Here is a 57,671-nt window from a genome sequence, read left to right as displayed (position 1 = left end):
AAGGTTTCGTGATGGTCAGCTGGCTGGGCAATCGCTTCCGGAGGGGGACAGGGCAGCTGTTCATAGGGTTCGGCGAAGCGTCAATCGTTGTCAAAAGAGAAAACTCTTCCCTAGCTGATGGCGATGGAATCGCTGCTCATCCATTGGACCCTGCTTGCATTCCGCTCCTTGAGCAATTGGAAGATGATGCTATTGCCGTTAGCGAGACAGATTGTTGGACGATTCCCTGGCCATGCCTGTATTCAGCCCTGAGCCGCCCAGAATACAGCGACGTCACTAACATTCTAGGAATCCCGCGGCGAGACGAGATCGCCCCGATTCTTGAAAGCTCTCAATCGCTTGCGGACGCGGACTTCACTATCAGGATTACGGGCTGGCGCGACAAAGAAGGTCGCAGGCTAACCGATCTAAAACGGCAGGGTGGCTTGGTTACGTATCAGGGACAGACAGCCCTCCTGTCGTACGAAAGTTGGGATCTTACACGTAGGGTCGTGGAGTTTGCCAAGCGTTCAGCCCAAGATCGCAATCCTGACTTTCACCGACAGGCTTGGGGTGAAATACGCAAGCGCGCGATGGACGCAAAGGCAGGGTTGGATGCATTTCTATTTGGGACGGTTGTCCTAACTCCTGAGAAACTCGACTTGAAGCTCAGAAGAAGTGACATCGGAGGAGCAAAACTAGTAGAAGTCGAACCGCAATTCCAAGAAGCGCCGAAGGGATGGATTGATCAATTTGATCGGCTTTCAAGCGTTCCAAAGCGATACGACATCCCCACGGACAGCGGCATTGTTCAAGTCGTCATAACGCCGGCCGTTCGCACAGTCTTGCAGGAGATCAAGCAGTTTCCAGGTCGAAGAGTAGTAGGTGCGCGGGCTGAAGCATTCTTGTCGAATCCGTTTAGCGCTCTCGGTGATGATGCCGTTAAAGTGCTCGATCCCGACCAGATCGAGGAGGCCAAAGCAGCCGCAGGAATTGCGTTCGACCATTTCATTGCGAAGATCGAACGCGATCCGACCGGCGCGCCAACGTGCGTGAGTTTAGTCATTGAAAGCCTGATAGCGGGCAATCCCCGTAGCGAAATTCGAGATTTCGCGAGCGCCGAGGAGCTGTCTTCCTTCATTGGGCAGGCGCGATCTCGGATTGCTGGCGGAATGCAGGTGTTCGCGTGGAAGGGATATGAGTTTGAATTGCTGGGCGATACGGCCCTGCAGCTCGATAATCTTCAGCAGGCCTTGGATGAGCTCCAAAAGCCGAGATGGCTGGTCGATCATTCGAGCGTTTATGATTTGTCGAACTACTATCGGCGGATCGAGGGCATCGGGGTCGACAAGCCGTATCATTCGCCTTTCATTGCCAAGAAGGTCGAGGGCGAGGGGTGGATACCAGATAATGTCGTGCCGTTAATTGCCTGGACTCCGGACGGAGCAAACGAACCGATCGCCGTACCATTTACGAAGGAGCTTGCAGAGCGGATAGGAAATCAGATTGAGAAGGCGCGGCACGACGAAAATGCGGAGATCGAGCTTAAGGAACTGGGCGGGTCGATCAAAATAGCCGACGCCGAAGCGCTGTTAGCCACATTTGCCAACGTCTCCTCCGAGATCGCCGCGAAATCGTTCGATCCTGATAAAGCAGCCAAGCGGGACGAGAAGTCGGGGCCTAAAAAGGTACTTCTACTTCGGTCGAACATACTTACGATCGACTACGAGGAGGTTCGGCGCGATCTGATGCAGGATGCGATTGTTGAACCTCGACTCCCCAGAGCGTTGAAGGGCTCGATTGAGCTGAAGCAGCATCAGATGGACGGGCTCGCTTGGCTTCAGTATCGCTTAAGCAAAGCTCCTGATCTTTGCCGCGGAGTGATTCTAGCAGATGACATGGGGCTAGGGAAAACGCTCCAACTACTTGCTCTTGCTCTCGATGCCCTCGATCGAGACTCCTTCCTTGACCCCGTTCTTATTGTTGCGCCTGTCGCCCTCCTCGAGAACTGGAAGGATGAACTAGTCAAATTCTTTGACGTCGAGCCGTCAATCCTGCTGATGGCCTACGGATCCGAGCTTGCAAGAATACGAGTACCTCGAGAGCGAGTCGACCTAAAGCTTCAGGAAGAAGGGCTGGTTAAGTTTCTGAAGCCAGGCTGGGTTGGAAGGTCGCGGATTGTGCTGACCACGTATGAGACGTTGCGAGATCTGGAGTTCTCTTTTGCCACCCAGCAGTGGTCCATTATGGTCTGCGACGAAGCGCAGAAGATCAAGAACCCTAATGCTTTGGTGACGCGAGCTGCCAAAAAACAGTCAGCTAAGTTCAGGATCGCTTGCACCGGTACCCCGGTTGAAAATTCGCTTGCCGACCTTTGGTGCTTGTTCGATTTCGTGCAGCCTGGCCTGTTGGGCGCTCTGAATGACTTTGGGCAGACATATCGACGTCCTATAGAGGCCCAAACGGGCGAGGAGCGGCAGAGGATCGAAGAGCTTCGAGCGAAGGTCGAACCACAGATTCTGCGCAGATTGAAGAGGGACGTAGCGAGGGATCTCAAGCTCAAGGTCGTCGACGAGGGATGCAGACGGCTCCCGATCTCAGTTCACCAGAGGACCCTCTATTCTCAGGCAATTGATCGCTTTCAGAATCGTTCGATCGACGCGGACGGAAATCCCTTCAGAAATCACCTCACTCTTCTTCAGTATTTACGCTTGGTATGCACTGACCCCAGAAAGTATGGGTTAAATGAATTCCAGGCAGAGCCGATCAAGCACTATCGGGCCAAATCGCCAAAGCTGGATTGGCTCCTTAGATCGTTGGCCTCAATTCAGAAAAGGAAGGAAAAGGCCATTATCTTTTGTGAATTCAGAGTGATTCAGAGACTTTTGCGACACTATATCGAGGAGGAGTTCGGGCTCACGGCAGATATCATTAACGGCGATACGACTGCTGCCGCCTCTCATATCGCCAGTCGACAGAAGCGGATTAAGTTTTTCCAGGAAAAGACTGGGTTCGGCGTTATCATCCTTTCGCCTGTTGCGGTGGGGTTTGGACTCAATATCCAGGCAGCGAACCATGTGATTCATTTCACGCGGACCTGGAATCCGGCGAAAGAGGATCAAGCGACGGACCGCGCGTATCGGATTGGACAGGAGAAGGACGTGTATGTCTACTATCCCACCATCCACGCCGATGATTTTACCACTTTCGAAGTCCAGCTTGATCGTTTGCTGACTGCAAAGAGGTCTCTCGCGGACGACATGCTAAATGGGGCAGGAGATATAAACCCACACGACTTCGATCTGAATAACTTGTCGCCCGGCGACACGCGACTACACTCGGATACATCCCTTACGATCGATGATGTTGCCAGTATGCGGCCAGACTATTTTGAGTGTCTGATTGCGTCACTCTGGCAACGGAGGGGATTTGGATACGTGTATAGAACGCCAGCAAGCTTTGACGATGGTGTTGACGTAGTTGCCATCGGCTCCGCTGGCGAGCTCGTTCAGTGCAAGAGCTCAACTGTTCCAGAATCGCGATTGGGCTGGGATGCGATCAAGGATGTCGTAGCCGGGGAAGCTTCCTACAGGTGCAGGCACCCGGGCGTCAATTTTATAAGAGTCTGCGTGACGAACTCCTACTTCAATGATAACGCGAAGCGACATGCCGAGCTGAATAAGGTCCAGTTAATCGATCGAGACGGACTCCGCACCCTACTCAAAGAACACCCGACTTCGCTGTTAGACGTAGAACGTCTTCTGTTTCCGACTTGGCAATAGTTCGAAGAGCACTTGCCGAACGACGGCGGCAGTCAATGCAGGAAGCGGCGATAGTTGCGCAGCTGCGAAACGTTCGTCATCTCGGAAATAGTCGCTGCAGAAGCGAGTTTGACGGAGAGGGGGAGGGAGAGGGAGAGGGCGTCGCTTGGCGACTAGGGGTCGTGGCCAGCGGTGGCGGCATCGTCGGACGTAGAGGCTGGGCTTGCAGCCGCGGAACGGCCGGGTCGAGTGGACACGTAGCTTCGGGATCGGCTGTACTAGGGTCGCTTGTGAGAGGCGACTGGGACTTCTCATTCAATCCCAGGAACTCTAATCGTAGCTCAACGCGTCGGCTCTCATCGGCATTCTGCTTGGCAGAGTTGAATGAGTAACCGCCAACCAAGAAGAGTTGTTGAATCCGTTTGCGATTCTCCGCGCTGAACTCTGGTTCGTCGGGGTAGGTTTTTCCTAGTAACGTGCATAGTACTCGTTGGCTCCTCTGAAGACTCAAATTTAGGTTGATGAGATATCCGCCAACTTGGTCAGTATATCCTTCAACGACGATGCGCTTGATCCACTTTCGTCCAAGTTCGCTATCAGCAGCCGAGAGTATGTGTGGGACGCACGCACGAAGATATTTTTCCTGCGTAGCCGATAGTCGATGACTCTTGAATTCGAAAGAAGCTTGCGTTCCAAAATCAATTATTCGCCGCTCTTTATCCAAGCGCGCGTCGCCGCAGGCGGTTATGTTGGTTTCGAGCAGATCGAGCAGTCGGCCGATCTCGGCGTCCCTGTCCAAACCTCTTCTCTCGTTGTCGCTTACCTTGCGTGTAATGGAAAGCATTGCAACGCACATGACGACAAGGAAGAGGATCATCAAGGCTGTCATCAGATCCGAGAAGGATATCCAAAATGGGCGCTCGGCGTCATCTTGGCTCGCTCTTCGACGCGGTGATGTGCTTTCAAACATGAGAAATATTCGGCTATTAAGCGCTCTGTCTGATATCAAGCGCTGTCAGCGTGGTCTCCAGCTCCATAATGCCGGTACGAAGCAGCCCAGTCGCTTGCGAAAGCTGGTCGAAGAATTGTCGGTTGGCTTCACCGAGTGTCTTCCTCATATTCTCTGCAAATTCTCGATGAGTTGATTCCAGCACATCGGAAACCCGGTCCAGAAACTCCTGCGCATGTAGTTGAGCTTCATTCAATTTGTTGGCGGAGGCTTCAATCCTGGCAACGATTTCGCTCGTGACTGTAGCGTCCCGTCTAGCCACCTCGGTAATTGCTCCCAGTTCACCGATCATGGCAGCGATCGAGGCTCGGGTCGTGTTATAATCTGCGGAAACTTCCGAAAGGCGGGACGAGGCGGTCGCGATCTGATCTGCAGATCGCATCAGGTTGTCACTCGTCTGACCAATCGCAGAGACCGCGTTTATCAGGCCTCCAACAGCAGCGAGGAAATTATCAATTGAGGAGCTAAGTCGGTCGGCACTGTTAGACAGAGTATTGGTCGAGGTGCCAGTTGAGGTCTCAAATTGTGCCAATTGCTTTTGGATATTGGTGATAGCGTCTGCGACGCTGGATGTAAGCTGGGTCGTCGATTTGCTGCTGGTCTCGTCAAGTTTGACTACCATGGCGTCGATCTTGTCGACAGCGGCTCGGAGTCCTTGTGCGGCTTCCTGCTGGAGTCTGGTGATGTCGGTAGCTTGGCTTTGCAGCAGGCCTTTCAGTTGTTCGCTAAAGCTCGCGAGAACGTCTGTAAGCAGCTTGGTCACAGCGCCACTTTGGTCGTTGCTAACCTGGGCGACGGCAGCCGAAATTTTCGCAAGTGGATCAGCAAGCTCCTGCTTTAAACTGGAGGCAATTTGAGGTCCAATGGTAGATGCGTGGGCGTTCGCCGCCTCTATCTGCTTGCGGGTCAGCTCAGAAAGGACTTCCTTGAGGTCTGCGACCAGCGAATCTTTGAGTATACGAGACTGCTTAGCCGTCTCCTCGGATGAGCGAACAAGTCGTTCAAGGTACTCCGTGTTTGCACCACTCTCGAAGATGGCGTCCAAACGTTGGACAATGAGCTCAGTCGCATGACTAAGACTGGAAACAATCCACTTCTCGACGAAAGTGATGGCTATCGCGAGAATGATTGCAGTAACAGAGACCTCGAATGCTTCATAAACACCATGCAGAAGCGCATCTATGCTGCTGCGGACCTCTTGGATGTTTTCGGATACATTGAAAGCAGAAAGTCCTTGTATGAGGCCAAGGAAAGTGCCGATGATTCCAAGGCCCGTGCAGATGCCCGGGAGATGCTTGAAGAATTCAGTCCGTAACCGTGTCTCATAGACGGTCTGGCTATTGAAGAAATGCTCAGCGGAAGACGTTGCGCGTAGCGCTACGACTTTGTCTGTGGCCGTTTCTGCATCAAATTCCTTCTGAGGATGGAGCGTATGGCGATACTCGTTCCAGAGGTGCAGAAGCTTGCGGTCGGCCGCGAATATCTTTTTGAAGTCGGACGTCAAAGGGTCTGCATTGCGAAGCCGGTATGCTACGCGCCAGAGCCGAATACGAAGAGGAATAGACCTCAAAAGGAAGAAGACGACGAAGAACAGTGTGAAAACAAAGAGAGCGAAGCCAATCGCCATAACAGAGGTGCGCGGCTGGCCGGCGTAGGTGGACCAGAGAACGCTCAGTTGGGCCAGCTTGGCTTCCAACCCTAGTTCGCGCAGGAGCTGATTCAAAAGTTCCACGATTCACCAATTGGATCTTGATCTGCAAAAGATACTAGGAACGCCAATAAGTTAGCAACAACGGCCGTGCAATCAATGGTTTATACCGGGAGAGGACCAGTTATCCCGTACTCCAAAATCGGATCTGCGATTGTTTCCATGTGCCCGCAGATGCGACAGGACCGCGTCGCCCTGACCCGGTCGAGCAACACCTCGGCGGGCTGGTCGTTAGTCTAGAGTCGAGCCGCACCAGTTCGCCACGAAACGCTCTAGCTAGGATCACCCGACCGAGCTTGTCGAGCAACGCGCAGGCGGAGCGACGAGCTGATCGCATTCGCGACAATATATCTAACCGCCACGATTGGAGTAGCGAATCTTCTGCTCATCCGCGCGCCCGTCAGGATGAAGCCAAAGGCAGGCTCATTGTCAGCATTGACCCCAAACAGCCTACGCTCAATCAGTTAGCTCCTATCACCTTTAAAGCCGCTGTTTTCGGATCTCCGTAGAAGATCGGATCGACGTGCTCCATGATATCCGCACTCACATCGAGGAAGTTCCGCTTGTTCTCGATCGGAATGAGGGACCGCTTCGCGCCATTGTCTTTCGCGACTTGAAGCGGTTCAGTCAGAGATCGCAGAGGCTTTATATTGCCCTGCACGCTCATATCGCCAAGTACTAGCAGTGCAGGACTGACAGGGGCCTTTCGAAAGGCCGAATAGGCGGCGACAAAAAACGCGACTCCAACCTCAGCCTCCAAGCGATTACCCAGGAGATCAATGACCTCAACATGCATGTCCGAACTATCAAGGTCTCGCGCGATGCCGAGCTCGACCTTCTTCGCCTGAATATAGCTGAAAGCGCGCTGCACGGATTCCTTCATGGCCCCAGAAATGCCGCCCGCCATCTTGAGCTTTCCGTTCCCGCTCGAAACTGAAACTTCCAAGCGATATAGACCAACCGTTCCTTCGGACGTCACACCGGCAGTGTAGACTGTTCCCGGAGATAGGGGATCCGCAGAAATCAAATCTCGTCCACCTTGCTCGGGGACCCCAACAAAGCGCTCTTCGCCCGTATCTTGAAGCGTATAGCTGAACGATGTTTGATGGTACTCAAAGGAGCCCATCTTCTTGAGCTGCTCCTTCACGCGCCGCCGACCCTCAAGAGCCAGCTCGAGAGTCTCGGCAAGCTCTTCCTGAGTCACCTCACCGTGCGGAAATAAGATCTTCACCAAGCCGGATACGGTTTTCCTGACCGCTTTACGATCTCGCGCATTGAGGTGTGCCCCCATCGAAAAAAAAACGGTCAATAATCTCCGTGAAATTGTGCTTGCGCATATCGCGCAAGGCCTCAGCGAGATAATCGACGACGAATCCATAGTGGTCGGTGAAGAGTTGGTTCCGCATCTGCGGAATCTCCCAGCCTGGGAGATAAAAGTGCAGACGATCGATGAAAGCCATATCGTCGCGAATGGTGTCAGGCATCGGGGCAAAGAGGTGACCTGTCTGGACCATGACATCGATCGGCTGATTGGTGTTGCCGAACATCGCTATGCTCGCGTCTCCCGCAACGGCCTCCTGTCCGCGTTGGAACGTGCCGGACTCGCAGTAGGTCTTCATCGTCGTGATGACTTCCTTCGGCATCTTCTGCAGGTCTGCGACCTCATCGAAACCGACGACATCCCAGATCTGCACCATGCCCTTTTGACGTCCCGACATGTGGCCAAATAGATTAGCGACCGTCGTCCCTCCCGTCAGAAGCGCCGTGTAAGGCGAAACCTCCTGGACCACATAACTCTTGCCGGTCCCTCGGGGGCCAAGCTCAACCAGGTTGTAGTTCCGCTCCGCCAAGGGGATGAGCCGAACCAGGAAGAGCAGCTTGAGCCGTCGGGACATCTCGCCGGGCTCATACCCCATGCTCCGAACGATAAGATCCAACCACTCGTCGGTCGTGAACTGCTTCCTGACATTGCGGTATTCGTCGAGGTCAAAGGTCGCAATTTGAATTGGGACGAGCTTGTCGATCCAAAACGGATTCTTGCCCTTTGACTCCTCGTCGGTTTCGAACCGCATGTCGACTTGTGCCCATACGCCACCCATAAGCAGGCGCTCATAGTCACGCACGTATTGGCTGGGTATATGGAGGAACTTGTTATTAAAATTCACACCCTCTGCCCAGTAGTCCGAATCGACCAGCCGCACTTTCACCTTGTCGATGAAGGAGTATCTTCCACTCTCTTTGACCTTGCTCTGCGCCTTTGCAGACTCGTCTGGCCGGATATAGTTGTTTGCGAGCGTGTCGTTGACGACCTGCAGCCCCATCTGAATCGCGATTTCGTCGGACGAGGCGCAGTATTTTCCGAGCAGGAACTCCAGCACGAAGACGGGCACATTGGCCCCAACCTTGACCTTCCGAACGAGATCCTTCCGGACGACCTTTCCGGCGAACAGCTGGTTCGCCTTATTGTCGAGTAAATCGCGGGCCGACGGTATACCGTTGCTCATCTTAAACTCCGAGACGAACCGGGATGTCGATGGGTGAGCGATACAGCTCCGCGTCAGTAGTCGGGTCTTGGATAACGATGCGGAGCGACGGCACGCTCTCGTCGCTCAACAAGAACGCGACCGTGACCTGCTTCCCGGCCTGCAATTTCACGCAGCCTGTCGTGCGATCGAAATCGCCGTCAATGGCCATTCCGACTCCACCCACCTGCTTTCCGGCCGAGATGAGCATCGGTCGGACCAACAGTTCGGTGGAAAACAGCGAGAGGTTCTTGCCGTCGAGCTGGATCACGACGCTGAAGATACGGTTGGTGACAGCGTCAGGCAGGCCCGTGGCCGTGACCGGTTCTGAAGTCGAACGCTTCGGCGCGCTCGTCTTCATGCGGACCGTGACCACAGGGATAACCATTTCCTGCAATGAGGGACCACCGTGGTGGAATGCCAGGTCGCCCCCCGCTTTGAAGACCGCATTGCTTGCGGGAAATACAAAATCGAGATCGGAGTCGTATCCGAGTGCCGAGGCGGTCACGCGCACGCAACCGGTCGGCGTTGCTCCGCCGCGCCCAATCCAACAGCGGCGATGTAGGTCGACTTCATCCCCTCCCGGCGGGTCCAGCCGCATCGACTCGTCGCGATCTGATGGAAAAAAGAGGTGCCCGTGGTCTGCCGTCAGCACACAGTTCTCGATACCCGCCGTAGCAAGCTTTCTGACAGCTCGGGCGAGATTATCGATAACGGTGTCCATCACCTGCCGAGCCTGAAACGTGAACCCGCGCTCACCTGCGTGGTCAATTTCCTGCGACCGTACGATGACGACCTGAGCACCGTCGATCCTCTTTACAAGTCTTGACGGTTGAAGGCTCAGCAGTTCGTCCAGCGCCACATCCGCCAATTTGGGAATGCGCGAGCTGGCGAACTTTTTTCGCGCGGCTAGGTCAGGAAGGAACGCGTCATCGATGCGAACACCCAACGCCCCCGCCTGCTCCACCACACTAAAGCTCGAAGATGCTCCTGGCTGAAGGGCTGCCATCCCGATCGGAGTGATGCTAGGCAGCACGCAGACCGCGGGGCGCACGCTGACTTCCACGACCTGTGGAAGCCGCTCGGCGAGTTCGACACCCATCTCGAAACGCATGGCGTCAACAAAGAAGTATGCCACGGGCTTGGGCTGCTCTGAGACGATACCGCTGTAGATCTTCGTTTGATGCAGTGACGATGAGACCGTCCATTTCGCGGCGACAAGAGCTCTCGTAAAGCCCTCTGCCATAGCGCGGCATGCGTCTTCGTAGATGCCACGAACGACCCCCAGCGGTCGCTCCTCCGGTTCGTCGTCAAGATTTGCGACCCATGCCTCAAGACGGCGTTGCGCCTGGTCTAGTCTGAACCAACCGTCCTTGGCGGCGTAGGCGCTAATCCAGGTATTTGCGTCGCCACTGGCTTTTCCGATCGCGGCGTGCACAGCCACTCCGAGAATACCGAGCTCGGCCATGAGACGGCAGGCTTCCCACTGGGCCTTCCGCCCTACATCGCGCTCCAGCCAGAAGCTGTGTTCCAACCCACCGATGATCTCGAGAGCCTCGTCGAATTTCTTCGCCGCGACCAGCTCACCACATTGAGCCAGTAGCACGCGCTCCGCGAAGCGGAACGTATCAGTTGATCCAAGACCCGCGAATGTCGCTTGTTCTTCGTGAAGGCCGAGCTCCGCCTCGACGCGATCTGCGATCTGAGGATATACCTCGGAGTAACGGGCACGAAGCACATGGGCGAGCTCTTTGATCGAGGTTTCCTCATCCCGCGACTTCGGCGCCGGGATAGCTTGAACAGACGATGGAATGACGCCGACCAAAACACTCCTGAACTCAGCACCGAGAACGTATCGCAGCGTTATGCTGCGAAGTTTGGCCAACGGGGCCACTTCGGAGAGCTCAAGTCCGAGCTTCGAGCGCACCAGCTTCACCAGCTCTCGGATCGCCTCTTTCGCCTCGATCTCGGCATCGCGCTCGTCGCTTGCAAGCCACGCCGCGATAATCCCTTCGTTCCCCGACGCGCTGTGGAAGATCGACCTCAAAACCGATGGCGGCTCGGTCGACGACGAGTCCGAAGATGCACGCGCAAGATCCTCATAGGAAACCTGCTCCGGCGCCAGCATCTCGTCGATCACGCCGTCGGTGTAACGCTGGCGCAGCACATTGCGCGCGAGCCGCTTCAGCTGCGGCTCATAGCAATCACCAGCCTTTTCGAGTTCCATCAGTACCGAACCCTGACGATCACGCTCACAGCCAGGCAGGTAGACGATCATGCACTCGGTCGGCGCATCCGCGCAGACGAAGGGCTCCACGACCGTCCGAAGCTCAAACATCGAGCCATCATATTCCGTCAGTCGCGCCGATATATCGCTGACGGTTACGGGGACCGCCTCGTCGGTGGTCCGTGCGCCACCGCGCAATTCCGCAACAAAAGGAGCAAATTCGCGGCGGGGATCGTACCAGACGACCACCTTTCTGGCTTTCAGCTTCTCACTGAGCTGCTTCGAAATATACTTGTTCAAAGGGTGCATCAGCTGCGACCTCCGCTTTCCACCTTGGAGAGCTCTTGAAAGCGGGCCGCAAACCAGCGTAGGCGAGCAACACCGTCGGAGACCGCGTCGCCGGATGACGACACGATGTAAGTTGCGACCTTTGGCAAAAGCAGGACGAGCAGAAGGTCGGAGGAGTTACGGTCCAACGCGAACCGGGCGTCGCCTTTGGCCGCCAGCTTCGCCGCAAATTCATCGAGCCCGCTCCGCGCGGCGTCTGTCATAGGCTCGGAAGCACCAATCAGCTTCCGGATGCTCTCCGGGGAGACGAGGCGCACTGGTTGTAGCGCTTCGTACAGGGGACCAGCGTTTCGCCCGAAATCGATGTCCGGAAACCAGCCACGGACTCGCGCCACAAAGTCATAGACGTCCGTGAAGACGCCTCCGTGTTCCCGTTGCCGTCGCTCCGTCTCGGCAAACAGATTTCCGATTGTCATGTCGCCCTGCCGAACGGCGAACCCAAGCGATACTAGCAAGCTGCGCTCCTGTTCGGACAGAGAGCCGGTCAGAGGCTTATAGCCGAGATCGTGTTCGATCTCATTCCAGACATGGGCCATCATGCTGCAGACTTGAATTTCGCAGGGGACGTCCGAGACATTGGCGTAGGTGCCGATCACATCGGCCTCCGGCAAAAACGCTTCGATATGCGAGGCCCTGTAGAAATTATTGTTGTCCGATGCGTTTTTATCCTTCCGTTCGCTCTCCGGTCTTGCACCTCTTAGATCGACGAACCGCTTGCAAACTAGCTGAACAACCTGATCTTCATGTCGCTGTTCGTAAGTGGCAATTCGCACGGCGGCGAGATCGCGCACCGCGTCGAATACCGACTGCACGTTCGGCAGGTCCTTTTTCCCAGAAGCGGCGAAGCGGCGAAGCTTGCCCTCCAAGCTCTTCGGGCTTTTCGCACGGAACGTGACCTGCGCTCGGATTGCATTTCCTTCAACGATCTCAAATCTGCAAATCTCTGCGACACGCGCTGAAAGCTTTAGGTATCGGTCGTATTCGCGGTGATACCGAAGAACAGCGTTCTTAATGGTATCCTCGAAGATCGTCATGACGAGGACCTCCGCTTTTGTGTTCTCGACCCATTTGCCAATGACGGTTCAGCGAGTTCCTTCAGCGCGGCCTTGATAGCTAACGAGGTTCGCTCGCTGATCAGCGCGCCAATGGAGAGCAACGGCGTGGGTCTGGCCTCCCACTTGCCGCTTTCAGCTTCCACCCAGAAGATATCCTCTAGTCCATGCGCGATGGCTAAGCTGCGATCGGTTCTGCACTTTGGTATCACTCGCTCAGGCCACAATTGCATGGCCATGTGCGCCCAGTCGAACCTGCCTGCAACTAGATCCCCCCATTTGGCCTTCAATTCCTTCTGCCAGGACTTGTGCAGCGGAGCGAGCCGCCAGAGCGGGGCCATCGCAAGCACTACGCCATCGTCAAGCACCGGATTCCAAAGGGGCGCTAAACGTTTCAGGTCCTCAAGGAACTTCAGCAACTCGTCAACAAAGCCTTGTTGCGCTTCGAGAACCCTGCGCTGCGCCGCGTTCGGAGTGTGCCCGGCCTCATCGCGCAGGCTCTCAAGCCGTCGCTGCTCGTGAGCGATTTTTGGGAGCACGTAGTCGACCTGAATACGAAAAAGCGTGTCCTTGTTTAGGCCATGAAGATACAGCCAAACCGAATAGCCTCCTGAGGGCGTAGCGAGCTGCCAGTAGATCGGCGCCTTCCGGCTACTCTTGGTGTACATCTTGAGATGGGCAGGGAAGAATTCCCGAGCGATGTTCCGCCGCAGGCGCGCGACCTCCTCCAGCGGCTGTCCGACGCGTTCGTAGACCGCGTTGAGGCGCGCGGCTATATCATCGACGTGGCCTGGATCGTCGACCAGAATACCTCGGCAAGGCATGAATAGAGCATCGCCATTCGGCAACATCGCCGGGCTCACACACGGCAAAGAATCAAATGGCTCCGGTTCGGCCGGGATTGCACGTTCTCCCGTAGCAAGGCGGATATCATACCGACCGAATGCCACGCCAACGGCCCAAGACTGTAAATGAAATCTATCGTTCTCGACCACGGTATCACCGTCACCGAGATCTGCGGAGCCATCCGAGTTTTCGCTTAATTCTGCTGAGGCAAAAACCGAAGCCTCTTCAATCTCCAACTTATCAGCGTCGCTTAGCTGAAAAAGCTCAAAAGCGATCGCATCGATCTTCGATTGCAGCTCCGCTAGGATTTTTTCTACGTCAGCACCTGCTGCCTTGTTAAGCGGCTTCGGCAATACAAATGCGAGAGATGTTTCGATTGCCGTATCCGCGGTCCGGGCAACACTCCAGGCGCTCCGGGCGAGAACGGATAAGGCTTGAGATTGTTGAGGTGAAGGCTCGGCCCAGGGAAGCTTCTGGAGAACCCCAACTATGAACTCCGGATAGCCAAACCTTCCGAGCAGAGCCTTGAAAAGATAATCAAATGCTCTGCTGTTAAAGATCGCTAAGCCGGGCAAGAGTGCGCCTTCCGGGAGGAAAACCGAATATCCCCGCACGGAAAATATACAGCCAGAAGGCAACGCCTGTGGAGCGAACCGACTCGCTCTAAGTGGCCATGTCATTCCGGGGCGAAAGTAATATTCAGAGCTAGCGATTCTCCGAGACCAATGCACGGTTCGTGGGTCCGCCGGATTCGATACCACCCATGCCTTCAGCTCTTTGCCCTGTTCTTGCCATTGGATGACAAGATGCAAAGATGCGTAGAACGGCGAAAGTTCACCGCCCTTGGCGAAGGGCATCCAACTATTTGGTCGAGCATTATAGCTTACTTCCCAGTGCGCTCTCAGGAAGCGAAAATCATCCGATGTCGCGAGACCTTGCCTAACGGCCCTCCCATTGCCCTCAACCGCGGGAAATCGCTCAAACGTGTCGCGTACGCCTTTGCCTATCCAGTAGGCGAATGGCGTTCCCGGCAATTCTCGGAACTGTGAAAGCGACGGCGTAAACCTGTCGGCCGATTCCCCAGAAATTGCCTGCCTGATTGCCGCGGCTTTATCCTCAACGGCGACCGCTCGGATAAAGAGTGTCATAGCACCGCCTCTAAACAGTAGGCAGCGGTCTCGACCATTGCTCCGTCAAGTACACCAATGCCAAGGTCGGCAACGACGACGGGTGGCGCCTTTGGCAGCAAGACCTCTTCTCGCCATTTCTGAAAGCTCGATAAGAAAAAGCCTGTTCTTGAGGTGATTGCTCCGAGCCGGCCGCGCGGATGCAAAAGTTCAATGCCCCGCTCTACAAAGGCAGCATAAACATCATTCTTGGTCCGTGGATAACTCCTGTCGAACTCCTTTTTGGCCGGCGCGCTACATGATCCAAAGGGGGGATTCATCAAGACAACATCAAACCGTGAACGAGCCACATCGATCAGCGCGATTCCTTGTGCGGCGTCACCCGCGAAAAGTCGTCGCGCGATGCTTGCGCTCCCCGACGCTGTCTCAGCGAACTCACGTAGCGCCCCGATGATGGTGGTCTCAGCTCCGAAAAAAAAATGGTGGTCATCAATGCCGGAGAGGTCCAGAGATCCTTGTCTTTTCTCCGGCTCCATGCCCGGAAGGAAGCCAGTATTTTTTTGTTGAAGCACAAACTGTTCACGCGCTCGGCTCAGCTCGAATGCAATGCCATCTTCCACGCGAAGCAGAATGCCCAATTCACCAGCTAGCTTACTCTCTGCGATCATCTTCTTGAATAGATCGCGCAATAGCGGTGGATTGAGGTTAGCCGCGAATTCGTTAATAAGCGCGTCATCGCCTGGCATCGGCTCAGCCACTACAACGTGTGTTCGCCGGACACGAAGTCGATCCGATGCCGCAGCGCTTTGATCTTTCCATGCCCGCTGCGCGCGTAACCATAGGGCCAGGGCAGCGATCTGCGCGCACCTGGGATCTATATCCACGCCGAACAGATTGTGTTCTACGATCAGTTTCGGGGCCGCTCGCTGCAAACCCGCAAGGTCGGGGTAATCTTCGCGAAGACTATGGCCTGTCGCTTCACTTTTTGGGCAGTCGTCCTCAGCCGACCAAGCCTCTTCGTAGATCGTCAACAGAAGATCGAAGCAATATAGAAGAAAATGTCCAGAGCCGCACGCGGGGTCCAGGATTCGAAGATCGCGCGGATCTTTCCTCTGGCGGGCTCGGAGCGGTTCATCTACTGCGCTGACGAGGTACTGGCAATACTGCGCCAGATGCGAATGCTCCCCATGCATTTCGAGCCACAAACGGCCAAGCGTGTTGTCGACGAGGAATTGCACAACATATCTTGGCGTGAAGAATTGGTTGCGAACCGCAAGCTCGCGGCTATTTGCTGGCGGACGCTTACCCCGACCCATGTCGTCCCGGTCTGCATCGGAATTAAAATACTGGTAGACCCACCCAATCGTCTCATCCTCACCCCACACCTCCGACAGCTCAGGCGCGTTGAAGATGGTCAGCAGCGCTTCAAACGTTTGTCGCTTGGGCCACAGAACCGAAGCGGCGTCACGCCGGTCAAATAGGACCTTTATCTCGGTTGAGAACTCGTCGAACAGACTCTCGACATAAAGGCGATAACCTGCGGCGTCGGGTAGCAGCCCCACCCCCGGCGCCATACCACAGAACTCTCTAAAGCCAGAAGACCGTTCGCCTTTGGAAATACACTCCTGAACGAGCTGGCGTGCTTCCAGCATTTTGAGCGCGACGAACCGGTTCAGTGTCGTGAACGCAGCATCCCTTACGTAATCGGTGACCGCCTCCGTGGCGCTCGTCCCCGCGGCGCGTTTGTGTTCGATGGTTGCGACGATCTTGTCCCGTTGAAACCGTTGGCGGACCGATAGATGTGCGCCACCGGCTGGAGCGATGACGCCGCTTCGCAAGACGTCGAAAGTCCCTTCCAGCTGTGACGAAAAATCCTCGTCGAGGAGCTTGCGTCCCTGCTGGGTCGCCCGCTCGATGGCGCTGCGCGTGGCCTTATTCATGGTGCGGACCGATCACTGGACAATTACCTTCTTGCCGGTGCCGATCAGGCGCGAACACTCCTCCCGAATGCCGGCGAGAGCGGCGTCGAGCTGTTCTTCGGTCTCAATCCCTCCGGAGAAGTACCCACCCAACCTCACGGTCGCCACACGATCACCATCAACGATGCGGTGCAGCTCTGCGATGGCGTCCTGAAGCCGGGCCTCACAAGCGTCCAGCTCCGAGCGGAGCTGAGGAATTGGCACGCGCTCCTGTTCCCGTGTCTTCCCTTGCATCAACGGCGCCGCGAGCTTTTGCTGTTGGTCTGGATCGATGCCATCCCAGCCAGGCGTCTGTACCAGGCGATCGAGCGCACGGCTGTAGGTGTCCATCCGAGCCTGCAACGCTTCATCGAAACGACGTGCGTACTCGGCGTCGATGGCCGACGCGTGTTGTTCGATCGGCGGCAGCTCACGGTAGAAGGTTTCTCGTGTGAGGAGATCATCGAGCTCAGCAGCCTTGGCACGCAGCTCGTCACCTACATCCGCCTCGCTGCTAAGGAACGGCCAAGCCGACCGAAGAGCTTCCCGCGCCCGATCGATATCCCGCAACTTAGGTTCCGACAGGACCTGATCGAGCTCCGTAGCGCGTTTGATGGCGTCCTTGATGGAGCGGTACGACGAATTAAACGTCGCGATCGCATTGTCCTCGGATCCGCGCAGAACGGCCTTCATCTGCCCTATCGCGCCGTCGAGGACCGCTGCACCGGGAAGGCGATACGCGATAAGCTGGCCGTGAGCGGAGGCTACCTGATCTTCATGCCGCGCGATCTCCTTGCGGAGCTCGGAGACGATCGCGCCGGCGTTGAGTTCCTTCACTTCGCTGCCGAATGTTTCCCGGAAAGCTTCGGATGCCTTCACGAGCTCCTCGAACTCGATTCCCTTCTTTGGTCTGAACGACGCCTGGCGGAAAAAGTTGTTGTTCGAAAAAGTGTCTCGGGCGTCGATCCCTGTTGCGGAGTCGATTGTTTGGCCTTTGCTGGTGGCTTGGATTTTCCCAGCTCGCAACAGCGAGAGAACTAGCAAGCGGACGACTTCGAAGTCCCAGCCGAAGGGCTCCTTCGCCAGCTCATCGGCGAGGTATCGACCACTCGCAGTATCGCCGTAGTTGGCGCGTTCCTCGATTCGAGAAAGCACCTCCGCCAGAGCGCCGCTTTCAACCCGAAAAACCGTCTTCCCCTTTTCGTCGCGCAAAAGCCCGAGGCTTCCGAAGACCGATGGGAGGCCCTGAAGATTCGCTGCGGTAAAGAGCGCATCTAAGCCCTTCTTCGCATCGGCGGGCTTAGCGGCAGCTTCCTTGAAGCGATCAAACACGTCTGGCAGGACGTCGCTCAGGATCTCGGCGGCGCTCTTGCCCATGTCGACGGCCCCGTCGTCCGGGCTACGATCATTGCCCCGAAAACTGACGCTGCCAGCCAGGCACGCCGCCCTTACGAGCCGGCGCAGCTCATCCTGGTGTCGCCTTTGCCGAACCTTTTCCTCGCCAATGAGCGCGGTTTCGTCGGCAGTCTTAGCTTCGCGCTCTTTTCGTGCCAACATCTCCTTGGAACGAAATAGCTCAACCGTCTCCCGGTCGATTGCTTCGTTGAGGGAGACAGCCCAAAAAACACTTTTGCGCTCCTGCTGACTTCGGGCACGCAGCTCAGACGCAAGCGCCCGAAACGCCAAGCCATCTTCGGCGAGATGGACGTGAAACACCATGTCGCCATCGACAATTTCGCGTCCATGGATCGCGAGGCCAGCCTTGAAAGTCTTCGTGTCGAAGAGTGTGTGCGTTGGCTGTGGCTGCCAGAAGCCGGCTAACACCTCGGAATAGATCCGATGCGCTTCACCGGGTTTCGGATTGATGCCGTTACGAATGCGCTCCCAGTCGTCCTCTGCAGGTGTCCGAATCCGGAATCCGTCATCACCTAGCCGAACTTTGTTCGCCGCTTCGAGTTGGTGGAGCGCATCCTTTACGACGGCAAGCTGAGAATCCGCGGCAACACCCGGATGGAGGGCCGCCGATATATTCTCTGCGGTTCGGTGAACGCTCTTCACGTATTGCAGCAGGCAGATCACCTTCGCGACCGGTTGCGCGAGCGGATGGTCAAGCTCCTTGGAGATTGCGGATATCTTTGCGCGGACCTCGGAGCCGATATTGCCTTCGACTAGATCGTAGACCTGATCAAGCCTTGCGACAGAGCCGATCGGCTGGTCCGCAAGGTTGACGGCAGGATTGATAAGGAGCTGTTGCGCCAGCTTGATGATCGTGCGGTTCGCGCCGCCAACGTGTTTGCTCGCGCCGCCCTGTGTGCGAAGTCCTGAGACCACCTGGATGATCAGATCTATCTGATAGGGCAGCAGCGGGTAGAGATCGATGAAGCTGTCACGAGTAAGTTCGGGCAGCTTAATATCGGCGGTCAGGCGGGTGTGCTCCGTGAACCGTCCACGGTGCTGATCGAATAGCTCCCCCAACACTTTCTGCGCAGGTGCATTCTTGGAGAGAACACGTCGGCTTGTGACCTCCGAAATGTCGGACGGCTCCAAATGGACTTGAAGGGGGAAGCGGTCCATGAGCCGCGCAAGCTCGATCTTCTTGTCATCGAGACCACTGACGAGCTCACCCAATTTCTCTTGCGATGTGACGACAATCCAGTGCTTGCCCCGCCCCTTGACGCCTAGGCTCTGAACGACCGCCTGAAGGTCAAGCATCTTCTGGACGTCCCGTGCGACGAATTGGCCGACCTCGTCCACGACAAACATAAGGGCCTGACCCGGCCGCCGGCGCTTCATCAATTCATTAGCGCGCTCCGCCAGCTTGCCGGGTGATATATCGGCTTTGTTTTTGACGGCCTTCACCCATGAATCCGCCATTGAATAGGTTTCAGGATGAAGGCTGTGTAGAACCCGGCTGGCTTCGCTAAGGGCGAAGGCGACTTTGCCCTTCTCGACTGACCATTCCTTCTTGAATAGACGCTCGTACTCGGCCTCGAAGCCCTCCAGTTGCCCTTTCTCCTCCAAAGCAATTTCCAATTCCGAAAGATCGAGATCCTTCGCATACCCGAGGCTTTGAAGAAAAAGCCCATACATGATCTCAGTGAGAGATTGATTGCCGCTCCTGATCCCCCTGTCGGTTGAGACGTCGAAGATCACCGCATGCGTGGGTATCGTTTCATTTATTGCTTTCAGAAGAACCTGAAGCTTGTTGTGGCCGGCCCTCAGCGCGAACCGATCGCCGGCAGGGATTCCTGCCACCGGGCGGTTCTCGATCGACAGCCCAAGCATCTTCGCAAAGCTGGATTTACCGGAGCCAAAAAAGCCCGAGACCCAAATCGCAATGCCTTCATGTGGCTTGTTCGGCGTTTCGCGATATGCGTCAAAAATATTGCTGTAGTGAGACCTGATCGCGTCAGTGACTACATACTCGTTGATTTCATCGCGCAGAATATCATCGCTGGTCTGATCGACCTTGATTACCTCTTCGATACGGCGACTAATGTCGTTTGCAAAAAGGCTTTTGATCGGTTCATTGGCCATCACTCATATCCCGTCAAAAGATTTTTGGGCGATAATTGTGCTCGGCTGCGAGCACGCCCATGAATCGCAGCCCGGCGGCACCGTCGAGATCGCCCGGATAGAACAAAACCGTAGGGACGGTGACTCGTCCTTTCAGCTGCTCCAATAGTGAGAATGTCCGGTAGACGGGAAACAATGCGCCAGTACGCTGAATGAAGACGATATCGCTGAGCGGGTTAGGCTGGTCGGGCATTTGCGCGGCAACTAGATCAACCAGCGGTGCGTACTCCGCAAGGACCGAATGTACGGTCTCGACAATCGTATCCGTGCCCTGCTCGCGCTCTGCCGCAAACCACTCTTCGAGTGGCCGTTGAGATCGCATCGCCTGATCTAGACACCGAGCCAAGGATATGCGGCTTACCCGCTTCCCCTTTTGAGTGAGCCGCGTCTCCAGCAGGCTGATTTGTTTGCGCAGCTCGAACTCTTCTGCAGGTTCGTAGCGGAACAGCGCGTAGGGCATATCGTGGTAGGCGCTAATGCGCTCTCGTGGATCTGACAGGTCGAGTATGGGCTCGAGGCTGGTCTTGATGCGGTGTACGAGATCGCTCATGCGACCATCCTTTCCGCATACTCACAAGCATTGGCATAGGGCAGCGTGAGTTGCACAATGCTGCCAGCGATCTGATAGTCGACCTTGCGGAACTGATGAAGTCGGAGGAGCTCACGGTCAACATCCGAGGGCGACATGAAGAACATTCTCCAATCTTCCGACGCGAGCACCTTTCGTGGGTTGCTCAGTTCCTCTCTAATTGCATAGAGGAGGTAGACAAAGCTCCGCTCCGGAAGGTGGTAGCTCGCAAATTCCTTGACAACACTGCCGCGCAGTAGGCCAAAATCGACCGCCATTTTCAGCAGCGCGGTGGCCACTCGTTTCAGCGTCGTATCACTCCAACCATGTTCGGTAATCCCGCCTCGACGACCAACGCTGCGGAGATGCTCGTAGAGATCTTCGGCTCGAACTCGATAGGCTCCTGATACGAAGGTTGGAAAAAGCCAGTTGGTAAGAAAATCGCGAAGCAGAAATTCGTCGCGAGTCACATGCCAGAGTAGGATCGGCTTCCATTCTTCGATGGGGCAACCGTTCTTTGCAAGAAGTACTAACGCACGATCACGATCGACTGGGTCGAACCTCCGATTCAGAACTTTCGCGATGTCCCGAAGCCAGGTTGTAGTGTTGGCTCCGATAAAATTCTCTCGTCTCAGACGATCAAGATTTTCCTTCTTAGAAGAGCCAAAGTCCCAGGCCGCAAAGACGGCGTAGGTTTCATCGATCATTGCTCCCTTGATGAGAGTGAACGATGAAGCGACGTGGGATCGATGCGGACCCTTCATGCGTTGTTCAGGCGGGCATACGGAACCGCGAGGGCGCCTGGCTCACCACGCGCGAATCCAAGCGCGAGGGAAGTGACACACTGATTTGTCGCGGCGAACGGCGTCGGCAAGGGTACCGCGCGCCCTTCAGCCGAGCGACGCAATCTTGAGAAAGACTCGAAATCTTCATCGGTGATTAGATCGAGCGATTGGAGCACCACCTTCAGGTCGATCTCCTTCACGGCTTCCAACTCCAGGAAAAACGGCCTCCAGTAGTCCGCCTGATCAAGCCAGCGCTCCCAATGAGTCTCGAACTCCTCCTCGACTACTTCAGGGAGCTGCCAGAGGGTGACGCATTGGGGTGGATCAAACACTTCACGACATCGGAAACCGGCAACTGAGAATACAGAGCGGGCTTGAGCAAAATAATGGGTGCGGGGAAATCCACGACGGACGGTAGCGGTTCCCAGCCGACCAAGCTGCCATTCCACCACTTGGCGAGATCCATCTCGCCCACCCGGGCGGCGACCAAACGAAGTTTCAATAGTCGATCGAAATCAATTGCCCCCTCTGCCATTCGCCGCGCCTACCCAGTTTTCATTCACCGTCAACGCGTCACCCGCGCTTCTATTGCCGCTACCTAAAGGTTGCAGCAGCGAGATACGACCAACAAGTTGATTGAAGCAATACTGCACAGATTAGGCAGTTGGAGAAAATTTGAAGAACTGAAAACCATCAGCCCCAATTCTCAATCTAACCTATTGAAAAATTTACGTTCCCTAGCGGAATCGAACCCCTGCTTCAGCATGGAGAGGGCCCAAAACCACAAATGCACGCCTCAAGTTGGAGCAGACGAAGGGAAACTATCAGGCACAGCTTGGCTTCTGGCGGCGCCTCGATGCCATCCTCGGATTTTTGTTTTTGGTGCGAAGGATTCGAATACCTCTAGTTGCTCTACGCGAATCCTACGGACTGATGAATTGCACCGACGAACCGCATCCGAAACGGAAAACCCGGCTCAAGGATTGGACTCAGGAAAATCGGCAAGGATTCAGCTGGGTGACCGGCGGAAGATCGGTGTATGCTGGGTGCTCCACAAGGGTGCTACACAGACGTTCACCGGGCTTTGCCAAATAACCCCATTTTGCCCGGGTTTCCCGACACCTTCGGTCGAATGGCGGAGAGGGAGGGATTCGAACCCCCGATAGGCTTGCACCTATGCCGCATTTCGAGTGCGGTGCATTCAACCACTCTGCCACCTCTCCTGAAGGCGCCATATAGGAGCTGCGGCCCCTGTGGTTGGGGGCGTTAATAGGCGAGGATGGCGGGCCAGACAAGGCGCGAAAGGGGAAAATCCGCTGCCTCTTTTCGCCCTCGTGCCTCGCCCCGGAGGAACTGCCATGGAGCACCTGACGACCCGCGCCAACGGCGCCAATTTCCACGTGGTTCGCGCCGGAAGCGGAAAACCGCTGCTTTTGCTGCATGGATGGCCGGAATATTGGCTGACCTGGGAGCCGGTGATGGCGCGCCTCGCCGACCGTTTCACCCTGATCGCGCCCGATCTCCGCGGTTTCGGCGACAGCGACAAGCCGGCTGGGCCTTTTGGGCCGGACGGCCATGCGGCTGACATGCTGGCGCTGATGGAGGCGCTCGGCATCGACCGATTCGGCGTGGTCGGGCACGATGTCGGCGGCGCCGTGATGCAGCCGCTGGCGCGGCAGGCAGCGGGGCGGCTCGCCGGGCTGTTCTTCTTCAATTTCGTCTATCCCGGGATCGGGGCGCGCATGGCGGCACCCGATCGGCTCAATCACATCTGGTACCAGTCCTTCCAGCAGATGGAGATGGCGCCTTGCCTGGTCGGCGCGAGCCGCGAAAGCTGCCGGCTCTATATCGGCCACTTCCTCAGGGGCTGGGCGCATCGCAAGAACGCCTTCGACGACGTCCTCGACGCCTTCGCCGACAATTTCTTCAAGCCCGGCAATCTCGCCGGCGGCTTTGCGCATTATCGGGCCTCGCATGCCGGGCGGGTCGCGATGATGAAGGGCGAAGCGCCTCAGCTTCCGCCGATCGACGTGCCGACCTGCGTGCGCTGGGCCGAGCACGATCCGCTGTTTCCCTATGCGTGGACCGATCGACTCGGCGAGACCTTCAGCGCGCTCGATCTTAAGATGTTTCCCGGCGTCGGCCACTTCCCGCATCGGGAGGATCCGGATCGCGCCGCAAGCGAGATCGCGGCGTTCTTCCAGCGCATCGGCTGGAGCTGAGTTCGGGGGAGCTAGAGCAACTTCAACTCTCGACGCACCTTTTGCTGGGCTACCCCTCTCCCTAACCCTCTCCCGCAAGGGGGGAGGGAACGCACCTTCGTTGGGGCGCGAATCCGATCTGATCCCATCATGCTTTGGAAGAACGGGTGGGACCGCCAGACGCGGTAAACACTGGCGGTCCCGTGCCGCTCATTGCAATGCTGGCCGTGAAGGGCGGCTTCGCCGGCCAGGTGAAGCGACGATTCGACCCTAGCGTGCAGCCTGCGCCCCGCAACGCAATCCGGTCCTTAACCTAACCGATCAAGGTTACTCCTTGTCGTTCTTACCTTTTTTCTTCCCGTTCTCCGTAGAATCCCTGTCTTTTCCGTTGCCGTTCTCTTTGCGGCGGTTGGTGAAGCGGGCATTGCCGAGCCCGGTGCCGATGGTGAGCACGCCCCAGCGCTCGACATGCTGCATGAACGGCACCTCGGAGAGGCCCTGAACCACGCCGTCATTGTGCATCAGGATCGCGGTGTCATGCGCGCCGATCTCGGGGATGGCCTCGACGAGGCTTGCCGGCAGGTTGAACTTGCTGCTCTCCCAATTGCCCGGCAGGTTCTGCGCGCCCTTCTCGATCGAGCCGTCCGCGTCGATCACGCCGGGACAGGCAATGCCGATGAAAGGCGCGAGCTTGAAGCCTTCGGCCTCGGCGTCCTCGATCAGGCCTACGAGCATCTTGACCAGCCGTTTGACTGCGGCTTCGCGGCTCGGCTCGTCATCGGCATGGCGCCATAGATCGGATTTGAAGACCCCCGCCTTGGACAGATCGGGCGCTTTCTTCCAACGCGTCTCGACGATACCGCAACGGATGTTGGTCCCGCCGATGTCGACCGCGAGGATGCTGTCATAGGCCTCGAAAATCCAGGACGGCGCGAGATGCAGGGCGCCGATCAGGCCGGCATCATCCGGATCGAAGCGGATCGGCACGAGGTCGACCTTGAAGCCTTCCGATTTCAGGATGATCTCGGCCCGGGCGATGGCGATTTCGCCGAGCCGGCTGGCACGGAAGCCGCCACCGACCACGATGCATTCGGTCTTGGCCCAGGCCTTGGTCTTGAGGAATCGCCGGGTGACATAAGCGAGCTCCTGGGCGAAATCCTCGATCGCACTATGGACGACCGCCGTGGCCTCGGTATCGTCGCCGACCAGAACCGCATCGAGGACCTTCTTGCTGATCTTGTCGGATGGCTCGTCGCCGAACGGATCCTCGCCGCTCTTGCGCAGCGGCTTGCGCCACTGTTCGAGGATCTCGCGAAAGGCACCCTTGCTGGCGCGATCGCCGAGAAAACCGTCCTCGTCCTTGATCTCGATGTTGAAGCTGTCGACGTCGACTGACGGCAGGCGGCTCGCCCCGTGCTGGGCGATGCCCGTCGTCTTGACCAGTTCGTCCGTTGCCATGGGAGCCCTTGCCCGCTTATCTGTTCCGGCGGACTAACGGCGGGGGAACCGGTTTGTTGCAAGGCCGGTCGAGATTTGACGGAAGGCCGGCGGCAGAGCCAAATCCTTCAAATCCGGGCCATTTTCGCCCGCTTTTCCTTGACTTGCGGCTGTTGGCCGCTATAAGTCCCCCAGCTGGCGCGGGGCGTTTCTCGCGCCACTTGTTTTTGCGTGGGTTTTCAAAGGGATAACTCCCACCCGCACAAAACGCACATAAACCCATAGCGACTGACAAAAAGCCGACCCGGACGATGCTCGTCCCGAGGCCGGGATTGAACACGGAGAAAGAACGATGTTCGCAGTCATCAAAACCGGCGGCAAGCAATACCGCGTCGTGCCGGATGATGTTCTCGAAGTAGGCAAGATCGAAGGCGAAGTCGGCTCGATCGTGCAGTTGAATGAAGTTCTGGTGCTCGGCGGTGACACGCCGGTGCTCGGCGTTCCCACGGTGGCCGGCGCCTCCGTTGCGGTCGAGGTGCTCGACCACAAGCGTGGCCCCAAGGTCATCGCGTTCAAGAAGCGCCGCCGCAAGAATTCGCGCCGCAAGCGCGGCTATCGCGACGAGATCACGGTCCTCCGCATCTCCGAGATCCTGGCCGACGGCGCCAAGCCCACCAAGGGCCCGCGTCCGAAGAAGGAGAAGGTGGCCAAGGAGTCCGTAAAGGAAGCTGCCGAATAACGGGATTTGATCACGCCAATTCACGAATTGATGCGTGAGAAATCGTGAAATGATTCCGTCAAGGAATTGATCTAGAAATACGCAGGATTTCGGAGACGAGCCATGGCTCACAAAAAAGCAGGCGGTTCATCGCGTAACGGACGCGATTCGAAGGGCAAGCGCCTCGGCATCAAGGCGTTCGGCGGGGAGATCGTCACTCCCGGCAACATCATTGCGCGTCAGCGCGGCACCACCTGGCACCCCGGCCTTAATGTCGGCATGGGCACGGACCACACTTTGTTCGCCAAGGTTGAAGGTCGTGTTGCGTTCCAGGCCAAAGCCAACGGCCGCACCTTTGTATCGGTACTCCCGATCGCAGAGGCGGCTGAATAGACGGTGGATCAAATTGGAATCCGCCGGGTCCTACCAAACCGGCGGAGTCCAGAGATCAAAGAGATCGAAGGCTCCAAGGGGAGGCGGGAAACCGGCCTCCCCTTTTCTTTGACTTGCTCACTTTGACTTAGTGACTTTCACGGAGCCGGACATGTTGCAGGACTTCTCGAGCGTGACCTTGCGGGAGGCGAGACCCAGCGTCGTCGCCACCGAGCGGCTGACGTTGCGGCGGCCGACCCTCGCCGACGTCAGGACCATCGCCCGGCTCGCCAACGACCGCCGCGTCGCCGAGAACACGCGCCGCCTGCCGCATCCCTATTCGCAGGACGACGCCGTCGAGTTCATCCGCGCCACGTCCGAGCTCGGCAGCGAGACCGTGTTCCTGATCGAACACGACAGCGGCCCGGTCGGCATGGTCGGGATCGACTGCTCCAAGCCCGGCAATGCCGAGCTCGGCTACTGGCTCGGCGTCGAGCATTGGGGCCAGGGCTTCGCCACGGAAGCTGCGCGCGGCGCGATCGACTTCTTCTTCGAGGAGTACGACGACGACCATCTCCATGCCGGCGCCCGCGTCACCAACCCGGCCTCACGCAAGGTGCTGGAGAAGTGCGGCTTCCAGTGGAGCGGCGTCCAGCTGCACCGCTTCCTGGCGCTGGGCTCCTCCACGCCGGTCGACTGCTTCCGCCTCTCCCGCGGCGTGTGGGCGTCGCTGAAGAGCTGGAGCAGCGCGCGACGGGTGAGGTAGACCCGACTCTCACCACGTGTCGTCCCGGCGAAGGCCGGGACGACACGGGGCTACGCCGGCGGATTCACTTCCACGCTCTCTCGCCCCAGATCGCGCTCACGCAAGTAGATATAGAACCCGGCGCCGATGATGATCGCCGCGCCGACGATGGTCGCGATCGAGGGGACATCGCCGAACACCACGAAACCGAAGATCACCGCCCAGACGATCATCGAATATTGATACGGCACCACGACGCTCGCCGGCGCGAGCTTGAGCGAGCGGTTGACGCAGAACAGCGCGGTCACCGAGATCAGCCCGGCCATTGCGAAGATCACCAGGCTGCCCGATGTCGGCGGCACCCAGTGGAATGCCGACAGCACCGCGCCCAGCGAAAACGTGCCGACGAATTGCGAGGACGCCATCACGATGTCGGGCGTCTTGCGCAGGCTTCGCGTGATCAGCATCAGGGTTGCGAAGGAGAGACTGCCGCCGAGCGCGATCAGCGCCGGCAGGCTGACGGTCTGTGCCGACGGCCGCAGCGCGATCAGGACGCCGCAGAAGCCGATCAGGATCGCGGTCCAGCGCCGCCAGCCGACCTTCTCGCCCAGAAAGATCGCCGACATCGCGGTGACGAAGATCGGGCCGGCAAGATAATAGGTGATGACGTCGGCGAGCGGCAGATAGACCGTGGCGAGAAAGAACGCGGCGACCTCGAGCGTCGAGAGCACGACGCGAAACAGCTGCAGGCCCGGCCGCTCCAGATGCAGGAACTGGCGGCGCTGCTTCCAGATCAGCGGCGACAGCAAGAGCAGCGCCGCGCAGGCGCGCAGGAACAAGAGCTGCCCCACCGAATAGGTCCCGACCAGGAACTTGCCCATGGCGTCGCCGAACGAGAACATGAAGATCGACAGCACCATCAGCGCGATGCCGGCAAGGCGCGCGGAGCGGTCGTCGTAGGCTGAGAGGTTCTTGAAGAAGGGCATTGAAACGAGTCTGGATCTGAGAGCTCGTCATTGCGAGCGCAGCGAAGCAATCCAGAATCTTTCCGCGGCGGCAGTCTGGATTGCTTCGCTGCGCTCGCAATGACGGGAGAGAGCATCAGGAATCGGCGAATAGTATCGCTTGCGGTCGTTTTAATGACGTGGGCCGCAGGGACAAGCCCGCCACGCTGAATTGAACGGATTGTCGCACTCTTCGCATCGCGGTAGCGATAGAGGCGGCACCGAGAAAAGAGCATGGACATGACCGATTTCGATCCGACCCAGCATCGCATGATCCCCACGCAACGCTGGTTTGAGGATTTCGTGGTCGGCGAGCGCTTCGTGCTGCCGAGCCGCACCCAGACCTCGGCGGTGTTCGCGGCATTCCAGACCGCGAGCGGCGACACCCATCCCGTGCACTACGATGTGGAATATTGCCGCAGCCGCGGCATGCCGCATCTGCTCGCTCACGGCTTCCAGACCCTGATCCACACCGCGCCCGGCGCCGGCCTGTTTCCGTTCATGGTCGAGGACTCCCTGGTCGGCTTCCTCGAGCAATCGAGCCGGTTCCTCAAGCCCGTCTTCGCCGACGACACCATCTATCCCGCGCTCGAGGTCACCGAGCTGGTGCCGGGACGCACCACCGGCGTGGTCACGCTGCGGAGCACCGTGTTCAACCAGCGCAAGGAGCTGGTGCTGGAGGGCACGCAGAAATTCCTGATCCGTCGCCGGCCGGGCTAGCAGAGCCGTCTCGCGGCGCAAGCCGGCGGGCCGCACCGTGTGAACCGCGGCGGAGAAAGTGCCGACAAAGCCCGTGCACGCTCCGCCCGTACACAAAGGCCCGCGATGGCACTGCTTCCGCCCTGCTCCGAGACATTCAAGCATTCGCTCCAGCGCGCGACTTCCGTCGCGCGGGCGCGAGGCCGCACGCATCCCGGCCCGCAGGATTTGCTGATTGCCTTGATCGAGGACGACGACGCATCGCCGGTGCTGCTGGCCTGCGGCATCGACCTGACGCGCTTGCGGCGGGATGTCGAGACCGCAGGCACGACGGAGCCAGTGACGGGCCTGGGCCATCTGCTTCAGCTTGCCTTCAACGAGGCACAGCGGTCCGAACGGACGGTCGTGACGGGCGCCGACATGCTGGTCGAGCTGTTTGCCGAGCCAATCGGCCGCTTCCTTTCCGCACAGGGCGCAACCCGCTACGATGCGCTGGTTTATCTGAGCCATGGCATCGCCAAGGGCGTAACGGCGGATGTCGAAGCCGATCGCGGCGAGGCGGCTGACCTGGAGGTCGTCCTGCTCAATGACCCCTATACGCCGGCGGAGTTCGTGACCTTCGTTCTCGAAAACGTCTTCGGGATGAGCCGCGAGCGCGCCATCGCGATCGTGTTTTCCACCCATGCGCGCAAGCGCGGCTCCTGCGGGGTGTTTCCCCGCACCGAGGCTGTGGCCTTTCGCGACAAGATCCAGACCCTTGCGGCGGCCCGCCAGCATCCACTTCGCTGCATCCTGCTGCCGGCCGGCGATGCGCCGGACCGGGACCGCCCGTCGCCAAATTGAGGCAAGGGCGGGATCAGGGGTTAAGCAAGCACGGAAAATTGCCGAATTTCCCTGATTTCACGGACAAGTTCGGGTTGCCGCATCCCCGCCCCTGGCCTACCTATGCCCCATGAAATTCCTCGACGAAGCAAAGGTCTATATCCGCTCCGGTGACGGCGGGAACGGCTGCGTGGCGTTCCGCCGCGAGAAGTTCATCGAATTCGGCGGTCCCTCTGGCGGCAATGGCGGCCGCGGCGGCAATGTCATCCTCGAGGTCGCCGACGGCCTCAACACGCTGATCGACTACCGCTATCAGCAGCACTTCAAGGCCCAGAAGGGCGAGAACGGCATGGGCTCGGACCGTCACGGCGCCAACGGCAAGAACATCGTGCTGAAGGTGCCAATGGGCACGCAGATCTTCGACGAGGATCGCGAGACGCTGATCCATGACTTCACCAAGGTCGGCGAGAAATTCGTGCTGGCCGAGGGCGGCAATGGCGGCTTCGGCAATGCGCATTTCAAATCCTCGACCAATCGTGCGCCGCGCAACGCCAATCCCGGCCAGCCCGGCGAGGAGCGCTGGATCTGGCTGCGGCTGAAACTCATTGCCGACGCCGGCCTCGTCGGCATGCCCAATGCCGGCAAGTCGACTTTCCTGTCCAAGGTCAGCGCGGCGCGGCCGAAGATCGCCGACTATCCCTTCACCACGCTGCATCCGCAGCTCGGCGTCGTGAATGCCGACGGCCGCGAATTCGTGCTGGCGGACATTCCGGGCCTGATCGAAGGCGCGCATGAAGGCACCGGCCTCGGCGACCGTTTCCTCGGCCATGTCGAGCGCTGCCGCGTGCTCTTGCATCTGATCGACGCGACAAGCGAGCATGCCGGCAAGGCCTACAAGACGGTGCGCAAGGAGCTCGACGCCTATGGCGGGCAGCTCACCGACAAGATCGAGATCGTCGCGCTGAACAAGATCGACGCGGTCGAGCCGGACGAGCTGAGGAAGCAGAAGGACCGCCTGAAGCGCGCCGCCAAGAAGACGCCGCTGCTGATCTCGGGCGTCACCGGTCAGGGCGTGAAGGAAGCGTTGCGCGCATTGGCAGACGTGATCGGCGAAAGCCCGGTCTCCGCCAAGGCGAAGAGCGCGGCCGAAGCGGAGCCGTGGTCGGCGTAAGCTCTCCCCAGCGTCGTCCCGGCGAAGGCCGGGACCCAAAACCACAGGGAGTGGTTTGGCGAAGACTCCTGGCTCGGTACCACGACCGCACGCAATCGATAGATCACGCGGTATGGGTCCCGGCCTTCGCCGGGACGACAGTGGAGTGTGCGGCCGCGCGCCGGCGCACCATTAGCCGGTTGCCATCGCGCCTTCGATATCGCAGCATCAAACGCTCAAGAAACGACAGGGGCGACGCATGGCGCGCGCGAAAAACGTTCTCTGGATCATGTGCGACCAGCTTCGCTACGATTATCTCGGCTGCACCGGCCATCCCACGCTGATGACGCCGAACATCGACGCGATGGCGAAGCGCGGCGTGCTGTTCAGCAAGGCGTATGTACAGTCACCGATCTGCGGCCCGTCGCGGATGTCGTTCTACACCGGGCGCTACATGCGCTCGCACGGCTCGCACTGGAACGGCTGGCCGCTGCGCGTCGGCGAGCCCACGCTCGGCGATCATCTCAACAAGATCGGCGTGCGCAACGTGCTGGTCGGCAAGACCCACATGGCCCCTGATATCGAAGGCATGAAGGCGCTCGGCATTCCCCCGGAATCGATGATCGGCGTGCACGTCGCCGAATGCGGCTTCGAGCCCTATGAGCGCGACGACGGCCTGCATCCGACCGGACGGCCGCGCCCGAAATACGACGAGTATCTGCGCCAGCAGGGCTTTGAAGCGACCAATCCCTGGGAGCACTGGGCTAACTCGGGCGCTGCCGAGGATGGTTCGCTGCAGAACGGCTGGCTGCTGGTGCATGCCGACAAGGCCGCGCGCGTTCCGGACGAACATTCGGAGACGCCCTACATGACGCGGCGTGCGATGGATTTCATCAGCGAGGCCGAGACCGACGGCCGGCCGTGGTGCCTGCATCTATCCTACATCAAGCCGCACTGGCCCTACATCGCGCCCGAGCCCTATGCCAGCATGTACTCGACCGATGACATGATCCCGGTGATCCGCTCCGAGCGCGAGCGCTCGAGCCCGCATCCGGTGTTTGGCGCCTATATGGACATGCGCTACTCCCGCAACATGGCGCGCGACGATGCCCGCGAGAAGGTGATCCCGACCTATATGGGCCTGATCACCCAGATCGACGACCAGATGGGCGTCCTGATGCAATTCCTGGAGGCGCGCGGTCTCCTTGAGACGACCATGATCGTGTTCACCTCCGATCACGGCGATTATCTCGGCGATCACTGGATGGGCGAGAAGGACCTGTTCCACGAGCAGTCGGCAAAGATCCCGCTGATCATCATCGACCCATCAAAAGAGGCCGACGCCACGCGCGGCACCCGCAGCGACGCGCTGGTGGAGGGAATCGATCTCGCACCGACTTTCGTCGATTATTTCGGCGGCAAGGTGCCGGGCCACATCCTCGAAGGACGCTCGCTGCTGCCGCTGCTGCGCGGCGAGAAGCCCGAATGGCGCAAGGTGGCGTTCTCCGAATACGACTACGCCATGCAGGACGTGCGGCTGAAGCTGAACCAGCCGATCGAGCGCTGCCGCCTGTTCATGGTGTTCGACGGCCGCTGGAAATACATCCACGCCTCCGGCTTCCGCCCGATGCTGTACGATCTCGAAACCGATCCGCAGGAATATGTCGATCGCGGCGACGATCCCGAATGCGCCGGGATCATCGCGCGGTTGCAGGCCGAGCTGTTCGACTGGGCGCTGCATCCCAACGACCACATCACCACGCCGCGCGAGAAGATCGCGGCCTATGCAGACAACCAGCTGCAGGTGAAGGGCGGGGTCTTGATCGGCATCTGGGACGAGAAAGAGCTCGCCGCGATCAAGGACGGCATCGCCCAGCGCGCGAAGATGTAGGCTGCTTTTCGCGAGTCAGCATCGTCGATACGATCGAACATCCATCCACGCCGTCATTGCGAGCGCAGCGAAGCAATCCAGAATCTCTCCGCGGAGGGACTCTGGATTGCTTCGTCGCAAGGGCTCCTCGCAATGACGAGAGGAGAGACTCAATTCTCGATCTTGTAGCCCGTCGCCTTGACGATCGGCTGCCAGAACGCCGTGTTGGCGGCGAGCTCCTTCGAGAGCCCATCCGCATTGCTGCCGACCGGGATCAGGCCGATCGCGGTCAGCTTCTCTCTCACCTCCGGCTTGGCGAGCGCGGCACTCGCGGCTGCGCCGAGCTTGCTGGCGAAATCCGGCGGGCTGCCGGCGGGAAGCCACATGCCGTACCAGGCGTCGGCGACGAGATCGATGCCGCTCTCCTTCAGCGTCGGAACCTCAGGCGCGAAGGGCGATCGTTCCGCGCTCGACACCGCGATGATCTTCACGCCCTTGGCACGATGCTGCGGCAGTGCATCGGCCAGCGTGGTGATACCAAACGAGATGTGGCCGCCGACGAGGTCGTTGAGGATCGGCGCGCTGCCCCGATAGGGCACGCGGGTCAGGGGAATGCCGAGATCCTTCTCGAGCCTGGAGCCCATGAAATGCGGAATGGTGCCGTTGCTGGGCACGCCGAACGAGGTCTTGTCGGGATGCGACTTCAGCCAGGCGACGAATGCCTTGAAGTCCGTCGCATCGATGCCCGGCCCCATCACGAGCGCGAATTCGAATCGCGCCAGCAGCGACACCGGCATGAAATCCTTCGACGTGTCGAAGCTCGGCGTCGTCTCCACCATCGGCAGCAGGTACATGGTGGGCCCCGTCGTCACCAGCACCATGCTGCCGTCGGGACTTGCGCCCTTCACCGCCTTGATGCCGATCAGGCCGTCGCCGCCGGTGCGATTCTCGACCACCATGGTCCGTTGCAGCACGGGAGCCATCTCCTGCGCGATCAGCCGGCACAGCGTATCGCCGCCAGCTCCCGCCGCAAACGGGAAGATGATCTTCGTCAGCCCGGCCTGCGCTTGCGCCCCTTCTGCCGGCGCCAGCAGCGGCAGCCCAAGGCTTCCCCCAAGACATCCGGCCATGAATGTGCGGCGATCCATGCGTTTCCCCTCCAGCCCATTTGATTGGCCGGCATTAGAACCGGACCGGCGACCAAGACAAGTCTGAAGGCAGGGCCGCCCCGCGCCGTTTACCATGCCGGCCGCCTTGCGCCGGCCATCGTCCTGCTGCAAAAGCAGGCCTCACCGGCGCCGCTCTCTCGCTCCGCCGTTTCCAACGCAGAGCATTTCGTCACACGCGCCAGCACAGACACACATGGCCAGCCCCGAACTCAGTCAATTCCGCCGCATCGTCGTGAAGGTCGGCTCAGCGCTGCTGGTCGATTCCGACAAGGGCGAGGTGCGGGCATCCTGGCTCGCGGCGCTCGCCGACGACATGGCCAAGCTGCACAAGGAAGGGCGCGATGTCCTCGTGGTGTCCTCCGGCTCGATCGCGCTCGGCCGCAGCCGCCTCAAGCTGCCGCGCGGTCCGTTGAAGCTGGAAGAGAGCCAGGCCGCCGCCGCCGTCGGCCAGATCGCGCTGGCGCGGATCTGGTCGGAGGTGCTCGGGGCCCACGGCATCGACTCCGGCCAGATCCTGGTCACGCTGCAGGACACCGAGGAGCGCCGGCGTTATCTCAATGCCCGCTCCACCATCGGCAAGCTTTTGGAGTGGCGCGCCATCCCCGTGATCAACGAGAACGACACGGTCGCCACCACCGAGATCCGCTATGGCGACAATGACCGCCTCGCCGCGCGCGTCGCCACCATGGCGAGCGCCGATCTGCTGGTGCTGCTCTCAGACATCGACGGGCTCTACGATGCCCCGCCCAAGAACAACCCGAACGCCAAGCTCATTCCGGTCGTCGACAGCATCTCCTCGGAGATCGAGGCGGTGGCGGGCGATGCCGAGTCCGAGCTGTCGCGCGGCGGCATGCGCACCAAGGTCGAGGCGGCCAAGATCGCGACGACAGGCGGCACTCACATGCTGATCGCCTCCGGCAAGATCGAGCATCCCCTGCAGGCGATCGCCGATGGCGGCCGCTGCACCTGGTTCCTGACGCCCGCCAATCCCATCACGTCGCGAAAGCGCTGGATCGCGGGCACGCTGGAGCCGAAGGGCACGCTGACGATCGACGCCGGCGCGGTGACCGCGCTGCGCGCCGGCGCCAGCCTGCTGCCGGCCGGCGTGATCAAGGTCGAGGGCCAGTTCGCCCGCGGCGACGCCGTGATCGTGCGCGGCCCCGACATGAGCGAGATCGGCCGCGGCCTGATCGCGTATGACGCCGATGATGCCGAGCGCATCAAGGGCCGCTCCTCCCCTGATGTGATGGCCATCCTCGGCATCAGCGGCCGCGCCGAGATGATCCACCGCGACGATCTGGTGGTGGGCGGGTAAGGGCCCCCTCCGTCATTCCGGGATGGTCCGAAGGACCAGACCCGGAATCTCGAGATTCCGGGTTCGGTGCTAACGCACCGCCCCGGAATGACGTCGGACAGGGCCAGTGGCCGAGCCGCGCCCCACCGGCCGAAGCCCTGCCATACCCTCCCCGCCCTTCGCAAAAGCGGGATTTCCGTGCTAGGACACCGCCTTAGCAGAAGGTTGACCCCCCATGGCCGCCCCCCTCAAAGCCGTTGACGGCAATGCCGATCTCCAGGCGCTGATGTCCGATCTCGCCGCCAAAGCCCGCGCTGCCGCGCGCGTGCTGGCGCTGGCGCCGCCGGAGCAGAAGAACCGGGCGCTCGAGGCCATGGAGCGGGCAATCCGCGCCAACGCGGCGGCGATTCTTGCCGCCAATGCCGAGGATGTCGCGGAGGCGCGCGCCTCCGGCAACATGACCACTTCCTTCATCGACCGCCTGACGCTGACGCCGGCGCGGGTCGAATCCATGGCCGAGGGCATCGGCATCGTGCGCGGCATCGCCGATCCCATCGGCGTCGTCACCGAGAGCTGGCAGCGGCCGAACGGCATGACCATCGAGCGCGTGCGGGTGCCGCTCGGCGTCGTCGGCGTGATCTTCGAGAGCCGTCCGAACGTTGCGGCGGATGCCGGCGTGCTGTGCCTGAAGTCGGGCAATGCCGTGATCCTGCGCGGCGGCTCGGACAGTTTCCGCTCGTGCCGCGCGATCCATGAATGCCTGGTGCAGGGCCTGCGCGAAGCCGGTCTGCCCGAAGCTGCGATCACGCTGGTGCCGACACGCGACCGCGCAGCGGTCGGCATGATGCTGTCGGGCCTGAACGGCGCCGTCGACGTGATCGTGCCGCGCGGAGGCAAGAGCCTCGTCGCGCGCGTCGAGCAGGAAGCGCGCGTGCCTGTGTTCGCGCATCTCGAGGGCGTCAACCACGTCTATGTCGATGCCAGCGCCGACCTCGCGATGGCGAAGTCGATCGTGCTCAACGCCAAGATGCGCCGCACCGGCGTCTGCGGCGCGGCCGAAACGCTGCTGGTCGATCGCGCAGCTGTTGCATCGAGCCTGAAGCCGCTGGTCGAGATGCTGATTGAGGCGGGGTGCGAAGTGCGCGGCGACGACGCCGTGCAGAAGGCCGATGCGCGCGTCAAGGCTGCAAACGACGAGGATTGGGACACCGAATATCTCGACGCGATCATCGCGGCGAAGGTGGTGGACGGCGTCGACGGCGCGATCGCGCACATCCAGAACCACGGCTCGCATCATACCGATGCGATCGTGAGCGCCGACGAGCGTGCGGCGAAGAAATTCCTGAGCGAGGTCGATTCCGCGATCGTGCTGCACAACGCCTCGACGCAGTTCGCCGATGGCGGCGAGTTCGGCTTCGGCGCCGAGATCGGCATCGCCACCGGCCGCTTCCACGCCCGCGGCCCGGTCGGCGCCGAGCAACTCACGAGCTTCAAGTATCGCGTTCACGGCACCGGGCAGACGCGGCCGTAAGCAACGTTGCAGGGCGGGCATTGAGCAACAAATTCGTCGTGCCGCGTTTTGTGGCGCAAGCGGTCCCGCCCCACACGGAGGGCATGCGCATCGGCCTGCTCGGCGGCTCGTTCAACCCGCCGCATCAGGCGCATCGCGCGATCAGCCGGTTCGCCTTGAGGCGATTGCAACTCGATCGCGTCTGGTGGCTGGTGACCCCTGGCAATCCGCTCAAGGAGAATGGCAATCTGCATGAGCTCGGCGCGCGCATGCAGGCCGCGCGCGACGTCGCCGATGATCCGCGCATCGAGGTGAGCTGTCTCGAATCCGTCATTCGCACCCGCTATACTATCGACACGATCAACACCTTGCGCCGCCGCTTCTCGGGCTTGCGCTTTGTCTGGATCATGGGCGCCGACAATCTCGCTCAATTCCATCGTTGGCAGGACTGGCGGCGCATCGCCGGCCAGGTGCCGATGGCGGTCATCGATCGCCCGCCGCAGAGTTTTCGCGCCCTCGCCTCGCCCGCCGCCCAAGCGCTATCTCGTTACCGTCTGCCGGAGAGCAAGGCAGCGCTGCTTGCGGACCAGTCGGCGCCCGCCTGGGTGTTCCTGACCGGATTGAAGCTGAATCTGTCCTCGACCGGTCTGCGGAACCCGGACGGGAGCTGGAAAGGTACGAAGTGAGACGGAGTGTCCGGGCGTTGTGGGGACCTTGGCCTCTCTGGCATATTGAAACCCTTAACCCCACATGATGTAGTGTCACCCGTGAGCGCCGGATTCGGCTCTCGCGATACAGTGAAAGGAATGGTCCCTGGCCACATCTGTATTGTCCAAGTCTGTTTTACCCAAGGTTGCTAAGCCTACGCGTAAAACATCGACCAAAGCTGCGGCCTTGAAGGCGCAACCCGACGCCGACAAGACGCTGAGCCTGATCCTCTCCCGCCTCGAGGATATGAAGGCGGAAGAGACGGTCACCATCGACCTTCGCGGCAAATCGGCATACTCCGACTACATGATCGTCACCACCGGCCGGGTGAACCGGCACGTTGGCGCGATCGCGGAGAACGTGACGAAGGGCCTCAAGGAAACCGGCATCAAGAACATCCATGTCGAGGGCTTGCCCAATTGCGACTGGGTGCTGATCGATTCCGGCGATGTGATCGTGCACGTGTTCAGACCCGAGGTCCGCGAGTTCTACAACCTCGAGCGGTTGTACACGCAGGGCCCAGGGGCGGCGAAGGCGATCTAGAGGCTGACGAAGCCGATTTCGAATCGGTTGACGCGCATGCTAGCGTCGTGCGCGCGCCTGAGGCGCGCGACCTCGAAAACACGACGCTGAAACCATCATGCGTGTTGCTGTCATTGCGGTGGGCCGGCTGAAGCAGGGCCCCGAACGGGAGCTTGCCGACCGCTATTTCGAGCGGTTCGACGAGGCCGGCCGCAAGCTCGGATTCCGCGAGCTCAGCATCCACGAGATTCCCGAAAGCCGCGCGCGTGACGCCGCGACGCGGATGACTGAAGAGGCCGCGGCGATCTCGGCGCATATTCCGGACAAATCCATCCTGGTGGCACTGGACGAGCGCGGGCAGAATCTCGACTCCACCGTATTCGCACGGCATCTCGGGCGCTGGCGCGACGAGGGGGCCGGACATACTATCTTCATGATCGGAGGGGCGGACGGACTTTCGCCCGAATTGCGCCGTAAGGCGAAGCTCGCGATCGCGTTCGGCTCTGCGACCTGGCCGCACCAAATGGTCCGCGTCATGCTTCTGGAACAGCTGTATCGGGCCGCCACCATCCTGGCCGGCCATCCCTATCACCGCGCGTGATCCGCGCCACAACGAGCACCTTTGCCTAAAGCGATGCGAGCGCCGGTCCTCAATCTGCTGATTGCAAGCCTCGCAGGCGCAAACCTCGCAGGCACAAGCCTCGCGCAAGCTCAGACGGCAGCGCCGGCGCCCCAGACCGCGGCCGTCTCGCCCGACGCCATCAAGCAGCGCGAGCAGGAGCTGGAAGCTGCGCGCGCCAGACAAAAGAGCGCGGAGGAAGCGCAGGCCAAGTTGAAGGCCGAGATCACCGCGCTCGGCCAGGACCGCACCCAGCTCAATCAGCAGCTGATCGACACCGCCACCGATGTACGCACCGTCGAGACCAAGATCGACGAAACCGAAGCGCGGCTGAAGACGCTGAACGGCCGCGAGCAGCAGATGCGCTCTTCGCTTGATTCGCGCCGCGCCGACATCGTCGAGGTGCTGGCGGCGCTGCAGCGCGCTGGCCGGCGCACGCCGCCGGCGCTGCTGGTGCGACCTGAGGATGCGCTGCAATCCTTACGCACCGCGATGCTGCTCGGCGCCGTGGTGCCGGAATTGCGCGGCCGCGCGGAGAGGATCGCGGGCGAACTCGGCGAGCTCGTGGCCCTGCGCAAGAGCATCGCGAGCGAGCGCGACCAGCTCGCCGCCGACCGCGACAAGGTCCGGAGCGACCAGACCCGCCTCACCGCCCTGATCGACGAGCGGCAGCGCCAACAGGCCGCGCGCGAAAAGGACCTCGACGCCGAAAGCTCGCGCGCCATCGCGCTCTCAAGGCAGGTCGGCGATCTCCAGGGGCTGATCACCAAGATGGAGCAGGACCTGCAGAGCGCCGCCAAGGCGGCCGAGAAGGCCGCCGAGGCCGCAAGGCAGGCCGAGGCCAAGGAGGCCAAGCTGGCAGCGGCAAACGCGGCCGCCAGCGCCAAATCCGGCCCCGCCGCTTTCAAGGACCGGTCCCGGACTACCCCCGCGATCGCATTCGCCTCGGCCAAGGGCCTCCTGCCACTCCCGGTTAACGGTAACAAGATCAGGGACTTTGGCGGTTCCGACGGGGTCGGCGGGGTGCAGAAGGGCATTTCGCTGGCGACAAAGCCGGGCTCCCAGGTCACGACGCCGTGCGATGGCTGGGTTGTGTATGCCGGCCCGTTCCGCAGCTATGGACAACTCTTGATCCTCAACGCCGGGGGCGGGTATCATGTCCTGATCGCCGGGATGGAGCGCATTTCGGTCAACATCGGACAGTTTGTGCTCACGGGGGAGCCTGTCGCGACCATGGGGTCGACCTCTCAAGTCGCCTCCATTCTCGCCACGAACGCGAGTCAACCTGTGCTGTATGTCGAGTTCCGTAAAGACGGCACTCCAATCGATCCAGGCCCATGGTGGGCCGCAAATGAAGGCGAGAAGGTTCGCGGATGATGCGCAAGACTTCAGTAATCCTCCTCAGCGCAGCCACCGGTGCGGCGCTGACGCTGTTCGTGACCCAGCCGCGCGCGGTGTTCATGGGCTCCAGCGCGCGAGCCGCGACCGCGGACACCTATCGCCAGCTCAATCTGTTCGGCGACGTGTTCGAGCGCGTGCGCTCGGATTATGTCGAGAAGCCCGACGACACCAAGCTGATCGAATCCGCCATCAGCGGCATGCTCACCGGCCTCGATCCGCATTCGAGCTACATGGATGCCAAGAGCTTCCGCGACATGCAGGTGCAGACCCGCGGTGAGTTCGGCGGCCTCGGCATCGAGGTCACAATGGAAGACGGCCTGATCAAGGTGGTCTCGCCGATCGACGACACGCCGGCCTCGCGCGCCGGCATCATGGCCAACGACATCATCACCAATCTCGACGACGAGGCGGTGCAGGGCCTGACCCTGAACCAGGCGGTCGAGAAGATGCGCGGTCCTGTCAACACCAAGATCAAGCTGAAAATCATCCGCAAGGGCCAGGACAATCCGCTCGACGTCACGCTGGTGCGCGACAACATCCGCGTCCGCTCGGTGCGTGCGCGCGTCGAGGCCGACGACATCGCCTATATCCGCATCACCACCTTCAACGAGCAGACCACCGAAGGGCTGAAGCGCGAGGTCGCCAACCTCTCGAATCAGATCGGCGACAAGCTCAAGGGCTACATCATCGACCTCCGCAACAACCCGGGCGGCCTGCTCGAGGAAGCTGTCACCGTGTCCGACTCGTTCCTGGAGAAGGGCGAGATCGTCTCGACGCGCGGCCGCAACGCCGAGGAGACCCAGCGCCGCACCGCGCATGCGGGTGACCTCACCAAGGGCAAGCCGGTCATCGTGCTGGTCAACGGCGGCTCGGCCTCGGCGTCGGAAATCGTCGCCGGCGCGCTGCAGGACCACAAGCGCGCGACCATCGTCGGCACGCGTTCGTTCGGTAAGGGCTCGGTCCAGACCATCATCCCGCTCGGCTCGGGCAACGGCGCGCTGCGCCTGACCACCGCGCGCTACTACACGCCGTCGGGCAAGTCGATCCAGGCCAAGGGCATCGTGCCCGACATCGAAGTGCTGCAGGACGTGCCGGACGAGCTGAAGTCGCGCACCGACACCAAGGGTGAGGCTTCGCTGCGCGGCCACCTCAAGAACGACGGCGACGAGAAGACCGGCTCGCAGTCCTACGTGCCGCCGGACGCCAAGGACGACAAGGCGCTCAAGCTCGCCGACGACCTGCTCCACGGCATCAAGAACAGCGCCTCCGCCGCGCCCACCCCGGGCACCGACAAGGCGGCGGCCGACAAGCCCAAAGCTGCGAACTGAGTCAGCGCATCAAGCAATCTTCCGAAAAGGGCGGCTCCTCGAGCCGCCCTTTTTGCTTGGAACTCCTGTCGTCCCCGGCCTATCCCGGCCTGCCGCCGCTTGACCCCGCCGTGGTATCGTCGGAGCGAGTGATTCGGGATCGCGCATGACTGAAACGGCCGATGATCTGAGCGCCCCGCTCGGACAGGACAAGCCGCGCCGCAAGCGCCGGCTGCGGTTGCCGTTCACCGCCATGCAGCTGCTGGCCGTGCTGCTCGGCCTGTTCCTGGTCACCTTTGCCGGCTTTGCCATCTTCAACAAGGACCCGCTCGGCGGCGAGCCGATGACGCGGATCGCGATCAGCGAGCCCAAAGCCGCGGACGAGAAGCCGGCCGCCTCCGATACCAGGCACGAGAGCAAGCAGGACACCAAGGAAGCCCCGAAGCAGGCCGCTCCCGGTGAGCAGAAGACCGTCACCATGATCGACGGCTCGACCGGCGCGCGGCGCGACGTGGTGATCGGCGCGGGCGATGCCGCCGACAAGGGCGAGGCAGCGTCCGCCCCGCCGCCGGTCATGGCCGGGATCGATCCCAAGCTGCTGGAGAAGTCGCGCTACGGCATGATCCCCGTGGTCGCCGGCGACCTGAAGCCGTTCAACGTCTATGCGGCGGATGCCGACCGCGCCAAGGCCGCCAAGATGCCGGTGGTCGCCATCGTGATCGGCGGCCTCGGCGTCGGCGCCGCCAAGACCACCGATGCGATCATGAAGCTGCCGCCGGCGGTGACGCTGGCTTTCACGCCCTATGGCGCCGATCCCGGCAAGCTCGCCGAGCGGGCCCGCGCCCAGCGCCACGAGATCTTCCTGCAGATCCCGATGGAGCCCTACGACTTCCCGGACAACGATCCGGGACCGCAGACGCTGCTGACCTCGCTCAGCCCCGACCAGAACATGGACCGCCTGTACTGGCACCTCAGCCGGATGCAGGGCTATGCCGGCCTCACCAATTTCATGGGCGCCCGCTTCATCGCGACGGAGCCGGCGATGCAGCCGATCATCCGCGAGGCGGCCAAGCGCGGCCTCGGCTTCTTCGACGACGGCTCCTCGCCACGCAGCATCGTGCCCCAGGCCGCGTCAAGCGCGTCGATGCCGTTCGGCAAGGGCGACATCGCGATCGACGTGGTGCCGACCCCGACCGAGATCGACCGTGCCCTGACCAAGCTCGAATCGACCGCCCGCGAGCGCGGCGTCGCCGTCGGCACCGCCTCGGCCCTGCCGGTCTCGATCGAGCGCGTCAGTGCCTGGACCAAGACATTGGGCGACCGAGGTATCCTTTTGGTGCCATTGACAACCGCGATGCTGAAATCAAAATCCAGCTAAATCAACGAATTGGTACGGCACGGGTCGCGCGGGACCGGCATGCCCACCAAGTGCAGGCAAGAGGGTCTGGCGGAATGGCGCGTTACGAGGATCTGCCCTACCGGACCTGCGTCGGTGTGATGCTGATCAATACGAAGGGACTGGTGTTCATCGGCCGCCGCGCCGGTGGCATCGAGCATGTCGACGACGCCCATGTCTGGCAGATGCCGCAGGGCGGCGTCGATCCCGGCGAGGACACCTGGGAAGCCGCCAAGCGCGAGCTCTATGAGGAAACCAGCGTGCGCTCGGTCGAGCGGCTCGGCGAGGTCCCGGACTGGCTGATCTACGACATCCCGCGCACGGTCGCAGGCCGCGCCTGGAAGGGGCGCTATCGCGGCCAGCGCCAGAAATGGTTCGCGGTGCGCTTCACCGGCAAGGACAGCGAGATCAACGTCGAGAAGCCCGGCGGCGGCGGCCACAAGGCCGAATTCGTGAACTGGCGCTGGGAGCCGATGAAGAACCTCCCCGGGCTGATCATCCCCTTCAAGCGCCCGGTCTATGAGCGCGTGGTGAAGGAATTTTCGTCGCTCGCGGATGAATAAATCAAATTGTCGTCCCGGCTTCGGTGCTAATGCATCGCCGGAATGACGATGAAAGATTTGCGCGTGACGAACGAAAAACCCTACCGCCCCAATGTCGGGATCGCGCTGTTCAACGCCGACGGCCATGTCCTGATCGGCCATCGTTTCAAGGGCGACGGGCCGGAGATCATCCTGCCGGGCCTCGACTGGCAGATGCCGCAGGGCGGCGTCGACGAGGGCGAGAATCTGCGCGATGCGGCCATGCGCGAGCTGTGGGAAGAGACCAGCGTCGTCAGCGCCGACTATCTCGGCGAGACCGACTGGTTCACCTATGAATTCCCGCCTTACGACGGACCGCAGACACATCGCCTCGCAAAATTTCGCGGCCAGCGCCAGAAATGGTTCGCGTTGCGCTTCACCGGCAAGGATGACGAGATCGATCCGCTGACGCCGCGCAACGGCCAGCCCGCCGAGTTCGACGCCTGGCGCTGGGAGCGCCTCGACCGCGTCGCCGATCTCGTCGTGCCGTTCCGTGGCGAGGTTTATCGGGCCGTGGCGCGAGAGTTCGCGGCGTTCGGAAACTAAAACTGCGAAAACAACCCCATGCACAGTAGAACGGGGCTGAAATGATTGGAGAATTTTTGGCGGCGATTTGCGGGTGAGGAGGGCACCGCTCTCTCGTTCCCTCCCCCCTTGCGGGGGAGGGGCAGGGAGAGGGGTGCCACACGGGGATTCTGTCCGGCGCGCACCGCGTCAGTGCATCGATAATCGGCAGTCTTTGCTGGGCTACCCCTCTCCCTAGCCCTCCCCCGCAAGGGGGGAGGGAACGCGCCTTTGTTGGCGCGCTGGCCGGGCTAAATCAAAGCAACCGCTAATTGATCGGTCCTACCGTGAACGGGCCGATCGCGATGACGTGGCAGTCGCTGTCGCGCTTGGCGCAGTCGGCGAGCGCGGAGTTGACGGCGGTCTGCTCGTCGGCGGCCTTGAGGCCGAGGCCGGGGCGGCCGGCGGTGCCAACGGCGACGGCGTTCCAGCCCATGGCGTCGCCGAGCTTGCGCACGACCTCGTCGCGGGCATCCGCCACGATCGAGGGATTGCTCGCGGCGTGGAAGAAGCCGGTGATCCTCAGCAGCGTCGGGATCGGCACGACGAAATTGTCATCGACCGCGACGACCATGCAGGCAACACCGGCGATCGCGCCGCACGATTCCAGCGAACGCCGCGCCGCATCCTCGGCGGATGATGCGCCCAGCACCATGAAATATTGTCCGCCCGGTCCGAGCGCGACCGACCGGGATTTCGCCGCCGGGACGAACATGTTCTCGAGCCGGACCTTTTGCGGATCGCGCACGATCGGAAAATCCTTCGAGGCGAACGCCCGCTCGGTCATGGCGTCATGCCGGAAGTAGGGCGCCGGCGGCATCGGCGGCTTGCCGTGCGCGTAGACGACATTGTTGCCCACCGCATAGAGCTCGCAACGCCGCGGCGATTGGGCGGCATCGGCGCGCTTCTGACACTGCTCGATCGCGCCGTTGCGCGCAGCCTCCTCGCTCGGCTGGTTCAACACCGAGCCGGTGAAGCCGCCGACATTGAGCGCGAAGGCCTTGTAGTCGCCGGCCGCGGAATAGTCGCCCGCGAGATAATTGCGGACGCGCTCGTTGATGAAGGGCACGCTGTCGGCCGCGAGCTTGCCTGTCATCGGCGCGGCGGAGGGTGACGGCGCGGGCATCGGCGCAATCGCTGCGCCGGCGTTTGACGGAGGCATCGGAGCCATCGGCGCCTTTGCCATTTGGGGCGGCATCGGAGTCGGCGTTGCCGCCATCGCCGTCGGTGTTGCGCTCGGCGTGACAACCGGCGGCGCGGCCGGGGTCGATGCGGCGGTCGCGGTCTGCTTGAGCTTGGTGTTGTAGAGGAAGCCGGAGACAACGATGGCGACGATCGAGACAACGGCAACCACCAGCGGCCACATCCACACCGGTGCGGCGGCCACCTTGGAAGCCGCCTTCTTCAGTTGCGGCTTGGAATAGCTGCCGTCCTCGCGCCGCATCGCCACCATGTAGGCATGCACCGGCGTCGGGATGTTCTTGACCTCCTGCGCGCCGATATCAGCGAACTGCACCGAGAGCTTGTTGGCGACCTGCTCGTGCACGGCGCGGGAGACGCAGATGCCGCCGACCTCGGCAAGGCCTTCCAGCCGTGCGGCGATGTTGACGCCGTCACCCAACAGATCGCCGTTGCGCTCGACCACGTCGCCGATGGTGATGCCGATGCGGAACGACATCTGCCGGCTCGGCGGGTACGCCATGTTGCGGGTCCGCAAGCTTTCCTGGATGTCGATCGCGCAGCGCACCGCATCGACCGCGCTCGGAAATTCCGCGAGCACGGCATCGCCCGCCGTGTTGAAGATGCGCCCGCCGGCCTTGGCGATGAAATCGTCGATGACTTCGCGGTAAGAGGCCAGGCGCCGCAGCGTCTCCTCTTCGTCTTCCGCGACCAGCCTCGAATACCCGGCAATATCGGCTGCGAAAATCGCCGCGATCTTGCGTTTCATCTGTGACCCGCCCCGGAACAAATTCGCGGGCGCAGAATGCCGCTATCGGCGTCGCGGTGCAACAAAGTTCAACGCCCGCCACGGTCGGTGACGAGCGCTGAACCTGTTCAGGAATTTAGAGCCTGAGCCCCGGAGCGGCTGCGCCGGGGCTTAGTGCATAGCCGTGGAGTTGAGCTGCTGCTGGATGCTCTTGAAATGGTCGAGCCGCTCGATGGCGTGATCGAGCTCGCCGCCTTCGTGCTCCTTCAGACCCTCTTCCATCTCCGCGATGGTCTCGGCGAACTGGGCACGATCGAGCTCGTCCAGCGAGGTCGCGACGTCGGCGAGCACGGTCAGGCCCTTCTCGGAGACTTCGGCGAGGCCGCCGAGCACGATGACCTTCTCGTGCCTGCCACCGCTGGTGATGGTGAGGATGCCGGGCCGGATCGCAGCCACGACCGGCGCATGTCCGGCCAGCACGCCGAAGTCACCCTCGACGCCGGGGATGTCGACCTGATCGACCTCGCCCGTGAAGGCGAGCTTTTCCGGAGAGACGAGATCGAAGTGGAAGGTGGCCATGGTGTTTCCGCTTGCTTCGCTTGTCACCCGCGGGCCTGACCCGCGGGTCCATCAGTCAACGAAAGTTCTTTCGATGGATCGCCGGATCAAGTCCGGCGATGACATCTGAAACTTAGGCCGCCTCGGCAGCCAGCTTCTTGCCCTTCTCGACCGCCTCTTCGATGGTGCCGACCATGTAGAAGGCGGCTTCCGGCAGGTGGTCGTACTTGCCTTCCACCAGGCCCTTGAAGCCCTTAATGGTGTCGGCGAGGTCGACGAACTTGCCCGGCGAACCCGTGAAGATTTCGGCGACGTGGAACGGCTGCGACATGAAGCGCTCGACCTTGCGGGCGCGGGCCACGGTCAGCTTGTCCTCTTCCGAAAGCTCGTCCATGCCGAGAATGGCGATGATGTCCTGAAGCGCCTTGTAGCGCTGCAGCACCTGCTGCACCTGACGGGCGACCGCGTAGTGCTCCTCGCCGACGACCAGCGGGGAGAGCATGCGCGAGGTCGAGTCGAGCGGGTCCACCGCCGGATAGATGCCCTTTTCGGCGATCGAGCGCGACAGCGTCGTGGTCGCGTCAAGATGCGCGAACGAGGTCGCGGGCGCCGGGTCGGTCAAGTCGTCGGCCGGAACGTAGATGGCCTGCACCGAGGTGATCGAGCCCTTCTGCGTGGTGGTGATGCGCTCCTGCAGCGCGCCCATGTCGGTGGCGAGCGTCGGCTGATAACCCACCGCCGAAGGAATACGGCCGAGCAGCGCCGACACTTCCGAGCCGGCCTGGGTGAAGCGGAAGATGTTGTCGACGAAGAACAGCACGTCCTGGCCCTTGTCGCGGAAGTCTTCCGCGATGGTCAGACCGGTGAGCGCGACGCGGGCGCGGGCGCCCGGCGGCTCGTTCATCTGGCCGAACACCAGCGCGCACTTCGACTTCACGCTCGGATCCGGATTGTGCGGATCGGCGTTGACCTTGGACTCGATGAACTCGTGATAGAGGTCGTTGCCCTCGCGGGTACGCTCGCCGACGCCGGCGAACACGGAGTAGCCGCCGTGCGCCTTCGCGACGTTGTTGATCAGCTCCTGAATCAGCACGGTCTTGCCGACGCCGGCGCCGCCGAACAGGCCGATCTTGCCGCCCTTCGCGTAAGGCGCGAGGAGGTCGACGACCTTGATGCCGGTGACGAGAATTTCAGCTTCGGTGGACTGGTCGGTGTAGGTCGGCGCTTCCTGGTGGATCGCGCGCAGGCCTTCCGACTTGACGGGACCGGCTTCGTCGATCGGCTCGCCGATGACGTTGATGATGCGGCCGAGCGTGCCCTCGCCGACGGGAACGCGGATCGGCGAACCGGTGTCGGTGACTTCCTGGCCGCGGACCAGACCCTCGGTGGTGTCCATCGCGATGGTGCGGACGGTCGATTCGCCGAGATGCTGGGCGACTTCGAGCACCAGACGGTTGCCGCCGTTCTTGGTCTCGAGCGAGTTGAGAATGGCCGGGAGGTGGCCTTCGAACTGCACGTCGACGACGGCGCCGATGACCTGGGTGACGCGACCGACCTGGGCTGCCATTGAATGTCTCCTTCGATCCGAACTTCTAAACCGCGGTCAGCGTGACCGGGATGTTGCGTGTGATGGGTGCTGAAGCGTCTTGATCAGACGGCTTCGGCGCCCGAGATGATTTCGATCAGTTCCTTGGTGATCTGCGCCTGACGCGTGCGGTTGTAGACCAGCGTCTGCTTGCGGATCATCTCACCGGCGTTGCGCGTCGCGTTGTCCATCGCGCTCATCTGCGCGCCGTAGAACGAGGCGTTGTTCTCGAGCAGCGCGCGGAAGATCTGGACCGCGAGGTTGCGCGGCAGAAGACGGGTGAGAATCTCGTCCTCTTCCGGCTCGTATTCGTAAGAGGTCGTGTTGGCGGCACCGCCCTCCTCGACCACCAGCGGAATGACCTGCTGGGCGGTCGGGATCTGCGCGATCACCGAACGGAAGCGCGAATAGAACAGCGTGCAGACGTCGAACTCGCCGGCCTCGAAACGCGCCAGAATCTTCTTGGCAATGTCCTCGGCGTTGACGAAGCCGAGCTGACGGACGCTGCGCAGGTCGAGGTGCTCGACGATCTGCTTGTCGAACTGGCGGCGGAGCTGCTCGTAGCCTTTGCGGCCGACGCAGAAGAACTTCACTTCCTTGCCCTGCGCCATCAGCGCCATGGCGCGCTCGCGGGCAAGACGCACGATCGAGGAGTTGAAGGCACCGGACAGGCCGCGCTCGCCGGTGCAGACCAGCAGCAGGTGAACCTGATCGCGGCCGGTGCCGGCCAGCAGCGCCGGCGCGCCGGGCGAGCCCGCCGCGGCGCTGGCGATGTTGGAGATCACCGCGCTCATCTTGTCGGCATAGGGACGCGCCGCTTCCGCCGCGGTCTGCGCACGGCGCAGCTTCGAGGCCGCGACCATCTGCATGGCCTTGGTGATCTTTTGCGTCGCCTTGGTGGAGGCGATGCGGACGCGCATGTCTTTAAGTGACGCCATTCTTCGTTCACCCCGGCGGTTCGACTGATGCGTCGGACCGCTAGCCTGTCCCTACCGCAATGCCCGGCCGGGCGCCGGGCACGCGTCTTATTGGTTTGCCTCTCGCGAAGCGGTCATGGCCGGACGGATCCGGCCATGCCTGAATTACGCGAAGCTCTTCGCAAAACCTTCGACCACCGACTTCAGCTTGGCAGCGCTGTCGTCGGAGAGGTCGCGGCTGTCGCGGATCGCGTTGAGAATGTCGACATGCTTGCCGCGCAGCAGCGAGAGCAGGCCGTCCTCGAAGGAACGCACCTTGTTGATCGGCAGCGGATCGAGATAGCCGTTGGTGCCGGCCCAGATCACGCAGACCTGCTCTTCCATCTTCAGCGGCGAGAACTGCGGCTGCTTCAGGAGCTCGGTGAGGCGCGAGCCGCGGTTGAGCAGGCGCTGGGTCGAGGCGTCGAGGTCGGAGCCGAACTGCGCGAACGCCGCCATTTCGCGGTACTGCGCGAGCTCGCCCTTGATCTTGCCGGCGACCTTCTTGGTGGCCTTGGTCTGCGCCGAGGAGCCGACGCGCGACACCGACAGACCGACGTTCACCGCGGGACGGATGCCCTGGAAGAACAGGTCGGTTTCCAGGAAGATCTGACCGTCGGTGATCGAGATGACGTTGGTCGGGATGTAGGCCGACACGTCGTTGGCCTGGGTTTCGATGACCGGCAGCGCGGTCAGCGAGCCCGAGCCATGGTCCTTGCTGAGCTTCGCCGCGCGCTCGAGCAGGCGGGAGTGCAGATAGAACACGTCGCCCGGATAGGCTTCGCGGCCCGGCGGACGGCGCAGCAGCAGCGACATCTGGCGGTAAGCGACGGCCTGCTTGGACAGATCGTCATAGATGATGACGGCGTGCATGCCGTTATCGCGGAAGAATTCGCCCATGGTGCAGGCAGTAAAGGGCGCGATGTACTGCATCGGCGCCGGATCGGAGGCGGTGGCGGCGACGACGATCGAATATTCGAGCGCGCCCTGCTCTTCCAGCACCTTCACGAACTGCGCGACGGTCGAACGCTTCTGGCCGACCGCGACGTAGACGCAGTACAGCTTGATGTTCTCGTCGGGCTGCGCGTTGAGCGGCTTCTGGTTCAGGATGGTGTCGAGCGCGATCGCGGTCTTGCCGGTCTGACGGTCGCCGATGATCAACTCGCGCTGGCCGCGGCCGATCGGGATCAGGGCGTCGATCGCCTTGAGGCCGGTCGCCATCGGCTCGCTCACCGACTTGCGCGGAATGATGCCGGGCGCCTTGACGTCGACGCGCATGCGCTTGTCGGCCTGGATCGGACCCTTGCCGTCGATGGGATTGCCGAGCGCGTCGACGACGCGGCCGAGCAGGCCCTTGCCGACCGGCGCGTCCACGATGGCGCGGGTGCGCTTGACGGTCTGGCCTTCCTTGATCTCGCGGTCGGCACCGAAGATAACGACGCCGACATTGTCGGTTTCGAGGTTCAGCGCCATGCCGCGGGTGCCGTTCTCGAACTCGACCATTTCACCGGCCTGGACGTTGTCCAGACCGTAGACGCGGGCGATACCGTCGCCGACGGACAGCACCTGTCCGACTTCGGAGACTTCAGCTTCCTGGCCGAAATTCTTGATCTGGTCCTTGAGGATCGCGGAAATTTCCGCGGCGCGGATGTCCATCAGCCTGCCTCTTTCATCGCGTGCTTGATCGAATTGAGTTTGGTGCGAAGCGAACCATCGACCATGCGGCTGCCCAGCTTGACGACGAGGCCACCGATGATCGCGGGATCGACTTTCACGTTCAGCGCGACGTCCTTGCCGGTCACCGACTTCAGGGCAACCTTGAGGGCGTCGAGATTCTTGTCAGAGAGCGCTTCCGCCACGGTCACGTCGGCCGTCGTCTCGCCCTTGAACTTGGCGACGAGGACGCGGTAGGCGCGGATGACGTCGGCCACCGCGAACAGGCGGCGGTTGGCGGTCAGCACTTTGAGGAAATTGGCGGAGATCCCGGCGATGCCGGCCTTGTCCAGTACGGCCGTGAGGGCCTTGGACTGGGTATCGGCCGCGAACACCGGGCTGCGGACGAGGCGCTTCAGATCGGCGCTCTCGTTCAGCAAGGCTTCGAATTTGTCGAGATCGGCTTTGACCTCATCGACCACTTTCTGGTCGCGGGCCAGTTCAAACAAGGCCGTTGCATAACGGCCGGACACACCGGAAACGGACGTATCTTCTGCAGCCACAGACGCGCTCTTTTTGCTGTCAAACTCGCAAGGGAAAAACCGTCGCCACAAAGCGGCGCCTAGCGATCCAAGCCCTTGGAATTCAAGCGGGACTTCGATTTTCGGCCGGCACGGGAGGTGCCGGGTCCGTTAAAATCGCGGCTTTGCTAACATAGCAGGCGCGCACGTGCAACATGACGCCAAATTAAAGGCACGGGGTTCTGTCGCCAGTTCGTCGCACTCCGCGAAGACTCCTGGTGCGTGAGACGACTGACCTGCCGCGCCACGGAATTGCCGTGAGCCTGACAGCGGCATCCCGCCCTTTGGTTCCTGCCCCCAGCGCATAGCCGCCATGAACACGGATCGCTGAGGCGTGATTCCCGCCTGCTCCGCTCCACTCGCTGAATACTTTCCCAATTCTAAACGCGGAGGGCGATGACTTCGTTTTACCGTATTCGTAAGTAATCATGAGGTTAATGAATCGTTAAAGCCGAAGATTACGGAACATCGGCTGAATATCGCGCGCCGGTAACAAGATATTTCATGACGACACATAGCGGATTTACTGCCCAATTCACGCCTCATTAGGAATCGAAACGCCAACCCGCTCACAAACTGATGGGGGCTCCACTAGCCACATATGTGGCAATACTAGCTTAGGGACCACTAAATGCTGTCTTTGAAGACGCTGGGCACTGTGACCCGGCCGCGCACGGCGCTCGCTTTCGTCGCCGCAACTCTCATCATCGGTGGAACTGCCACCGAGGCTTCCGCAAAATCCAGGCATCACCGGCATCATCACCGCCACCACGCCCAGGCCGATACCAACGCGACCCCCGATTGGCGCAACGCCAACGCGGCGATGACGCCGTCCTCGGGCACCGGCCACAGCTTCTCCGGCATGGCGTCCTATTACGGCAACGAGTCCGGCAGCCGGACCGCGTCGGGCCAGCGCTTCAACCAGAACGCCTTGACCGCTGCGCACCGCTCGCTGCCGTTCGGCACCAAGCTGCGCGTCACGCACCGCGGCCAGAGCGTCGTCGTCACCATCAATGACCGCGGCCCGTTCATCCGCGGCCGTGTCCTCGACCTCTCCACCGGCGCTGCCCGCGCCATCGGCCTCACCGGCGCCGGCGTCGGCCGCGTGACCGCGGAAGTCGTCTCCTAAGGGCGTTCAAGCGCCTCACGTGACCCGCGCACTTTCCATCAGTTTGATGCGCGCATGAAAACAAGCCCGCGGTCTTGGGGGACCGCGGGCTTTTTTGTGTGCTGTCGTCGTAGCCCGGATGGAGCGCAGCGCAATCCGGGGTCTTCGTGCGCGGATCGACCTGCCCCGGATTACGCTTCGCTCCATCCGGGCTACAGGCTCTTTCTCCACCGTCATTGCGAGCGGAGCGAAGCAATCCAGAATCGTTCGGCGGAGAGACTCTGGATTGCTTCGTCGCAAGGGCTCCTCGCAATGACGAGGAGAGAGTGGGGGCAGCCCTACAAAAAGCTCTGCGGATCGACGTCGACTTCGAGCTTTTGATTGCCCGTCGGCTTCGGGCAGACGGCGAGCCAGTTGCGCAAGTAATCCGAGAGATCGAAACCGCGCGCCGATTTCACCAGGATGCGGAAGCGGTAGCGGCCCTTGATGACCGCGAGCGGCGCCTCGGCCGGGCCGAGCACCACCACGCGCTCGTCGCGCGGCGCGAGCGCGACGAGACGGCGGCCGAGACCTTCCGCGCTCGGCCGGTCGCCGGCGGAGATGATCAGGCTCGCGAGCCGGCCGAACGGCGGATAGAGCGTCTTCTCGCGCAGATCGATCTCGCTGTCGTAGAAAGCCTCGCGATCGCAGGCGATCAACGCCTTCATCACGGGATGATCGGGCTGATGGGTCTGCAGATAGCCGACGCCGCGGCCCTGCTCGCGGCCGGCGCGGCCGATCACCTGGTTGAGCAATTGCCAGGTCCGCTCCGCGGCGCGCGGATCGCCGTTGCTGAGGCCGAGATCGGCATCGATCACGCCGACCAAGTTGAGCCGCGGAAAGTTGTGGCCCTTGGCGACGAGCTGGGTGCCGATGATGATGTCGACGCGGCCCTCCGCGATCTCAGCAAGCTCTGAGCGCATCGTCTCGATCGAGGTGATGAGATCGCTCGACAGCACCATGGTGCGCGCTTCCGGGAACAGCGCGGCCGCCTCCTCCTGCAGGCGCTCCACGCCCGGACCGACCGCGACCAGGGATTCGTCGGCCGAGCAGTTCGGACAGAGATGCGGGCGCGGCATCGAGAAGCCGCAATGGTGACAGACGAGGCGCTGGCGAAAGCGGTGATCGACCAGCCAAGCATCGCAGATGGTGCAGGCGAAGCGATGGCCGCAGCCGCGGCACAGCGTCAGCGGCGCATAGCCGCGGCGATTGAGGAACAACAGCGCCTGCTCGCGCCGCTCGATCGCGGTTCTGATCTCGGAGGCCAAGCGCGGCGAGATATAGCGGCCGCGCGCGGGCGGCTCGCGGCGCAGGTCGATGGCCTCGATATGCGGCATGTGCTGGCCGCCGAAGCGCGAGGGCAGCGCGATGCGCTGATAGCGGCTCTTGCGCGCGTTGACCTCGGATTCGACCGACGGCGTTGCGGACGCCAGCACGACCGGGATCTTGGCGATATGCGCGCGCACCACCGCCATGTCGCGGGCGTGGTAATGCACGCCCTCGTCCTGCTTGTAGGCCTGGTCGTGCTCTTCATCGACGACGATGAGGCCGAGATTGGCGTAAGGCAAAAACAGCGCCGAGCGCGCGCCGACCACGACCGGCGCGCTTCCCTCGGAGATCGCCGCCCAATTGCGCGCGCGGGTGCGCGGCGTCAGCTCGGAATGCCATTCGATCGGCCGCACGCCAAAGCGCCGCGCGAAGCGGTCGAGGAACTGGCCGGTGAGCGCGATCTCCGGCATCAGGATCAGCGACTGCTTGCCGCGGCGGATGGTTTCCGCGACGGCCTCGAAATAGACCTCGGTCTTGCCGGAGCCGGTGACGCCATCGAGCAGCGCGACGTGGAAGCTGCCATTGGCCGCGAGCGCGCGCATCGCATCGACACCGGCCCGCTGCAGCGGCGAGAAATCCGGACGGCCGAACTCCGGATCGGGGCTAGGTGGCGGCGCAGGCGGCGGCATCGGCTCGACCGTGAGCGTGCCTTCGTCGACGAGCCCGTCGATCACGCCGGCCGACACGCCGGCTTCCTTGGCGGCCTCGGACTTGGCATGCAGCAGGCGGTCCGACAGCACCTCGATCACCCGCTGCCGCGCCGGCGTCAGCCGCCGCGGCGGATCGCCGGTCAGGCGCACGCCGGGACGCACCCGCTCGGGGCCAAGATTTTCGCCCATCCGCAGGCACATGCGCAGCACCATGCCGCGCGGGCTCAGCGTGTAATTTGCGACCCAGTCGACGACCTGGCGCAATTCGGGCTTCAGCGGCGGGATGTCGAGCTTCTCGCTGACCTCCTTGAGGCGGTTGTGCAGGCGCGGATCGGGATTGGCATTCTCCCCCCAGACCACGGCCAGCACCTCGCGTGCGCCGAGCGGCACGCCGACGAGGTCGCCCGCCTTAAGCTCCATGCCGCGCGGCACCTTGTAGGAATAGGTCTGGTCGAGCGCGACCGGCACCAGCACGTCGACCATGCCGGTCGCGTTGGCGGGGGCGGTGTTGCTGCGCGACGTGTAATCCATCAACGATCTTTGGAAGGAGAATCGGAACCCGGGGGCCTGAAGGCTAGCGCCATGGCGCAGCCTTAGCGAACAGTAAACTTGTGTGATGCGATATACTGTGCGGAATCATTACGTCCAGAGCGCATGAGCAAAGCGACCGCCCCTCAAATCGAGCTCGCCAGCGCCGATCCCTCGATCGCGCAGGAGATGACGCGCTGGCTGTCGCATCTCGGCGCCGAGCGGCGGCTGTCGCCGAAGACGCTGGAGGCCTATGGCCGCGATCTGCGGCAGTGCCTGGATTTCCTTTGCAGCCATTGGGGCGAGCGGGTCACGCTCGAGCGATTCGCCGCGCTGGAGGCCACCGACGTACGCGCCTTCATGGCGATGCGCCGCGCCGACGACATTGCCGGCCGCAGCCTGATGCGCGCGCTGGCGGGCCTGCGCTCGTTCGGCCGTTTCCTCGAGCGCGAGGGCAAGGGTAAGGTCGGTGCACTCTCCGCGATCCGCGCGCCGAAAGTCGCAAAGAGCCTGCCGAAGCCGTTGCCGATGGCGTCAGCCAAACGCCTCGCAGACGCCGACGAGCGCGCCGGCGAGGAGCGCGAGACCTGGATCCTGGTGCGCGATGCCGCGGTGATGGCGCTCTTGTATGGCTCCGGCCTGCGCATCTCCGAAGCGCTCAGCCTGAAGCGCCGCGAGGTGCCGAAGCCCGGCGAAGGCGACGTGCTGGTCGTGACAGGCAAAGGCAACAAGACGCGCATGGTGCCGGTGCTGCAGAACGTGCTCGAGCTGGTGCAGGAATACGTTTCGATGTGTCCCTATCCGCTGCCGGCGGAAGGGCCGATCTTCGTCGGCGCACGCGGCGGTCCCTTGAGCCCGCGCATCATCCAGCTCGCGATGGAACGGCTGCGCGGCGCGCTCGGCTTGCCCGACAGCGCCACGCCGCACGCGCTCCGTCACTCCTTCGCCACGCATCTGCTGTCGCGCGGCGGGGACTTGCGCGCAATCCAGGAACTGCTCGGCCATTCCTCGCTCTCGACCACGCAGATCTACACCGGCATCGATTCCGAGCGCCTGCTCGAAGTCTATGCCAGCGCGCATCCAAGACGCTGACACACTGACGTCACAAGTTCCTTGCCTCTTGCGCAGGCCGCGCGGTTCGGTCAATCGTGGGCTATCGCAGCAGGAGGGATTTATGAGCGCACATGAAAGCATGGAGCACGCCGAGCACGCCGAGCACGCGTCCGGCTCGAACAAGAAGATCGCCCTCTTGATCGCCGTGCTGGCGCTGTTCCTGGCGATCTCGGAGACGCTCGGCAAGGGCGCGCAGACCGAATCGATCAGCAAGAACGTCGAGGCCGCCAATCTCTGGGCGTTCTTCCAGGCCAAGAGCATCCGCCGCACCGTGGTCGTGACCGCGGCCGAGCAGGGCAAGCTGACGCTGGCCGGCACGACCGACGACGCCCAGAAGGCGCTCGTGCAGAAGCAGGTCGACGACTGGACCAAGACCGCGGCGCGCTACCGCTCCGAGCCCGAGACCGGCGAAGGCACCGAGCAGCTCGCCGAGAAGGCCAAGCATGCCGAGCACGAGCGCGACGAGGCGACCGCGAAGTACCACCATTTCGAGCTGGCATCGGCCGCCTTCCAGATCGGCATCGTGCTGGCGTCCGCCACCATCATCACCGGCATGATCGCGCTGGCCTATGTCGCTGGCGTGCTGACGCTCGCCGGCCTGCTCATGACCGCCCTCGGCCTGTGGTGGCCGCATCTGGTGCATTTGCATTGAGGGGCTGAGACAGGGTTCTCACCGCGTCATTGCGAGGAGCCCTTGCGACGAAGCAATCCAGACTGCCTCCGCGGAAAGATTCTGGATTGCTTCGCTGCGCTCGCAATGACGGAGGATAGAGGCGCGTGCCTCTGGCAGGCAGCTAGCGCGCCTGGTGCACGCTCTTGCGGAAGCGCTGGATCAGGCGGAGCGTGCGGGCGGACCAGCCTTCGCCGTTGCCGGCGATCAGCTCGCGGATGCGGCGCTTGATCGGGTCGACCAGCTGGTGCGCCTTGGCGCGCACCCTCATCACGAGATCATAGATCCGCTCGAACCAGGGCATCTCCAAAAGCTTGTCGCGCGTGACGTCGAACACGAAGGCGGTGACGCCGACGCCGGCGAGCTTTGCGAAAATGATCGTGAAGACCGCGCTGGTCCAGTACTCGTGCGTGAGCAGCCACAGGCCGACCAGCTTGAGCGGAAACAGCGGGATGATGGGGACCGCGAACACGATCAGCGTCATGGCCGGCGACAGCGCGTCGACGCGCTCCGTCAGCCATTGCTTGAACCGTGCGAGCGGGATGGCTGCGACAACCCGCGCGACGATCGGTTCGAGGTGATCCCACAGCCAGGCTTCGATCAGGAAGATGATCGCAAGCAGGACCCAGACCGGTTGCAGAAGGCGGCGCAGCATGTGTTTCCCGCCCGGTTCGTCGCTGAGCGCGAGCCTACATATGGATGGCCCGCTTGCCGACTGCAAGCGCGGCTTCCTTGACGGCCTCCGAGCGGGTCGGATGGGCGTGGCAGGTGCGCGCGAGATCTTCCGCACTGCCACCAAATTCCATGAGAACGCAGGCTTCATGGATCATTTCGCCGGCCTCAATGCCGATAATGTGCACGCCGAGCACGCGATCGGTCTTCGCATCTGCGAGAATCTTCACAAAGCCGTCGGTGGTCTGGTTGACCTTGGAGCGGCCGTTGGCGGTAAAGGGAAACTTCCCGACGGTATAAGCTGTGCCCGCCTGCTTCAGCTCCTCCTCGGTCTTGCCGACGGAGGACACTTCCGGCGTGGTATACACGACGCCCGGGATCACATCGTAATTCACGTGGCCGGCCTGGCCGGCGATGATCTCCGCGACCGCAACGCCTTCATCCTCGGCCTTGTGCGCGAGCATCGGGCCGGCGACGACGTCGCCGATGGCATAGACGCCCTTCAGGCTGGTGGCGAAATGCGGGTCGATCTGGACGCGGCCGCGCGGGTCGAGCGCGACGCCGGCTTCCTTCAGGCCGAGCCCGTCCGTGTAGGGCGTGCGGCCGATGCAGACCAGAACGACATCGGCCTCGATGGTCTCGGCGGCACCGCCGGCAGCCGGCTCGATTTTCGCGAGCAACGCCTTGCTGTTCGCTTCGACACCGGTGACCTTCGAACCCAGCTTGAATGCAAATCCCTGCTTTTCA

Annotated in this window: 47 protein-coding genes and 1 tRNA gene (3 of these 48 cut by a window edge); 24 read left to right on the top strand and 24 right to left on the bottom strand. The window is 61.4% G+C overall.

Going from position 1 to position 57,671, the window contains the following annotated elements:
* Positions 1-12 carry the final stretch of an EH signature domain-containing protein gene (locus QA649_RS02410; RefSeq protein WP_283022795.1) on the top strand. It extends 1,668 nt beyond the left edge of the window, so 12 of the gene's 1,680 nt are visible here — the last part of the coding sequence; its start codon lies off the left edge, out of view; its stop codon occupies positions 10-12.
* Positions 1-3,761, top strand: the 3' portion of a protein-coding gene (locus QA649_RS02405) for an SNF2-related protein (RefSeq protein ID WP_283022794.1). Its footprint begins 10 nt before the window's first position; 3,761 of the gene's 3,771 nt are visible here — the last part of the coding sequence; its start codon lies beyond the left edge, outside the window; it ends in the stop codon at positions 3,759-3,761. Before QA649_RS02410 ends, QA649_RS02405 begins: the two co-directional genes overlap by 22 nt.
* 640 nt (positions 3,762-4,401) lie before the next feature.
* Positions 4,402-4,695 (top strand): hypothetical protein, encoded by a 294-nt coding sequence (locus QA649_RS02400; RefSeq protein ID WP_283022793.1) that lies wholly within the window; start codon positions 4,402-4,404, stop codon positions 4,693-4,695.
* 31 nt (positions 4,696-4,726) lie between these two features.
* Here QA649_RS02400 and QA649_RS02395 read toward each other — a convergent pair whose 3' ends face one another.
* From QA649_RS02395 to QA649_RS02340, 12 genes are all read right to left on the bottom strand, one after another.
* A complete protein-coding gene (locus tag QA649_RS02395) occupies positions 4,727-6,481 on the bottom strand; it encodes a MotA/TolQ/ExbB proton channel family protein (protein WP_283022792.1) in 1,755 nt (584 codons plus the stop codon).
* Between the two features lie 436 nt (positions 6,482-6,917).
* Positions 6,918-7,766 carry a BREX system Lon protease-like protein BrxL gene (locus QA649_RS02390; RefSeq protein WP_283022791.1) on the bottom strand — a complete coding sequence of 283 codons (849 nt, stop codon included), beginning with the start codon at positions 7,764-7,766 and terminating at the stop codon, positions 6,918-6,920.
* Positions 7,717-8,961 (bottom strand): BREX system Lon protease-like protein BrxL, encoded by a 1,245-nt coding sequence (gene brxL, locus QA649_RS02385; protein WP_283022790.1) that lies wholly within the window; start codon positions 8,959-8,961, stop codon positions 7,717-7,719. Before brxL ends, QA649_RS02390 begins: the two co-directional genes overlap by 50 nt.
* Position 8,962: 1 nt before the next feature.
* Entirely contained in the window at positions 8,963-11,515 is a 2,553-nt protein-coding gene (locus tag QA649_RS02380) for a PglZ domain-containing protein (RefSeq protein WP_283022789.1), read from the bottom strand.
* Positions 11,515-12,588 carry a hypothetical protein gene (locus QA649_RS02375; protein WP_283022788.1) on the bottom strand — a complete coding sequence of 358 codons (1,074 nt, stop codon included), beginning with the start codon at positions 12,586-12,588 and terminating at the stop codon, positions 11,515-11,517. Before QA649_RS02375 ends, QA649_RS02380 begins: the two co-directional genes overlap by 1 nt.
* On the bottom strand, positions 12,585-14,600 hold the full coding sequence (locus QA649_RS02370; protein WP_283022787.1) for a hypothetical protein: 2,016 nt from the start codon (positions 14,598-14,600) through the stop codon (positions 12,585-12,587). The genes QA649_RS02375 and QA649_RS02370 overlap by 4 nt, the downstream gene beginning before the upstream one ends.
* Complete coding sequence (locus tag QA649_RS02365) at positions 14,597-16,519, bottom strand: DNA methyltransferase (RefSeq protein WP_283022786.1); 1,923 nt, start codon at positions 16,517-16,519, stop codon at positions 14,597-14,599. Before QA649_RS02365 ends, QA649_RS02370 begins: the two co-directional genes overlap by 4 nt.
* Positions 16,520-16,531: 12 nt before the next feature.
* Positions 16,532-20,074, bottom strand: a complete 3,543-nt coding sequence (gene brxC / locus QA649_RS02360) for a BREX system P-loop protein BrxC (RefSeq protein ID WP_283022785.1) — start codon at positions 20,072-20,074, stop codon at positions 16,532-16,534.
* A gap of 13 nt (positions 20,075-20,087) precedes the next feature.
* Entirely contained in the window at positions 20,088-20,663 is a 576-nt protein-coding gene (locus tag QA649_RS02355; protein WP_283022784.1) for a BREX protein BrxB domain-containing protein, read from the bottom strand.
* Entirely contained in the window at positions 20,660-21,388 is a 729-nt protein-coding gene (locus tag QA649_RS02350; protein ID WP_283022783.1) for a BrxA family protein, read from the bottom strand. Before QA649_RS02350 ends, QA649_RS02355 begins: the two co-directional genes overlap by 4 nt.
* A 53-nt stretch (positions 21,389-21,441) precedes the next feature.
* Positions 21,442-21,915 carry a BrxE family protein gene (locus QA649_RS02345; RefSeq protein ID WP_283022782.1) on the bottom strand — a complete coding sequence of 158 codons (474 nt, stop codon included), beginning with the start codon at positions 21,913-21,915 and terminating at the stop codon, positions 21,442-21,444.
* A 684-nt stretch (positions 21,916-22,599) separates the two neighbouring features.
* Positions 22,600-22,689 (bottom strand) — tRNA-Ser (locus tag QA649_RS02340).
* Between the two features lie 135 nt (positions 22,690-22,824).
* On the opposite strand from QA649_RS02340, the gene QA649_RS02335 reads away from it, so the two are divergent.
* Entirely contained in the window at positions 22,825-23,688 is an 864-nt protein-coding gene (locus QA649_RS02335) for an alpha/beta hydrolase (RefSeq protein ID WP_283022781.1), read from the top strand.
* Between the two features lie 306 nt (positions 23,689-23,994).
* On the opposite strand, the gene QA649_RS02330 is transcribed toward QA649_RS02335, so the two are convergent.
* Positions 23,995-25,125: an ROK family protein gene (locus tag QA649_RS02330; RefSeq protein ID WP_283022780.1), complete on the bottom strand. Its 1,131-nt coding sequence runs from the start codon at positions 25,123-25,125 to the stop codon at positions 23,995-23,997.
* A gap of 331 nt (positions 25,126-25,456) precedes the next feature.
* Between QA649_RS02330 and rplU the strand changes: the two genes are divergently transcribed.
* The 3 genes from rplU (at position 25,457) to QA649_RS02315 (ending at position 26,960) form a co-directional block, all read left to right on the top strand.
* Positions 25,457-25,843: a 50S ribosomal protein L21 gene (gene rplU, locus QA649_RS02325; RefSeq protein ID WP_018643861.1), complete on the top strand. Its 387-nt coding sequence runs from the start codon at positions 25,457-25,459 to the stop codon at positions 25,841-25,843.
* Between the two features lie 102 nt (positions 25,844-25,945).
* On the top strand, positions 25,946-26,215 hold the full coding sequence (gene rpmA, locus QA649_RS02320; protein ID WP_018643862.1) for a 50S ribosomal protein L27: 270 nt from the start codon (positions 25,946-25,948) through the stop codon (positions 26,213-26,215).
* 151 nt (positions 26,216-26,366) lie between these two features.
* Positions 26,367-26,960 carry a GNAT family N-acetyltransferase gene (locus tag QA649_RS02315; protein ID WP_283022779.1) on the top strand — a complete coding sequence of 198 codons (594 nt, stop codon included), beginning with the start codon at positions 26,367-26,369 and terminating at the stop codon, positions 26,958-26,960.
* A gap of 50 nt (positions 26,961-27,010) precedes the next feature.
* Here the strand turns inward: QA649_RS02315 and QA649_RS02310 are convergent, their stop codons facing one another.
* Positions 27,011-27,925, bottom strand: coding sequence for a DMT family transporter (locus QA649_RS02310; RefSeq protein ID WP_283022778.1), 915 nt, complete (start codon positions 27,923-27,925; stop codon positions 27,011-27,013).
* A 258-nt stretch (positions 27,926-28,183) separates the two neighbouring features.
* Between QA649_RS02310 and QA649_RS02305 the strand changes: the two genes are divergently transcribed.
* The 4 genes from QA649_RS02305 to QA649_RS02290 all read left to right on the top strand — a co-directional run bounded on the left by QA649_RS02305 (position 28,184) and on the right by QA649_RS02290 (position 32,505).
* On the top strand, positions 28,184-28,663 hold the full coding sequence (locus tag QA649_RS02305) for a MaoC family dehydratase (RefSeq protein ID WP_283022777.1): 480 nt from the start codon (positions 28,184-28,186) through the stop codon (positions 28,661-28,663).
* A gap of 219 nt (positions 28,664-28,882) precedes the next feature.
* Entirely contained in the window at positions 28,883-29,485 is a 603-nt protein-coding gene (locus QA649_RS02300; protein ID WP_283022776.1) for an ATP-dependent Clp protease adaptor ClpS, read from the top strand.
* Positions 29,486-29,594: 109 nt separating this feature from the next.
* Positions 29,595-30,635, top strand: coding sequence for a GTPase ObgE (obgE, locus tag QA649_RS02295; RefSeq protein WP_283022775.1), 1,041 nt, complete (start codon positions 29,595-29,597; stop codon positions 30,633-30,635).
* 238 nt (positions 30,636-30,873) lie between these two features.
* A complete protein-coding gene (locus QA649_RS02290) occupies positions 30,874-32,505 on the top strand; it encodes an alkaline phosphatase family protein (RefSeq protein ID WP_283022774.1) in 1,632 nt (543 codons plus the stop codon).
* 149 nt (positions 32,506-32,654) lie between these two features.
* Here QA649_RS02290 and QA649_RS02285 read toward each other — a convergent pair whose 3' ends face one another.
* The gene (locus QA649_RS02285; protein WP_283022773.1) at positions 32,655-33,632 is read right to left on the bottom strand and encodes a Bug family tripartite tricarboxylate transporter substrate binding protein; all 978 of its coding nucleotides are present in this window, start codon (positions 33,630-33,632) and stop codon (positions 32,655-32,657) included.
* Between the two features lie 214 nt (positions 33,633-33,846).
* Between QA649_RS02285 and proB the strand changes: the two genes are divergently transcribed.
* The 10 genes from proB (at position 33,847) to QA649_RS02235 (ending at position 43,537) form a co-directional block, all read left to right on the top strand.
* Positions 33,847-34,968, top strand: a complete 1,122-nt coding sequence (gene proB / locus QA649_RS02280; RefSeq protein WP_271581875.1) for a glutamate 5-kinase — start codon at positions 33,847-33,849, stop codon at positions 34,966-34,968.
* Between the two features lie 214 nt (positions 34,969-35,182).
* Entirely contained in the window at positions 35,183-36,478 is a 1,296-nt protein-coding gene (locus QA649_RS02275; RefSeq protein WP_283022772.1) for a glutamate-5-semialdehyde dehydrogenase, read from the top strand.
* Positions 36,479-36,498: 20 nt separating this feature from the next.
* Positions 36,499-37,143, top strand: a complete 645-nt coding sequence (locus QA649_RS02270) for a nicotinate-nucleotide adenylyltransferase (protein ID WP_018643874.1) — start codon at positions 36,499-36,501, stop codon at positions 37,141-37,143.
* Between the two features lie 208 nt (positions 37,144-37,351).
* Positions 37,352-37,708 (top strand): ribosome silencing factor, encoded by a 357-nt coding sequence (gene rsfS / locus QA649_RS02265; protein ID WP_018643875.1) that lies wholly within the window; start codon positions 37,352-37,354, stop codon positions 37,706-37,708.
* Between the two features lie 97 nt (positions 37,709-37,805).
* The gene (gene rlmH, locus QA649_RS02260) at positions 37,806-38,288 is read left to right on the top strand and encodes a 23S rRNA (pseudouridine(1915)-N(3))-methyltransferase RlmH (RefSeq protein ID WP_080137443.1); all 483 of its coding nucleotides are present in this window, start codon (positions 37,806-37,808) and stop codon (positions 38,286-38,288) included.
* 33 nt (positions 38,289-38,321) lie between these two features.
* Positions 38,322-39,683, top strand: coding sequence for a peptidoglycan DD-metalloendopeptidase family protein (locus tag QA649_RS02255; protein ID WP_283022771.1), 1,362 nt, complete (start codon positions 38,322-38,324; stop codon positions 39,681-39,683).
* Entirely contained in the window at positions 39,680-41,035 is a 1,356-nt protein-coding gene (locus QA649_RS02250) for a S41 family peptidase (protein WP_283022770.1), read from the top strand. The genes QA649_RS02255 and QA649_RS02250 overlap by 4 nt, the downstream gene beginning before the upstream one ends.
* A gap of 145 nt (positions 41,036-41,180) precedes the next feature.
* The gene (locus tag QA649_RS02245) at positions 41,181-42,392 is read left to right on the top strand and encodes a divergent polysaccharide deacetylase family protein (protein WP_283022769.1); all 1,212 of its coding nucleotides are present in this window, start codon (positions 41,181-41,183) and stop codon (positions 42,390-42,392) included.
* A 74-nt stretch (positions 42,393-42,466) separates the two neighbouring features.
* Positions 42,467-42,973, top strand: coding sequence for an RNA pyrophosphohydrolase (locus tag QA649_RS02240; protein ID WP_283022768.1), 507 nt, complete (start codon positions 42,467-42,469; stop codon positions 42,971-42,973).
* A 63-nt stretch (positions 42,974-43,036) separates the two neighbouring features.
* Positions 43,037-43,537, top strand: coding sequence for an RNA pyrophosphohydrolase (locus QA649_RS02235; protein WP_283022767.1), 501 nt, complete (start codon positions 43,037-43,039; stop codon positions 43,535-43,537).
* 286 nt (positions 43,538-43,823) lie between these two features.
* On the opposite strand, the gene QA649_RS02230 is transcribed toward QA649_RS02235, so the two are convergent.
* From QA649_RS02230 to QA649_RS02205, 6 genes are all read right to left on the bottom strand, one after another.
* Complete coding sequence (locus tag QA649_RS02230; RefSeq protein WP_283022766.1) at positions 43,824-45,503, bottom strand: adenylate/guanylate cyclase domain-containing protein; 1,680 nt, start codon at positions 45,501-45,503, stop codon at positions 43,824-43,826.
* 150 nt (positions 45,504-45,653) lie between these two features.
* A complete protein-coding gene (locus QA649_RS02225; protein WP_026312122.1) occupies positions 45,654-46,061 on the bottom strand; it encodes a F0F1 ATP synthase subunit epsilon in 408 nt (135 codons plus the stop codon).
* Positions 46,062-46,173: 112 nt separating this feature from the next.
* The gene (gene atpD / locus QA649_RS02220; RefSeq protein ID WP_018643884.1) at positions 46,174-47,607 is read right to left on the bottom strand and encodes a F0F1 ATP synthase subunit beta; all 1,434 of its coding nucleotides are present in this window, start codon (positions 47,605-47,607) and stop codon (positions 46,174-46,176) included.
* Between the two features lie 83 nt (positions 47,608-47,690).
* Positions 47,691-48,563: a F0F1 ATP synthase subunit gamma gene (locus tag QA649_RS02215; RefSeq protein ID WP_283022765.1), complete on the bottom strand. Its 873-nt coding sequence runs from the start codon at positions 48,561-48,563 to the stop codon at positions 47,691-47,693.
* A 144-nt stretch (positions 48,564-48,707) separates the two neighbouring features.
* Entirely contained in the window at positions 48,708-50,237 is a 1,530-nt protein-coding gene (gene atpA, locus QA649_RS02210; protein WP_283022764.1) for a F0F1 ATP synthase subunit alpha, read from the bottom strand.
* On the bottom strand, positions 50,237-50,797 hold the full coding sequence (locus QA649_RS02205) for a F0F1 ATP synthase subunit delta (protein ID WP_283026236.1): 561 nt from the start codon (positions 50,795-50,797) through the stop codon (positions 50,237-50,239). Before QA649_RS02205 ends, atpA begins: the two co-directional genes overlap by 1 nt.
* A 649-nt stretch (positions 50,798-51,446) precedes the next feature.
* Here QA649_RS02205 and QA649_RS02200 point away from each other — a divergent pair.
* On the top strand, positions 51,447-51,944 hold the full coding sequence (locus tag QA649_RS02200; protein ID WP_283022763.1) for a septal ring lytic transglycosylase RlpA family protein: 498 nt from the start codon (positions 51,447-51,449) through the stop codon (positions 51,942-51,944).
* A 317-nt stretch (positions 51,945-52,261) separates the two neighbouring features.
* On the opposite strand, the gene QA649_RS02195 is transcribed toward QA649_RS02200, so the two are convergent.
* Positions 52,262-54,472, bottom strand: coding sequence for a primosomal protein N' (locus QA649_RS02195; RefSeq protein ID WP_283022762.1), 2,211 nt, complete (start codon positions 54,470-54,472; stop codon positions 52,262-52,264).
* Between the two features lie 123 nt (positions 54,473-54,595).
* Here QA649_RS02195 and QA649_RS02190 point away from each other — a divergent pair, with 123 nt between their 5' ends.
* A complete protein-coding gene (locus tag QA649_RS02190) occupies positions 54,596-55,561 on the top strand; it encodes a tyrosine recombinase XerC (protein WP_283022761.1) in 966 nt (321 codons plus the stop codon).
* A gap of 82 nt (positions 55,562-55,643) precedes the next feature.
* Positions 55,644-56,234: a DUF4337 domain-containing protein gene (locus QA649_RS02185; RefSeq protein ID WP_283022760.1), complete on the top strand. Its 591-nt coding sequence runs from the start codon at positions 55,644-55,646 to the stop codon at positions 56,232-56,234.
* A gap of 142 nt (positions 56,235-56,376) precedes the next feature.
* On the opposite strand, the gene QA649_RS02180 is transcribed toward QA649_RS02185, so the two are convergent.
* Positions 56,377-56,907 carry a hypothetical protein gene (locus tag QA649_RS02180; protein ID WP_283022759.1) on the bottom strand — a complete coding sequence of 177 codons (531 nt, stop codon included), beginning with the start codon at positions 56,905-56,907 and terminating at the stop codon, positions 56,377-56,379.
* Between the two features lie 34 nt (positions 56,908-56,941).
* Positions 56,942-57,671, bottom strand: the 3' portion of a protein-coding gene (lpdA, locus tag QA649_RS02175) for a dihydrolipoyl dehydrogenase (protein WP_283022758.1). 671 nt of this gene lie beyond the right edge of the window; the window shows 730 of its 1,401 coding nt (coding positions 672-1,401); its start codon lies beyond the right edge, outside the window; it ends in the stop codon at positions 56,942-56,944.

Source organism: Bradyrhizobium sp. CB1717 (assembly GCF_029714325.1).
GTDB lineage: Bacteria > Pseudomonadota > Alphaproteobacteria > Rhizobiales > Xanthobacteraceae > Bradyrhizobium.
This window is presented reverse-complemented; position numbering and strand designations above follow the sequence as displayed.

Coding starts and splice junctions, on each gene's coding strand:
- QA649_RS02400 (WP_283022793.1), top strand. CDS start 4,402: ATGACTCTTGAATTCGAAAGAAGCTTGCGTTCCAAAATCAATTATTCG.
- brxL (WP_283022790.1), bottom strand. CDS start 8,961: ATGAGCAACGGTATACCGTCGGCCCGCGATTTACTCGACAATAAGGCG.
- QA649_RS02380 (WP_283022789.1), bottom strand. CDS start 11,515: ATGCACCCTTTGAACAAGTATATTTCGAAGCAGCTCAGTGAGAAGCTG.
- QA649_RS02375 (WP_283022788.1), bottom strand. CDS start 12,588: ATGACGATCTTCGAGGATACCATTAAGAACGCTGTTCTTCGGTATCAC.
- QA649_RS02370 (WP_283022787.1), bottom strand. CDS start 14,600: ATGACACTCTTTATCCGAGCGGTCGCCGTTGAGGATAAAGCCGCGGCA.
- QA649_RS02365 (WP_283022786.1), bottom strand. CDS start 16,519: ATGAATAAGGCCACGCGCAGCGCCATCGAGCGGGCGACCCAGCAGGGA.
- brxC (WP_283022785.1), bottom strand. CDS start 20,074: ATGGCCAATGAACCGATCAAAAGCCTTTTTGCAAACGACATTAGTCGC.
- QA649_RS02355 (WP_283022784.1), bottom strand. CDS start 20,663: ATGAGCGATCTCGTACACCGCATCAAGACCAGCCTCGAGCCCATACTC.
- QA649_RS02350 (WP_283022783.1), bottom strand. CDS start 21,388: ATGATCGATGAAACCTACGCCGTCTTTGCGGCCTGGGACTTTGGCTCT.
- QA649_RS02335 (WP_283022781.1), top strand. CDS start 22,825: ATGGAGCACCTGACGACCCGCGCCAACGGCGCCAATTTCCACGTGGTT.
- QA649_RS02330 (WP_283022780.1), bottom strand. CDS start 25,125: ATGGCAACGGACGAACTGGTCAAGACGACGGGCATCGCCCAGCACGGG.
- rplU (WP_018643861.1), top strand. CDS start 25,457: ATGTTCGCAGTCATCAAAACCGGCGGCAAGCAATACCGCGTCGTGCCG.
- rpmA (WP_018643862.1), top strand. CDS start 25,946: ATGGCTCACAAAAAAGCAGGCGGTTCATCGCGTAACGGACGCGATTCG.
- QA649_RS02315 (WP_283022779.1), top strand. CDS start 26,367: ATGTTGCAGGACTTCTCGAGCGTGACCTTGCGGGAGGCGAGACCCAGC.
- QA649_RS02310 (WP_283022778.1), bottom strand. CDS start 27,925: ATGCCCTTCTTCAAGAACCTCTCAGCCTACGACGACCGCTCCGCGCGC.
- QA649_RS02305 (WP_283022777.1), top strand. CDS start 28,184: ATGACCGATTTCGATCCGACCCAGCATCGCATGATCCCCACGCAACGC.
- obgE (WP_283022775.1), top strand. CDS start 29,595: ATGAAATTCCTCGACGAAGCAAAGGTCTATATCCGCTCCGGTGACGGC.
- QA649_RS02290 (WP_283022774.1), top strand. CDS start 30,874: ATGGCGCGCGCGAAAAACGTTCTCTGGATCATGTGCGACCAGCTTCGC.
- QA649_RS02285 (WP_283022773.1), bottom strand. CDS start 33,632: ATGGATCGCCGCACATTCATGGCCGGATGTCTTGGGGGAAGCCTTGGG.
- proB (WP_271581875.1), top strand. CDS start 33,847: ATGGCCAGCCCCGAACTCAGTCAATTCCGCCGCATCGTCGTGAAGGTC.
- QA649_RS02275 (WP_283022772.1), top strand. CDS start 35,183: ATGGCCGCCCCCCTCAAAGCCGTTGACGGCAATGCCGATCTCCAGGCG.
- rlmH (WP_080137443.1), top strand. CDS start 37,806: ATGCGTGTTGCTGTCATTGCGGTGGGCCGGCTGAAGCAGGGCCCCGAA.
- QA649_RS02255 (WP_283022771.1), top strand. CDS start 38,322: ATGCGAGCGCCGGTCCTCAATCTGCTGATTGCAAGCCTCGCAGGCGCA.
- QA649_RS02250 (WP_283022770.1), top strand. CDS start 39,680: ATGATGCGCAAGACTTCAGTAATCCTCCTCAGCGCAGCCACCGGTGCG.
- QA649_RS02245 (WP_283022769.1), top strand. CDS start 41,181: ATGACTGAAACGGCCGATGATCTGAGCGCCCCGCTCGGACAGGACAAG.
- QA649_RS02240 (WP_283022768.1), top strand. CDS start 42,467: ATGGCGCGTTACGAGGATCTGCCCTACCGGACCTGCGTCGGTGTGATG.
- QA649_RS02230 (WP_283022766.1), bottom strand. CDS start 45,503: ATGAAACGCAAGATCGCGGCGATTTTCGCAGCCGATATTGCCGGGTAT.
- QA649_RS02225 (WP_026312122.1), bottom strand. CDS start 46,061: ATGGCCACCTTCCACTTCGATCTCGTCTCTCCGGAAAAGCTCGCCTTC.
- atpD (WP_018643884.1), bottom strand. CDS start 47,607: ATGGCAGCCCAGGTCGGTCGCGTCACCCAGGTCATCGGCGCCGTCGTC.
- QA649_RS02215 (WP_283022765.1), bottom strand. CDS start 48,563: ATGGCGTCACTTAAAGACATGCGCGTCCGCATCGCCTCCACCAAGGCG.
- atpA (WP_283022764.1), bottom strand. CDS start 50,237: ATGGACATCCGCGCCGCGGAAATTTCCGCGATCCTCAAGGACCAGATC.
- QA649_RS02200 (WP_283022763.1), top strand. CDS start 51,447: ATGCTGTCTTTGAAGACGCTGGGCACTGTGACCCGGCCGCGCACGGCG.
- QA649_RS02195 (WP_283022762.1), bottom strand. CDS start 54,472: ATGGATTACACGTCGCGCAGCAACACCGCCCCCGCCAACGCGACCGGC.
- QA649_RS02190 (WP_283022761.1), top strand. CDS start 54,596: ATGAGCAAAGCGACCGCCCCTCAAATCGAGCTCGCCAGCGCCGATCCC.
- QA649_RS02185 (WP_283022760.1), top strand. CDS start 55,644: ATGAGCGCACATGAAAGCATGGAGCACGCCGAGCACGCCGAGCACGCG.
- QA649_RS02180 (WP_283022759.1), bottom strand. CDS start 56,907: ATGCTGCGCCGCCTTCTGCAACCGGTCTGGGTCCTGCTTGCGATCATC.